Origin of the sequence: Burkholderia sp. 9120, from assembly GCF_000745015.1 — a bacterium.
Taxonomy (GTDB): domain Bacteria; phylum Pseudomonadota; class Gammaproteobacteria; order Burkholderiales; family Burkholderiaceae; genus Paraburkholderia.
In genome coordinates, this window is the sequence record NZ_JQNA01000002.1 from 5,973,131 (window position 1) to 6,030,801 (window position 57,671).

General features: G+C 62.5%; 52 protein-coding genes (2 of these 52 running past the window's edge). 14 read left to right on the forward strand and 38 right to left on the reverse strand.

The features are described from left to right. Positions 1-1,349, reverse strand: the 5' portion of a protein-coding gene (locus FA94_RS34565) for a TonB-dependent receptor (RefSeq protein WP_035560340.1). The gene continues 856 nt to the left of window position 1, outside the view; the window shows 1,349 of its 2,205 coding nt (coding positions 1-1,349); the start codon lies at positions 1,347-1,349; its stop codon lies off the left edge, out of view. 454 nt (positions 1,350-1,803) lie between these two features. Here FA94_RS34565 and FA94_RS34570 point away from each other — a divergent pair, with 454 nt between their 5' ends. Beyond that, positions 1,804-2,799 carry an aldo/keto reductase gene (locus FA94_RS34570; protein ID WP_035560344.1) on the forward strand — a complete coding sequence of 332 codons (996 nt, stop codon included), beginning with the start codon at positions 1,804-1,806 and terminating at the stop codon, positions 2,797-2,799. A 15-nt stretch (positions 2,800-2,814) separates the two neighbouring features. On the opposite strand, the gene FA94_RS34575 is transcribed toward FA94_RS34570, so the two are convergent. From FA94_RS34575 to FA94_RS38960, 6 genes are all read right to left on the reverse strand, one after another. Continuing rightward, a complete protein-coding gene (locus FA94_RS34575; protein WP_035560346.1) occupies positions 2,815-3,384 on the reverse strand; it encodes a YbhB/YbcL family Raf kinase inhibitor-like protein in 570 nt (189 codons plus the stop codon). A gap of 38 nt (positions 3,385-3,422) precedes the next feature. Beyond that, positions 3,423-4,223: an ROK family protein gene (locus FA94_RS34580; protein ID WP_035560349.1), complete on the reverse strand. Its 801-nt coding sequence runs from the start codon at positions 4,221-4,223 to the stop codon at positions 3,423-3,425. A 53-nt stretch (positions 4,224-4,276) separates the two neighbouring features. After that, positions 4,277-5,899: a glucose-6-phosphate dehydrogenase gene (gene zwf, locus FA94_RS34585; protein ID WP_035560352.1), complete on the reverse strand. Its 1,623-nt coding sequence runs from the start codon at positions 5,897-5,899 to the stop codon at positions 4,277-4,279. 196 nt (positions 5,900-6,095) lie between these two features. Continuing rightward, positions 6,096-8,921: an MGH1-like glycoside hydrolase domain-containing protein gene (locus tag FA94_RS34590; RefSeq protein WP_035560354.1), complete on the reverse strand. Its 2,826-nt coding sequence runs from the start codon at positions 8,919-8,921 to the stop codon at positions 6,096-6,098. A 51-nt stretch (positions 8,922-8,972) separates the two neighbouring features. After that, positions 8,973-10,994, reverse strand: coding sequence for an amylo-alpha-1,6-glucosidase (locus tag FA94_RS34595; RefSeq protein ID WP_035560358.1), 2,022 nt, complete (start codon positions 10,992-10,994; stop codon positions 8,973-8,975). A 155-nt stretch (positions 10,995-11,149) separates the two neighbouring features. After that, positions 11,150-11,479: a hypothetical protein gene (locus FA94_RS38960; RefSeq protein WP_156126771.1), complete on the reverse strand. Its 330-nt coding sequence runs from the start codon at positions 11,477-11,479 to the stop codon at positions 11,150-11,152. 141 nt (positions 11,480-11,620) lie between these two features. Between FA94_RS38960 and FA94_RS34605 the strand changes: the two genes are divergently transcribed. Then, positions 11,621-13,783 (forward strand): phosphocholine-specific phospholipase C, encoded by a 2,163-nt coding sequence (locus FA94_RS34605; protein WP_035560363.1) that lies wholly within the window; start codon positions 11,621-11,623, stop codon positions 13,781-13,783. Between the two features lie 93 nt (positions 13,784-13,876). Here FA94_RS34605 and FA94_RS34610 read toward each other — a convergent pair whose 3' ends face one another. From FA94_RS34610 to FA94_RS39685, 3 genes are read right to left on the reverse strand one after another with little or no spacing between them, the layout of a single operon-like run. Continuing rightward, positions 13,877-14,392 carry a hypothetical protein gene (locus tag FA94_RS34610; RefSeq protein WP_035560366.1) on the reverse strand — a complete coding sequence of 172 codons (516 nt, stop codon included), beginning with the start codon at positions 14,390-14,392 and terminating at the stop codon, positions 13,877-13,879. Beyond that, positions 14,392-15,285 carry a hypothetical protein gene (locus FA94_RS39680; protein WP_035560369.1) on the reverse strand — a complete coding sequence of 298 codons (894 nt, stop codon included), beginning with the start codon at positions 15,283-15,285 and terminating at the stop codon, positions 14,392-14,394. The genes FA94_RS34610 and FA94_RS39680 overlap by 1 nt, the downstream gene beginning before the upstream one ends. After that, positions 15,270-15,986: a DUF6531 domain-containing protein gene (locus FA94_RS39685; RefSeq protein ID WP_231585101.1), complete on the reverse strand. Its 717-nt coding sequence runs from the start codon at positions 15,984-15,986 to the stop codon at positions 15,270-15,272. Before FA94_RS39685 ends, FA94_RS39680 begins: the two co-directional genes overlap by 16 nt. A gap of 341 nt (positions 15,987-16,327) precedes the next feature. Here FA94_RS39685 and FA94_RS34625 point away from each other — a divergent pair, with 341 nt between their 5' ends. Then, positions 16,328-16,597 carry a cupin domain-containing protein gene (locus tag FA94_RS34625; RefSeq protein WP_035560374.1) on the forward strand — a complete coding sequence of 90 codons (270 nt, stop codon included), beginning with the start codon at positions 16,328-16,330 and terminating at the stop codon, positions 16,595-16,597. A 91-nt stretch (positions 16,598-16,688) separates the two neighbouring features. Here FA94_RS34625 and FA94_RS34630 read toward each other — a convergent pair whose 3' ends face one another. Beyond that, positions 16,689-17,804: a succinylglutamate desuccinylase/aspartoacylase family protein gene (locus tag FA94_RS34630; RefSeq protein ID WP_035560377.1), complete on the reverse strand. Its 1,116-nt coding sequence runs from the start codon at positions 17,802-17,804 to the stop codon at positions 16,689-16,691. Between the two features lie 39 nt (positions 17,805-17,843). Then, positions 17,844-18,611, reverse strand: a complete 768-nt coding sequence (locus tag FA94_RS34635; protein ID WP_035560380.1) for a transporter substrate-binding domain-containing protein — start codon at positions 18,609-18,611, stop codon at positions 17,844-17,846. 122 nt (positions 18,612-18,733) lie between these two features. Here FA94_RS34635 and FA94_RS34640 point away from each other — a divergent pair, with 122 nt between their 5' ends. Next, complete coding sequence (locus tag FA94_RS34640; protein WP_035560383.1) at positions 18,734-19,654, forward strand: LysR substrate-binding domain-containing protein; 921 nt, start codon at positions 18,734-18,736, stop codon at positions 19,652-19,654. A 47-nt stretch (positions 19,655-19,701) separates the two neighbouring features. On the opposite strand, the gene lysA is transcribed toward FA94_RS34640, so the two are convergent. Then, positions 19,702-20,946, reverse strand: coding sequence for a diaminopimelate decarboxylase (gene lysA / locus FA94_RS34645; protein WP_035560386.1), 1,245 nt, complete (start codon positions 20,944-20,946; stop codon positions 19,702-19,704). Positions 20,947-21,058: 112 nt separating this feature from the next. Here lysA and FA94_RS34650 point away from each other — a divergent pair, with 112 nt between their 5' ends. Beyond that, positions 21,059-21,988 carry a LysR family transcriptional regulator gene (locus FA94_RS34650; RefSeq protein ID WP_035560389.1) on the forward strand — a complete coding sequence of 310 codons (930 nt, stop codon included), beginning with the start codon at positions 21,059-21,061 and terminating at the stop codon, positions 21,986-21,988. Positions 21,989-22,252: 264 nt separating this feature from the next. After that, a complete protein-coding gene (locus tag FA94_RS34655; RefSeq protein WP_035560392.1) occupies positions 22,253-23,107 on the forward strand; it encodes an oxidoreductase in 855 nt (284 codons plus the stop codon). A 102-nt stretch (positions 23,108-23,209) separates the two neighbouring features. Here the strand turns inward: FA94_RS34655 and FA94_RS39690 are convergent, their stop codons facing one another. The 8 genes from FA94_RS39690 to FA94_RS34700 form a co-directional block, all read right to left on the reverse strand. After that, positions 23,210-23,620, reverse strand: coding sequence for a rubredoxin (locus tag FA94_RS39690; protein WP_081936298.1), 411 nt, complete (start codon positions 23,618-23,620; stop codon positions 23,210-23,212). Between the two features lie 420 nt (positions 23,621-24,040). Then, on the reverse strand, positions 24,041-25,030 hold the full coding sequence (locus FA94_RS34670) for an alpha/beta hydrolase (RefSeq protein WP_035560396.1): 990 nt from the start codon (positions 25,028-25,030) through the stop codon (positions 24,041-24,043). Positions 25,031-25,189: 159 nt separating this feature from the next. After that, positions 25,190-26,434 (reverse strand): Rieske 2Fe-2S domain-containing protein, encoded by a 1,245-nt coding sequence (locus FA94_RS34675; RefSeq protein ID WP_035560400.1) that lies wholly within the window; start codon positions 26,432-26,434, stop codon positions 25,190-25,192. Positions 26,435-26,608: 174 nt separating this feature from the next. After that, on the reverse strand, positions 26,609-28,060 hold the full coding sequence (locus FA94_RS34680; RefSeq protein ID WP_035560403.1) for a glycosyltransferase family 2 protein: 1,452 nt from the start codon (positions 28,058-28,060) through the stop codon (positions 26,609-26,611). Between the two features lie 57 nt (positions 28,061-28,117). Beyond that, the gene (locus FA94_RS34685; RefSeq protein ID WP_035560406.1) at positions 28,118-28,711 is read right to left on the reverse strand and encodes a cytochrome b; all 594 of its coding nucleotides are present in this window, start codon (positions 28,709-28,711) and stop codon (positions 28,118-28,120) included. Between the two features lie 401 nt (positions 28,712-29,112). After that, complete coding sequence (locus FA94_RS34690; RefSeq protein WP_035560409.1) at positions 29,113-30,222, reverse strand: SAM-dependent methyltransferase; 1,110 nt, start codon at positions 30,220-30,222, stop codon at positions 29,113-29,115. Between the two features lie 61 nt (positions 30,223-30,283). Then, entirely contained in the window at positions 30,284-31,060 is a 777-nt protein-coding gene (locus tag FA94_RS34695) for a DUF1295 domain-containing protein (RefSeq protein ID WP_035560412.1), read from the reverse strand. Between the two features lie 114 nt (positions 31,061-31,174). Beyond that, complete coding sequence (locus FA94_RS34700; protein ID WP_051981458.1) at positions 31,175-31,774, reverse strand: lipocalin family protein; 600 nt, start codon at positions 31,772-31,774, stop codon at positions 31,175-31,177. Between the two features lie 188 nt (positions 31,775-31,962). On the opposite strand from FA94_RS34700, the gene FA94_RS34705 reads away from it, so the two are divergent. The 4 genes from FA94_RS34705 to FA94_RS34720 all read left to right on the forward strand — a co-directional run bounded on the left by FA94_RS34705 (position 31,963) and on the right by FA94_RS34720 (position 35,620). Beyond that, entirely contained in the window at positions 31,963-32,856 is an 894-nt protein-coding gene (locus FA94_RS34705) for a LysR family transcriptional regulator (RefSeq protein ID WP_035560414.1), read from the forward strand. Between the two features lie 71 nt (positions 32,857-32,927). Next, complete coding sequence (locus FA94_RS34710) at positions 32,928-33,998, forward strand: DMT family transporter (RefSeq protein ID WP_035560417.1); 1,071 nt, start codon at positions 32,928-32,930, stop codon at positions 33,996-33,998. Positions 33,999-34,167: 169 nt separating this feature from the next. Next, positions 34,168-34,371 carry a DUF3562 domain-containing protein gene (locus tag FA94_RS34715; protein WP_035560421.1) on the forward strand — a complete coding sequence of 68 codons (204 nt, stop codon included), beginning with the start codon at positions 34,168-34,170 and terminating at the stop codon, positions 34,369-34,371. Between the two features lie 145 nt (positions 34,372-34,516). Further along, positions 34,517-35,620, forward strand: coding sequence for an NAD(P)/FAD-dependent oxidoreductase (locus tag FA94_RS34720; protein WP_035560424.1), 1,104 nt, complete (start codon positions 34,517-34,519; stop codon positions 35,618-35,620). Positions 35,621-35,675: 55 nt separating this feature from the next. On the opposite strand, the gene pdxR is transcribed toward FA94_RS34720, so the two are convergent. Beyond that, the gene (gene pdxR / locus FA94_RS34725) at positions 35,676-37,148 is read right to left on the reverse strand and encodes a MocR-like pyridoxine biosynthesis transcription factor PdxR (RefSeq protein ID WP_035560426.1); all 1,473 of its coding nucleotides are present in this window, start codon (positions 37,146-37,148) and stop codon (positions 35,676-35,678) included. A gap of 178 nt (positions 37,149-37,326) precedes the next feature. On the opposite strand from pdxR, the gene FA94_RS34730 reads away from it, so the two are divergent. The 3 genes from FA94_RS34730 (at position 37,327) to FA94_RS34740 (ending at position 41,323) form a co-directional block, all read left to right on the forward strand. Next, on the forward strand, positions 37,327-37,788 hold the full coding sequence (locus FA94_RS34730; protein WP_035560428.1) for a GNAT family N-acetyltransferase: 462 nt from the start codon (positions 37,327-37,329) through the stop codon (positions 37,786-37,788). A 172-nt stretch (positions 37,789-37,960) separates the two neighbouring features. Then, on the forward strand, positions 37,961-39,670 hold the full coding sequence (locus FA94_RS34735; RefSeq protein ID WP_035560430.1) for a molecular chaperone HscC: 1,710 nt from the start codon (positions 37,961-37,963) through the stop codon (positions 39,668-39,670). 6 nt (positions 39,671-39,676) lie between these two features. After that, the gene (locus FA94_RS34740; protein ID WP_035560432.1) at positions 39,677-41,323 is read left to right on the forward strand and encodes a J domain-containing protein; all 1,647 of its coding nucleotides are present in this window, start codon (positions 39,677-39,679) and stop codon (positions 41,321-41,323) included. A 333-nt stretch (positions 41,324-41,656) separates the two neighbouring features. Here the strand turns inward: FA94_RS34740 and FA94_RS38965 are convergent, their stop codons facing one another. The 15 genes from FA94_RS38965 to FA94_RS34810 all read right to left on the reverse strand — a co-directional run bounded on the left by FA94_RS38965 (position 41,657) and on the right by FA94_RS34810 (position 55,961). Continuing rightward, the gene (locus tag FA94_RS38965; protein WP_353611454.1) at positions 41,657-42,172 is read right to left on the reverse strand and encodes a PAAR domain-containing protein; all 516 of its coding nucleotides are present in this window, start codon (positions 42,170-42,172) and stop codon (positions 41,657-41,659) included. A gap of 309 nt (positions 42,173-42,481) precedes the next feature. Beyond that, positions 42,482-43,885: an MFS transporter gene (locus tag FA94_RS34745; RefSeq protein ID WP_035560434.1), complete on the reverse strand. Its 1,404-nt coding sequence runs from the start codon at positions 43,883-43,885 to the stop codon at positions 42,482-42,484. A 25-nt stretch (positions 43,886-43,910) separates the two neighbouring features. Further along, complete coding sequence (locus FA94_RS34750) at positions 43,911-45,176, reverse strand: NAD(P)/FAD-dependent oxidoreductase (RefSeq protein ID WP_035560436.1); 1,266 nt, start codon at positions 45,174-45,176, stop codon at positions 43,911-43,913. Next, complete coding sequence (locus FA94_RS34755; protein ID WP_035560438.1) at positions 45,169-46,134, reverse strand: VOC family protein; 966 nt, start codon at positions 46,132-46,134, stop codon at positions 45,169-45,171. The genes FA94_RS34750 and FA94_RS34755 overlap by 8 nt, the downstream gene beginning before the upstream one ends. A gap of 31 nt (positions 46,135-46,165) precedes the next feature. Further along, complete coding sequence (locus FA94_RS34760) at positions 46,166-47,656, reverse strand: aldehyde dehydrogenase (protein WP_035560440.1); 1,491 nt, start codon at positions 47,654-47,656, stop codon at positions 46,166-46,168. A gap of 57 nt (positions 47,657-47,713) precedes the next feature. Further along, positions 47,714-48,544 (reverse strand): aspartate dehydrogenase, encoded by an 831-nt coding sequence (locus tag FA94_RS34765; RefSeq protein WP_035560442.1) that lies wholly within the window; start codon positions 48,542-48,544, stop codon positions 47,714-47,716. Then, positions 48,537-50,195: a thiamine pyrophosphate-binding protein gene (locus FA94_RS34770; protein ID WP_035560445.1), complete on the reverse strand. Its 1,659-nt coding sequence runs from the start codon at positions 50,193-50,195 to the stop codon at positions 48,537-48,539. The genes FA94_RS34765 and FA94_RS34770 overlap by 8 nt, the downstream gene beginning before the upstream one ends. Further along, positions 50,188-50,997, reverse strand: coding sequence for an SDR family oxidoreductase (locus FA94_RS34775; protein ID WP_035560448.1), 810 nt, complete (start codon positions 50,995-50,997; stop codon positions 50,188-50,190). The genes FA94_RS34770 and FA94_RS34775 overlap by 8 nt, the downstream gene beginning before the upstream one ends. Beyond that, a complete protein-coding gene (locus FA94_RS34780; RefSeq protein ID WP_035560451.1) occupies positions 50,997-51,881 on the reverse strand; it encodes an IclR family transcriptional regulator in 885 nt (294 codons plus the stop codon). Before FA94_RS34780 ends, FA94_RS34775 begins: the two co-directional genes overlap by 1 nt. Then, on the reverse strand, positions 51,878-52,798 hold the full coding sequence (locus tag FA94_RS34785) for an alpha/beta fold hydrolase (protein WP_035560454.1): 921 nt from the start codon (positions 52,796-52,798) through the stop codon (positions 51,878-51,880). The genes FA94_RS34780 and FA94_RS34785 overlap by 4 nt, the downstream gene beginning before the upstream one ends. A 59-nt stretch (positions 52,799-52,857) precedes the next feature. Then, on the reverse strand, positions 52,858-53,385 hold the full coding sequence (locus tag FA94_RS34790) for a cupin domain-containing protein (RefSeq protein ID WP_035560458.1): 528 nt from the start codon (positions 53,383-53,385) through the stop codon (positions 52,858-52,860). 26 nt (positions 53,386-53,411) lie between these two features. Beyond that, positions 53,412-54,179: an SDR family oxidoreductase gene (locus FA94_RS34795; protein ID WP_035560461.1), complete on the reverse strand. Its 768-nt coding sequence runs from the start codon at positions 54,177-54,179 to the stop codon at positions 53,412-53,414. Beyond that, positions 54,172-55,284, reverse strand: coding sequence for an aromatic ring-hydroxylating dioxygenase subunit alpha (locus FA94_RS34800; protein WP_035560463.1), 1,113 nt, complete (start codon positions 55,282-55,284; stop codon positions 54,172-54,174). The genes FA94_RS34795 and FA94_RS34800 overlap by 8 nt, the downstream gene beginning before the upstream one ends. Positions 55,285-55,333: 49 nt before the next feature. After that, positions 55,334-55,645 (reverse strand): recombinase-like helix-turn-helix domain-containing protein, encoded by a 312-nt coding sequence (locus tag FA94_RS34805; protein WP_035560465.1) that lies wholly within the window; start codon positions 55,643-55,645, stop codon positions 55,334-55,336. 1 nt (position 55,646) lies between these two features. Then, positions 55,647-55,961, reverse strand: coding sequence for a non-heme iron oxygenase ferredoxin subunit (locus FA94_RS34810; RefSeq protein WP_035560467.1), 315 nt, complete (start codon positions 55,959-55,961; stop codon positions 55,647-55,649). 440 nt (positions 55,962-56,401) lie between these two features. On the opposite strand from FA94_RS34810, the gene FA94_RS34815 reads away from it, so the two are divergent. Then, a complete protein-coding gene (locus FA94_RS34815; RefSeq protein WP_035560469.1) occupies positions 56,402-57,475 on the forward strand; it encodes a porin in 1,074 nt (357 codons plus the stop codon). Positions 57,476-57,580: 105 nt separating this feature from the next. Here the strand turns inward: FA94_RS34815 and FA94_RS34820 are convergent, their stop codons facing one another. Further along, positions 57,581-57,671, reverse strand: partial view of an IclR family transcriptional regulator gene (locus FA94_RS34820; protein WP_035560473.1) — the final stretch only. Its footprint extends 884 nt past the window's final position; only the last 91 of its 975 coding nucleotides appear in the window; its start codon lies beyond the right edge, outside the window; the stop codon is at positions 57,581-57,583.

Genomic DNA, 57,671 nt, shown 5'->3' on the forward strand with positions numbered 1-57,671 from the left:
GAATTCGCGTAGTTGCCGACCGTCGTGGTGACACCCGCCGGCGAGGACAGATACGCCGGGTTCAGCATCGTCACGACCGGCAGGTTGTTACGCGTGTAGGCCTGATTCGAGTAGCTGTCGTGGCCGAGTTCGACGCCCGCGATCAGGTCGTGCTTGATCGGGCCGGTGTCGAATTTGTATTCGACCGTGGTGTCGTTGTACAGCGAGTGGTTCTCGATCACGCGGTCGTGGCTTTGCAACTTGATGAACAGTTGCGACGGCGACAAGCTCGTGAAATTGCCGTTGACCAGCGCGGTGCTGCTGGAAAGCGGACCCGTCAGCACCGATTGCGGCGCGGTTTCGCGCGCGTCGGTCAGGGAATGCGAGAACTGCGTCTGGTTGGTCAGCGTGAGCGCGTCGGAGAACTTGTGCTTGATCGCGGCGGTGAACGTCTGCACGTCCTGGATCGTGCGGTCGGTGGTCAGGCCGTAGAACGTGTTCTTCGGCACCGGCGACGGACGGCCGTTCAACGCTTGCACGCCGTAGTCGGGCATATCGTAGTTGTGCTGGATCAGCGCGGACAGCGTCACTTCGGTCGGCGTGCCGATCCCGAAACGCACCTCCGGCGCGATGCCGTAGTCCTTGTTCTTCATCTCGTCGCGCGTCGAGCCGAGGCTCTGGCCGAACGCGTTCAGGCGAATCGCCGCGGTGTCGGTCAGCTTATGGTTCACGTCGACGGTGCTGCGATAGCGGTCGTCGGTGCCGATCATTCCCGTGACTTCCGCCGAATCCTTCAGGTTCGCCTTCTTGCTGACCTGGTTGATCACGCCGCCCGTGGAGCCGCGGCCGAACAACATCGACGACGGACCGTACAGCACTTCGAGTTCTTCGAGGTCGAAGGTGTCGCGATAGTACTGGTTGCGATCGCGGAAGCCGTCGAGATAGATATCGTTCTGCGCGGTGAAGCCGCGCAGGTTGATGTTGTTGCCGATCTGGCCGCCTTCGGCGCCGCCGATCGTCACGCCCGGCGCATTGCGCAGCGCGTCCTGGAACGACGTGGCGCCTTGCGAAGCGAGCAAGTCTTTATTGATGACGGCAACCGTCTGCGGAATGTCGCGCAACGCGGTGGGCGTCTTCGCGCCGACATTCGATTTTTCCGCCTGGAAGTCCTGTTGTTCAGCCTGCGCCGCGACGCCGATGGTCGGCAGCGTGCCGCTGTCGGTGGCGGCAGTGGCGGCGCTCGCGTTTGCGGCTTTGCCGGTCGACGGCTGCGTCGTGGCTTGCGCGGCAGTCTGCGCGACGGCCGGGGTCGCGAAAGGAATGGCAAAGGCTAGCGCTAACGCGGTCGCAAGCGGCGTGTGGTTGAACATGGAAATCCCGTCGGAGGTGCACTTGCCGGATTCGCATGTCTTCGCATGCGATCAATGACAAAGCTGCATTTGGCTGGCTGCCGGTCTCCTGAGTGACGCAGAGACGACGGGATGGCTGGCTGATGGTTAAATGAGAATCGATATCATTCCATACGCATAAATTTGCATCAACGTCGGCGTCTCTTACTTCGTGTAATCAGTTTATTTCGGCACGTTACGAACGTAGGGATAACGTAATTTTCAATGTTGCAGAGAGTTTGTTTTATTACTGATTTGTAAACGTTAGACAAGGCGGGAGTAAAGCTGATCAATGCGAGTGAAAGGCATTCGGCATAAGCCAGCTTTCAAATAGACAACAATTCGCCAGCCCGACCGCCGACACGAAATCACGACACGGTTTATCCTTTTTGCAACACCGTCTGTCCTCACTGTTCCGTTCACTTCGGAGTTGACCATGCAATACCGCCAATTCGGCCGCACAGGGCTGAACGTGTCGCGACTTTGTCTCGGCACGATGACCTTCGGCCTGCAGACTGAAGAAGAGGCCTCGCAGCGCATTCTCGACACGGCCGCGGAGGCCGGCGTGAACTTCATCGATACGGCCAACGTGTATCCGCTCGGTGGCGGCGAGGGTCTGGCCGGACGCACGGAGGAAATCGTCGGGCGCTGGCTGAAGGGCAAGCGCGACCGCTTCATTCTTGCGACGAAAGCCGTCGGCAAGATGGGGCCCTCGGCGTGGGATCAAGGCGCATCGCGCAAACATCTGCTGGATGCGATCGACGCGTCGCTGCGCCGCCTCGGCACCGACTACGTGGACCTCTATCAGCTCCATTCCGACGACGCAAACACGCCGCTCGACGAAACGCTCGAAGCGCTAGACGTGATCGTGCGATCCGGCAAAGCGCGTTATGTCGGTGTGTCGAATTTCCTCGCGTACCGGCTGGCGCGCGCGTTGGGCCGCGCCGACGTGTTGCGCGTGGCGCGTTTCGTTTCGGTGCAGCCGCGGTACAACCTGCTATTCCGCCAGATCGAGCGGGAGTTGCTGCCGCTGGCCGCCGAAGAGCATCTCGCCGTGATGCCGTATAACCCGCTCGCGGGCGGCTTGCTGACCGGCAAGCACAAGCTGGAAGCCACGCCGACCACGGGGCGCTTCACCGAGACCGTCGGCAAGGCCGGCGCGATGTATCAGGCGCGTTACTGGCATCAGCGCGAGTTCGACACGATCGAGCGCTTGCAGGCGATCGTGGCGCCGACCGGCGAATCATTGACGCGTGTTTCGTTGGCGTGGGTGTTGGCGAATCCGCAGATCACGTCGGCGATTATCGGCGCGAGCCGTGCGGAGCAATTGAGCGACACGCTCGCGGCTTCGGAGCTGGTGCTCGACGCTCAGATCAAAACGCAGCTCGACGAGGCGAGCGTGGAATACCGTTGGGGCGATGCGGCCCGCTAGGCGCCGCGATTTGATTTATCGCCCGTAGCGCAGCACGGTGCTCGACGCGGCGAGCACATGATCCTTCATGGCCGCGAGCAACGCGTCGCGCGTCAGCCCGGCGGGCAACGCGTCAGGCGCCAGATCGAGCGCGTAGACCTGCGCGACGTAGTGATGCGGCACCTCGCCGACGGGCGGACACGGACCGTAATACCCCGGGCCGCCCGTGCGATTCGTTCCGGAGACGCTGCCGGGTGGCGAACTGCCGCCGACGCCGAGCGATGTGGTCGAAGCCGCGACGCCATACACGATCCAATGCACGATGCCCAGGCCCTTCGCGCCGTCCGGATCGAAGATCGTCACCGCGTAGCTCTTCGTGCCCGCAGGGGCATTGCGCCATTGCAGCGCCGGCGACACGTTGCCGCCGCCGCAATTGTTCGCGCTCGCGGCGTGGCTCGAATCCAGCGTGCCGCCGTCGGCCAGACCCGGCGACGAAACCGCGAACGCTTCGGCCGCGCGGCCATGCGTTGCTGCAAGCGCTAAGGCCGCGCACACGCCCACGGAAAGCAGACGTCGTGCGAGGTCAAAGTGGCCGTTGCGGATCATCGTGAATTCCCCTTTTTTATGCGGTCACGGCTTCAAGGTCATTTGAATCGGCCCGTCCGGGCCGTCGCTTCCGGCAATTGCCGCGTCTCGCGGAACGACTTCGGGTGCCACAGGCGTGCGCCGCCTTCGATACCCGCGTCGTTCGAAACGGTCGCCACGTTGGCCGGCAAATCGAACGTGAGGCGTGCCGCGTTGCCGCCGCCGATCCACAGCTTGTCGTAGTTCACGAGCGCGCTGAGAATCCCGATCACCTTCTTAACGCGCCGGTTCCACGTTTTATTCCCGATCTTGTCGCGCGCGGCGTCGCCGATGTATTCGTCGTACGCGACGCCTTTCTTGCTGACCGGGTGGTGGGCCAGTTCGAGATGCGGCATCAACTCGCCGTCGCGGAACATGGCCGTGCCCGCGCCCGTGCCGAGCGTCAGCACGAATTCGAGGCCGTGCCCTTCGATCGCGGCGAAGCCCTGCATCTCGGCGTCGTTGATCATGCGCACCGGCAAACCGCCCAAACGCTGCGCCAACGAATCCGCGAGCGGAATGTCGTGCCAACCCTCCACGCCGAAATGCGGCGCGGTCAGGATGCGGTTGTTGCGCACCACGCCGGGAAAGCCGATCGACATCAACGTAGGCGGTTCCTGTTCGATCAGCGGACCGGCGAGCTTCGCCAATGCATCCACCAGTTGATCCGGCGTACACGGATGCGGCGTCGCGACCCGCACGCGTTCGGTTTTCATCTGACCGTCGGCGTCGATGATCGCGGCCTTCAGACCGGTGCCGCCGACATCGATCGCCAGAATCCGCTCAGTGCTGCTCGTCACCTTCGTCTTACGCGTTGCCACGGTTTTGCGTGTTGCCACGGTGTCCCCCGATTATGTTGATGCGCGTGATGGAATCACTTCTTTTCGACTGGAGCCTGTTTCAATGGCCGCCATGCGTGGCCGTCGCGCGCGAGCAGCGCGTCCGCTTCCGCCGGTCCTTCGCTGCCGGACGCATAGCCATGCACCGGCATCGCGCCGCCGTCTTTCGGATGCAGCACGTCCTCTACCGCGGCCCAGCTGGTTTCGATGCTGTCGGCGCGCTGGAACAGCGTCTCGTCGCCGAGCATGCAGTCATAGAGCAAGGTCTCGTAGCCGACGTTCGCGCGCTCGGTGAAGAAGTCCGCATAGTCGAACGACGACTGCACCGCGCCCACCTGCATGATCGGTCCCGGCGTCTTGACGTTGAAGTCGAAGCTCGTGCCGTGCGCCGGATCGATACGCAAGGTCAGCACGTTCGGTGTGAGCGCGTCGACGGGCGTGTCGCGGAACAACCGGAACGGCACCGGCTTCAGTTGCACCGAGATTTCCGTGCGCCGCGCGGCCAGCCGCTTGCCGGTGCGCAGATAGAACGGCACGCCGGCCCAGCGCCAGTTCTCGACGAACACACGCGCGGCCGCGTAGGTTTCCGTCGTGCTGTCGGGCGCCACGTCCGGTTCCTCGCGATAGCCGACACCCGGGGGACCTTTTTCGTATTGACCGAACACGACGTCGTCGGCGGTCAGCGGCTGGATCGCATGCATGATGTCGGCCTTCTTGTCGCGCACGGCTTCGGCGTCGAACGAATTGGGCGGTTCCATCGAGACCATGCCGAGCAACTGGAACAGGTGGTTCGGCAGCATGTCGCGGAACGCGCCGGTCTGCTCGTAGAACTTGCCGCGCCCTTCCACGCCGATCGTTTCCGCCGCCGTGATCTGCACGCTGTCGATGTATTCGCGCCGCCAGATCGGTTCGAACAGCGCATTCGCGAAGCGCACCGCGAGAATGCTCTGCACGGTGTCTTTACCGAGAAAGTGATCGATGCGGTACACCTGCGATTCGTCCGCGTACGAAAGGATGTGCGCGTTCAGATCGCGCGCCGACGCGAGATCGGTGCCGAACGGTTTTTCCACGACGATGCGGCGGAAAAATCCGCCTTCGCCCTCGCCTTCTTTCAGCAGACTCGCTTTGCCGAGGCGTTCGACAATCGGTTTGAAGAAACGCGAGGTGACGGCGAGATAGAAAATCACGTTGCCGCCCTGCGCCTGATCGAGCTTCTGCTTCAGCTTCGTGAACACGTCGTCGGTTTCGAATTCGCCGGCCATATATTCGAGGCGTTGCCCGACCCAGTCCCACGCTTTGTCGTCGAGCTTGCCGGCGTGGAAGGTGCTGGCTTTGTCGGCGGCGAACTGTTCGAGCGACTTGTGCAGATCGTCGCGCCAGGCGCTCGTCTCGCGCTCGCCGTGATTCACGCCGACGATTTTCATGCCGTCGTCGAGCAGGCCATCCACGGCGAGGTTGTAGAGCGCCGGCATCAGCAGCCGCTTGGTCAGGTCGCCGCCGGCGCCGAAGATCACCAGCGTGCAAGGCGGTGCGGGCCGCTTGCCGGCCGGCGACGCGGGTACGGACGGCGCGTCGTGCGGACTCACGCTGACTTTGCAGCTCGGTTCGGCAGCGGTGGCGGGGGGATTGGAAGCGGGAGTATTCGGTGTAGTCGACATGGGATTCACTCAGGAAGCCAATGGAACGGACGTGGCGGTACATGAAAGACCACGCTTGAAGCCACACAGTTCAAAAACGACTCCACAATCGGGCTCGCACGCTGGCGTGTAGGGTTTATGTAACCTGCACGCCGGGCGTCGCGGCCCACGGCTTGCTACGTTGCGACTCTTGCTAGTGCGCGGTTTGCTCGGCTCGTTATTTGGTCACTGCGGTAACGAGTGCGGGTGCCGGCTCGGGTGTTGCAGCAGACGCAGCCTCCGTCGGGCACGCCGGCGTCGCGGCCTGCGCATTGGGCCCGGTCGGAATCGGCGCCTGGTCGCCCTCGCCGGTCAACGGCACATTGCCCGATGCAGCCATGGCACGCGGCTGCAGCAGCAGCGCAACCAGTCCGGTCCAGCCGGTCTGATGCGAAGCGCCCACGCCACGCCCGTTGTCGCCATGAAAGTACTCATGGAACAACACCAGATCGCGCGAATGCGGGTCGGCCTGCAGCAACGGATACGCGCCCATCACCGGACGCTCGCCATCTTTGTTCTTGAGGAACAGTGTCGTGCAGCGACGCGCGAGTTCATCGGCGATTTCGCTGAGCGAGAACTTCTGCCCCGACCCAGTCGGATACTCCACACGAAAATCGTCGCCGTAATAGCGATGGAATTCGTACAGCGATTCGATCAGCAGATAGTTCATCGGCATCCACACCGGACCCCGCCAGTTCGAATTGCCGCCGAACACGCGCGAGTCCGATTCGGCCGGCAGGTATTTGACGGTGAAGCTGTCGCCGTTGTGATTGAACACGAACGGCTGGTCGCGATGAACCCGCGACAGCGCCCGCACCCCGTGATCGGACAAAAATTCGCTTTCGTCGAGCGCGCGGCGCAGCAGCGCTTTCATGCGATGCCCGCGCAACAGCGAGAGCAGCAGCGCATTGCTCTTGCCGGGTTCGTTCCAGCGAGAGACGAGCCGCGCCAGATCGGGCCGATGTTCGAGGAACCAGGTCAGACGTTCGCGCAGCCCCGGCAAGCCGCCATGCAGACGATGTTCGAGCACATGCACGGCGAACAGCGGAATCAGCCCAACGATGGACCGCAGCCGCAAGGGCACGTTGCTGCCGTCGGGCAGGCGCAGCTTGTCGTAGAAGAACTCGTCTTCCGAATCCCAGAGGCCGGTGTCGCAGCCGTCGTCGCAACTCACGGCTTCGGCGATATACAGGAAGTGCTCGAAGAACTTCACGCCGATGTCGACGAACACATGGTTCGCATAGGCGAGTTCCAGCGCGATACGCATCAGGTCGAGCGCGTACGCGGCCATCCACGCAGTGCCGTCGGCCTGATCGATATGACCGCCGGTGGGCAGCGGCGAAGAGCGATCGAAAATGCCGACGTTGTCGAGGCCGAGAAAGCCGCCCTGGAAAATATTGTGACCGTCGGCGTCCTTGCGGTTGACCCACCACGAGAAGTTCAGCAGCAGCTTGTGGAACACGAGTTCCAGAAAATCGCGATCCGCCTTGCCGGTGAGCGCACGGTCGATTTCATACACGCGCCACGCGGCCCACGCATGGACCGGCGGATTGGCGTCGCCCAACGCCCATTCGTAAGCGGGTATCTGACCGTTCGGATGCTGATAGCGGTCCTTCACCAGCAGCAGCAATTGACGTTTGGCAAACGCGGGATCGATCAGTGCGAACGCGGTGGCATGAAACGCCAGGTCCCACGATGCGTACCACGGGTACTCCCACTTGTCGGGCATCGACACGATGTCCGCGTTGCACAGATGCCGCCAGTCCGTGTTGCGGCCTTTTTTGCGGCTCGCGGGCGGGGTGGGTTGCAGCGGATCGCCGTCGAGCCAGCGCTGCACGTCGTACTGGTAGTACTGCTTCGACCACAGCATGCCGGCGAGCGCCTGACGCTGCACGAGACGCGCGTCGGGGTCGGCGATTTCGTGTTGCAGCGCGCCATAGAATTCGTCGGCTTCGGCAATGCGGTGCGCGAATACTGCGTCGGCATCGAGCAGCACGTCGTCGGGACTCGATTGCGGACGCCAGCGCATGTACACCACCGCGCGCCCGTGCGGGCCGAGTTCGATCGATGCATGCGCAGCGGCCTTCGTGCCTTTGTCGCGACGCACCGCCTGTTCGTCGCCATGGACCAGGTAGTCGTTGAAGCCGTCTTTGAACGGACCTGTGCCGTCCATATTGAACAGGCGCTTGACGTTGGTGTCGTTCTCGCAGAACAGCCAGTCGACCTGCGGCGCGTCTTTCGACCAGGCCGTCACCACGATCGGCTCGTGGCCATGCTGATGGCCAACCAGTTGCGCGTTGCCGTTGTGATCCGTGCCGGCCGTCAACGACGGTTTGTCTTTGTTCTCTTTCCACGACCACGAATTGCGCGCCCAGATCTGCGGCAGCACATCGAGCGAAGCGGCCTGGTCCGCGCGATTATTGATCGTCACGCGCATCAGGATGTCGTCGGGCGCGTGCTTCGCGTATTCGACCTGCACGTCGAAATAGCAGCAATCGTCGAACACGCCGGTGTCGAGAATTTCATACTCCGGCATGTCGGCGCCACGGCGGCCGTTTTCCTGCACCAGGTCGTCGTAGGGAAAAGCCGCGATCGGGTACTTGTAGAGCATCCGCATATACGAATGCGTGGGCGTGCCGTCGACGTAGAAGTACAACTCTTTCACGTCCTCGCCATGGTTGCCCTGCGCGTTGGTGAGGCCGAACAGGCGCTCTTTCAGGATCGGATCCTTGCGGTTCCACAGCGCGAGCGACACACACCAGCTCAGTTTGTCGTCGCCGAAACCGGCAATGCCGTCTTCGCCCCAACGGTATGCGCGGCTGCGCGCATGGTCGTGCGGAAAGGAGTCCCACGCGGTGCCGTCCGGGCTGTAATCCTCCCGCACCGTGCCCCACTGACGCTCGCTGAGATACGGCCCCCAGCGCTGCCAGTGGGCGCAATCGGCCGAATGCAGGCGTGAACCTTCAAGAGTGGCGAGCAGATTCGCAGCGCGCAGCGGTGGCATGACTCCGTCCTTGCATCAGGCTTGGCAGCGGGACACACATCGTAGCGCGGTTTACACGCCAACGGGCTCCAGGCGGGCAAGTAGATTGTCAATGCGCAGCAACTCGCCGAGCGACCAGGCCTGAAACGGGGTGCCGGCCGGCGCATGCGGTGCATCGCCGTCGGCGATTTCCGATAGATGGTCGAGCCCCGCGTGATCGAGATGCGCGACCAGCGGGTCGAGAAAGCGCGTTCTGGCTTCGCTGCGGGCTTCTGTTGCAGTGCCGTGAACCCGCAACCACGCTTCGACGAATGGACCAAGCAGCCATGGCCAGACCGTGCCTTGATGGTAGCCGCCATCGCGTGCGAGCGGCGGGCCGCCGTAGTGCCCGCAATAGGCGGGATCGGACGGTGCAAGCGTTCGCAAGCCAAGCGGCGTGAGCAACTGCGCTTCGACCTGAGCGAGCACGGCGCGGGCCGCGGCGCCTTCGAGTAACGGGAACGGCAGTCCGCCTACCGCAAAAATCTGGTTTGGCCGGATCGCGTGGTCGACCGTGCTTTTGACGTGGTCGACGTCGATGTTGTCGAACAGCGCTTGCGTCGACGGATCGATAAAGCGTTCATGAAACGCTTGCAACGCTCGGGCGGCGGATGCCTGCCACTGCGGATTCCAGATTGCTGCAATGCGCAACGCGTTGATCCAGAGCGCCTGTACTTCGACTGGTTTGCCGATGCGTGGCGTCACCACCCAGTCGCCGACTTTTGCATCCATCCACGTGAGCTGCACGCCAGGGACACCGGCGCTCAGCAGGCCATCTTCTGCCGAAGCCTGAATGCCGAAGCGCGTGCCTTTTGTGTAGCCTGCGAGGATGGCCTCGACGGCCTGTTGCAGGCGCTGCGCGGTGGCAGCGCTGGCGTGCTGCGTGGTCAGATAGTCGTGGACGGCGACGATGAACCACAGCGAGGCATCGACCGAGTTGTATTCCGGCGTGTCGCCGTAATCGGGGAAGCGATTGGGCAACATGCCTTCGGACAAGGTGCCGGACCATTCGAGCAGGATCGCTTCGGCCTCGTCGAGACGGCCCGACGCGATCAGCAAGCCGCGCATTGCGATGAACGTATCGCGGCCCCAGTCGGTGAACCATGGAAAGCCCGCAAGGATCGTGCGACCTTCGTTGCGGGCGACGACGTAGGCGTCGGCGGAACGCTGCAGGCGCGTGCCGAGCGCGGCGCGGCGTTGTTGTTCGATGCTGGCGAGTTCGCTTGCGAGTTCGGTCGCGTGGGTGGCTGTGAATTGTGCGTTCGATGTGGGCTGCTGATGTGATGGTGTGCTTGCGTTAGCGGCGCTTTCGACGCTCGCGGTGAGAATCATCACCGCTTCACCCTTCGCGAGATCGAAGCTGAACACGCCCGGCGTCGCGAGATCTTCGCTGAAGTCCAAACCGCGCTCCTGCTCGCGAACGTAGCAGAAGTTGCGATACCAATCGGGCGCGTGCGTGTACGCGCCGTTCGTCGCCGCATGGATCACCGGCACGTCGCCGTAGGGTTGCCAACTGACGCATGCGCGATCGTCGCTGGTCTGCGCGTTGAAGTTGAATGCCGGATTCTCGTGATGCAACGCGTGATAGTCGCGGCCCGAAAGCAGCGGCCTGACTTTGAGCGTCGGTGCATTCATTTCTTCAGAAGCCGCTCCTATGTCCTCAAGCCGCCAACGCAACACCGTTTCGCGCGTCGTTTTGCTAACGAACACTTCTGCGATCAGCACCCTCTGCGCATCGAGCTCGAAGCGCCACGTCGGCCACGGCGATGTATCGAACGCGATAAGACGCGTTGTGAGATCCGGATAGATCACATCGGGCACATAGCGCTGCATGCTCAGCGGAAACCGCTGTCCATTCGCCTCGACCCACGCCTCCACACCATTGACGAGCACCATTCGCCCGCCCGGTGCGCGCGTTGCCGTCAGCAGCAGCGCGTGATAACGGCGCGTGCGCAGCGTGCCCACAGTGCCCGAGGCAAAGCCGCCGAAGCCATCCGCTTCCAGCCATTCGTCTTCGAAACGCGTGATGTCGAAAGGTCGTTCGATGCGTGTCATGAAGTTATCGGTTACGCACAGCCGTCAATCGTTAGGGATGCCTCGACTGCCGGCATGTGGCGCTTCGGTGACCATTGTCCTTCTTATCACTTTCCATTTCCTTTCTAAAATCCAACGTAACTACGCAAGATTTACCACTCGCAAACGTTTCACAATTATTTCTTGAAAGGATTAGAGACTGCATCCGCTTTCACGAAACTGGATGCCGACATGAGAAAAGACAAAAGCTTCGCGAGCATCGTTGTAATTTCAATTGCAGTACGGGTATTGACCGGTTGCGGTGCCGACGATTCCGCGTCGAACACCGCGCCTTCAGCATCTTCCAAAGGCATGACCGCCGCCAATGGCGACGCGCCCCAACGCGCCGCCTTGCCCGCGGCACCAATCCTCAACACATCCTCAACGCTCGGCGCGAATGCAAATGCAAATGCAAACGCGAGCACGAGCGCCGCCGCTGCCGCGTCCGATCCGATCGCGCAAAACATGCAGGCCAGTCTCGCCGCCGACAGCCAGCAGGTCGCGCCGGTAATGCATTACGCACCCGGCGACAGCGCCACCAGCAACTAACCCGATTCAACCGGCGCGCCAGACGCGCTATTCTTCCTCCCCGCAGAAGGTGATATTCGATGACATCAACTAGCCGTCGCCGTTTCCTGCAGACCGTCGCTTCCTCCGCCGGCGCTGCTGCCGCGCTGACCGCGCTGCCCGAGTCGATTCGCAATGCGCTGGCCGTGCCCGCGTTTTCGCGCACCGGCACGATCCGCGATATCGAGCACATCGTCGTGTTCATGCAGGAGAACCGTTCGTTCGACCACTATTTCGGCCATTTGCGCGGCGTGCGTGGCTACAACGACCGTTTCCCGATTCCGCTGCCGGGCGGCAAGCCGGTGTGGTATCAACCGTCGAAGGAAGACCCCACGCAACCGGTGCTGCCGTTCCATCTGAACACGGCGACCACCAGCGCGCAATGCGTCGGCGATCTCGATCACACCTGGTACAAGACTCACGCCGCGATCGACGGCGGCCGCTACGACCAGTGGCCCGCCAACAAGACCGATATGACGATGGGTTATCACCTGCGCAGCGACATTCCGTTTCACTACGCGCTGGCCGATGCCTTCACCATTTGCGACGCGTACTTCTGCTCGCTGCCGGGACCGACGCACCCGAACCGCGCGTATCTGATGAGCGGCATGGTCGACCCGAGCGGCACACTGGGCGGTCCGCTGCTCGACAACAACGATTTCGTCGATGGCGACGGTCCGCCGAATTACCAATTGCTGTCGTGGACCACGTATCCGGAACGCCTGCAAGCCGCGGGGATTTCGTGGCAGGTGTATCAGCAAGGGTTGACCGGTGCCGATCCGTTGAACGGCAATTACGGCACCAACATCCTGCAGAATTTCACGAACTTCATCAACGCACAGCCGGGTTCGCCGTTGTATGAGCGCGCGCAAACCGTGCGTACCATCGACGATCTGAAGGCCGACGTGATGGCGAATCAGTTGCCGCAAGTGTCGTGGTTGTGCCCGCCGGCCGCGTACTCGGAGCACCCGAGCTATACGCCGGCCTATGGCGCCGAATACACGTCGCAGATTCTGGATGCGCTGACATCGAATCCTGAGGTGTGGAGCAAGACCGTGCTGTTCATCATGTACGACGAGAACGACGGCTTCTTCGATCACCTCGTGCCGCCGCAACCGGCAACGACGCCTGCGCAAGGGCAGTCGACGGTCAGCACCGACGGCGAGATTCACAATGTGGTCAATCCGCAGCGCGGCGGCAGCTATACGGCGGATGGCCTGCCGTACGGCCTCGGCCCGCGTGTGCCGATGACGATCGTGTCGCCGTGGAGCAAGGGCGGTTTTGTGTGCTCGCAGGTGTTCGATCACACGTCGGTGATTCGCTTTATTGAAGCGCGTTTTGGGGTGTATGAGCCGAATATTACGGCGTGGCGTCGTGCGGTGTGCGGCGATCTGACCACCGCGTTCGACTTCCGCACGCCGGATTCGAAAGTGCCGCCGTTGCCGGATACGAGCAACTACAAGAGCGTTGCGGACAACCAGTGCGCGACGCAGCCGAAGCCGACGGTGCCGGCAACGCCAGGTGCAATCGATCCGCAGGAAAGCGGCATTCGTTTCGCGCGGGCGTTGCCGTATGAGTTGCATGTGAATGGCCATGCGGACGTGAAGCAGAACACGTTCGAGATTTCGATCGGCAATACCGGCGACCAGGGCGCGCATTTCTACGTCTACGGGACGAATCGCACCGATGGTCCGTGGCGTTATACGGTTGAAGCGGGTAAGTCTCTGAAGGAGACCTTCGATCTGACGACGACGAGCGGTGTGTACGCGTTCGAAGTGTTCGGGCCGAATGGTTTTGTGCGCAAGTTTGCGGGGAACACGCAGTTGGCAGTTGCGCAAACGTCGACAGCTTCGCAGGTGGCGGGCTGGGGTGGGCATGAGAAGCCGGCGCATCCCGAGGTGAAGGTGCAGTACGACGTGGCCAATGGGAACGTGTTCTTGAAGTTCAGCAACAGCGGGGGTGGGGTTGCGCGGTTGACGGTGACGGACAACGCGTATGGTGCGCGGACGCGTCCGGTGTTCGTGCCGGCTGGGGCGCATATCGAAGAAGCGTGGGTGCTGGCTTCGAGTCATCACTGGTACGACCTGACGGTGACGAGTAATGACGACGCCAGCTTCTCGCGTCGTCTGGCAGGGCACGTTGAAAATGGGCGCCCGAGTATTAGCGATCCGGCGGCGGTGGCGCCGGTTTTGGTGGGGATTTGAGGGGTGGGCTCCTGGTGGGTGGACGGAGCCCTTTAGTCGATGAGAGAGGCGCGGATTTTTCGCGCCTTTTTTCTTGCGGCTATTTGCTATCGACTACGGCTCAACCTGGAATTGCTCTAGAGGAGCAATAAAGAAGGGATAAAAATCCTTTGCACATTCCATGATGTCAGGCGGCCCGTAGAAAACGCCTGTGTCCCATGACCTGTCGCCGAAGGCTATCCAGTTACCCACAAGCGGCATGATCACGTAGTGTTCGTGGTTCACGCCCAGCGCGTCTGCGATGTTGTCACCCGGATTTTTCATCAAAAAACTGAAGTACTCGTCATCGGTGTTCTCGCTTCCATGAATGAAGCCTGGGTACTTACCGAAATGATGGTGGAAGTAGTTGAAAGGATCAGGCTTCAGAATCACCGTTGCGAATTCAGTCTTTCCTTCGAAAGTCAATAGCGTCCGGATAAGTTCGAAGAACTTTTGCGTCGCGATGTCGATGGGATCGAAGTACAGCAGTTCGTCACGAGATTTGCCCACGAGAGACTGAACACCAGCCGTCGCTCGGCTCCACAGCGTCGTGAACTTTTCCCGATCGTATATGTAGTCCAAGTTACTCATCAATTACCCAAACGAATTTTTAGGGTTGGTTTTTGTGCACCGACAGGGAAGTACTCCGCCGTAGGTCCACCGGACTTCGAATTCTCACGCACGGTGTACTTGAGATCGCCTTTGGTGAAGATATCGGTCTTACCATCTTTACTCAACGTCTGTACATAGCCGCTCTCGACAAGGTTTGCCTCAAACTCAGCTTTGCCAACATCCGTCTTAATGTTGCGCCTGCTGAAGCCCACCGTAATATCAACGTATTCCGACGTAATCCTGCCCGGCGGAATCCCATCGACCTCCGTCTCCGCAGCGGGCTTGCACAACGCCTTGATGCGCTCCCAGTTCTCCGCCGCCTTCCTCGCACCCTGCCCGATCCCGTATCGAACCGCCGGGTTCTGCGCGAGCCGCCAGACAAACGCAATCCCACGCGCCGCCCCATCGATCAGTCCCGCGGAGAAATGGCAATCGCCGCAAACCGTCCCCGTCCCCGCAAAACTTCCAGCCCGCAGCATCTGCCGCACGCCCTGCAGATTCGCAGGCGGCCCAACCGGCGAATCGCCATAGTTGTAGTTATCGATCCACTGGTCAGTCTCATCGCTACTGATCGGAATGTCCGTACCGTCATTCAGATCGAGAACGCTGCCATTCCTTGCAACCGTCCCAACTCGCGAAACAACCTGACCATCCGGCGAGTAACCCCACCGGGCCTTGAATACCCGTCGAACACCGCCATTCGCCGCACTCGCGTACTCACTGAACTTGAAGAGATCAATGCGTCCGCGTCGGTCGTAATGCAGATAGAAATCACCCGTCGGGTTGTAGCCATTCAGAACGCGGTGTGCGGCGTCCCGCATGATCATCTCGGTCGCGTCCGGAATCCTCTGCTGGATCACGATCGCAAACACGTTCCCGGTCGCATCGCGCGTGACTCTCCACTGACCCGCGACCTTGCCGTCCGCCAGTTGCTGAACGAATACGATTCGACGGTCTCGGAGCGAAGGTCGGTTAGCGTCCAGCCCGATCCATTCTGTGCAAGCGCGAGCCCCGTGAAGCCGGCCGAACGCCAACTGCCACTCGCCCATTTGAACGTGACCGGTTCGCCGTTCTCACGATAAGCAAGCACCGTCGACGAACTGCCGCTATTCGCGTTGGTCAATCCCAGACCGCGTTGCCAGCTGTGAAACCACACCGGCCCCATCGCCGCAGACGAAGCGCTCAACGACTTCGACCGATAAGTCCGCGTGAACTGCATGGGCAGATCGTCACCGCTGACGAAATCGGCCTCTGTTAGCGTGACGGCGCCATTACCCGGATACACCGGATCAGCGATCGGACAACTGGCCTCCGGCTCGTTTGCCTTCGGCGCCGCGCACCATTGGTCAATCAGTGCAAGGTCGTTGATACACGCATAGTTGCCCATCCCGCCGGGCGTATTACCCACCACATCGAGACGGCACGTCTTCGATCCCGGCGTCGCACCGGACTGCGCGTAGAGCGTGAGACAGTCTGTCGCATTCGCGCCGAATGCGACCAACAGCAACGCGAACATGGCGAAAACGCGCGCCAGGTTTCCCGTCATTCCGCAAAACGGGTTCTCATTTTTCATACGTCCCCCTTCTTTGTCATGCGTCGTTAGAAATCCGTAACGACCAGACGCTGAATCAGGGAGATAAAACTCAGAATAAGAGAATTCGGAAAAACGAAAATTTGAAGCGCATCTTTACGAATGTGCGGAATTAACAGGCAGCACTCGGAAAGAGCTGCGCGCGATGCCATCTATTCCTACACGGCACGCCCAGACCTCGACATAAAGCCGAAGAAAAATCCAAACGATCAAAGTTAGCGATCGAGACGCACCGCGAATGCGGCGTCGATGACGACACGCCCTGCAGAAAAACCCGCCGAGCGTTAAAGTGAATCTCCCCACCCCACAGCGAGAAAATCACCATGGATCGCGAAGCATTCACTGAAAGCCTGACGAAAGACGGTTTCCCAGAAGCCGTGGTGACCAGGAAGGAACCCAACATCACGATGGCCGTCCACACGCATCCCTTCGAGGCCAAAGCGTTGATCCTGGAAGGCGAGCTGCACATCGTCTGCGGCGACGAAGAACGGTTGTACCAGGTCGGCGACGTCTTCCACCTGGCGGCGAACAAACCGCATTCAGAGCGCTACGGTCCGAATGGCGTGACGTATCTGGTGGGAAGGAAAGAGTAGAGAACTGCAGACAGGCAACTACGGGCGAGGCGATTCCGGTTTCAATCTCAAACATCGAGACACGCCACGCCCGCAGAGAGAAAACGTAGATTCAAGCGCCCAACAACACCCCAGTCCTGAACGGGCGCGTCCCCGTCACGCGGCCCAACGGCGCACCCGTCGTCACGAAGCGAATCGCGCGACGCATATAAAACACGCCTTCGGTATTGCTCGAAATCGTGGTGGTCTCATCCGTCAATGGATCGACGATATCGAACAGCGCCTGCCCAACGCGAATCGTCTCACCGATCTTCGCGCGATGAATGAGAATCCCGCTGACCGGCGCATAAAACTGCTCACTGCCCGCGAGCGGTGTCGCCGGCGAGCGCAACGCCGGCATCGGTTTCACTTCACGCCGAATCGCCTTGCGCCACACCAGATAATCGACAATCGCATCCGCGTCCTCTTGTGCCACTTCGTAGGACACATCGCGCTGACCGCGGCATTCCACCGTCACCGCAATCGCACCGTTCGGCACCGGTTTATCCGCCGGCATGTCCTGCTGCAATTTCCACCACAACAGGCTATGCGTCTCGTCGAACGATTCGCCGCCTGAGTTCGTCGCCAGCAACGACGCCTGCGCGCCAAGATACCGCGACAAAGGCTCGAACTCCGGCCACGCTGCCTCGCTCGTGTAGAGATGCATCGCCGCTTCCAGCGAGCAATGCAGATCGATCACCACGTCCGCATCGTACGAAAGCTTCAGCGAAGCCCATTGCAGCGACTCGAACTCGGTCAACGGTTTCTGCTCGGCCAGTTCCTCGGCAATCAGCTTCCGCACGAGCCGCACGTTTTCCGCGGCGTCGGAACCCAACACCTCTTTGGCCCGCGCGTTCAACTTCGTGAACTGCAGGAAATGGCGATTGAAGTTCTTCCCGCTGCCCAGATCGAAACGTCCAAGAAACTGTCCGAGCACGTATTGCCCGAGCCCCACCGGATTCGCCACCGGCACGAGCACGATTTCCGCATCCAGCGCGCCTTGCTGTTCCAGTTCGAGCAAGCGGCGCTTCAGTAACACCGTCGCCAACATCGCGGGCGTTTCGTCGGCATGCAGCGACGACTGGATATAAATTTTCTGCCCACGATCCGTCGGGCCAAAATGAAACGACACCAGTTCACGGTGCGTGCCGATAGCCGGCGAGAGAAGCGGAATCGATTGCCTGTTCATGAACGGAAAGCCTGGTGCGAAAGAGTAGGAGTAAAAGAATCAATTGCCGTACGGATCGAAGTCGAAGTACTTCTTCGCGATCTGCGCGTAAGTGCCGTCCTTGAGCATGGAGACAATCGCTCCGTTGATCGATGCCTGCAACGCCGTCTCGTCCTTGCGGAGGCCGATGCCCACACCGTGATCGCCCATGGAAAGCGGCTCGCCGACAAACGCAAAGCCCTTGCCCGCCGGCGTGCGCAGAAAGCCGTAATCCGCTTCCACGGTGCCGAGCAATGCGCCGTCAAGCCGCCCGTTCTCCAGGTCGGCGAATACTTCGTCCTGGCTCTTGTAGGCCACCACGTGCACGCCGTTCGGCGCCCAGTTCTTCAGCGCATACGACTCGAACTGCGTGCCCGACTGCACGCCGATCTGCTTGCCGGACAACGCGTTCATGCCGCCCGCGAGCGGCGAACCTTGCCGCGCGATCAGCCGCGATTTGAATTGAAACAGCTTCGACGAAAACAGAATCTGCTGCTCGCGCTTCTCCGTAATCGCCATCGACGACATGACGGCGTCGATCTTGCGCGCCTGCAGTGCCGGAATCATCCCCGAGAATTCGAGCTCCACCCACTGGCAGCGCGCGTGAATGCGCTTGCAGATTTCGTTGCCCAGATCGACGTCGAAGCCTTTGACGCTGCCGTCGGGCGCCTTGGAGTCCATCGGCGGGTAGGTCGGGTCGATGCCGAGGCGCACGGTCTGGGGCTCGGCGGCGAACGCGCCACTGCTAAAAGTCAGCGCGGCGCTCAGGATCATCAGCAGAATTTTCATGGGAGACGGAGTGTGAGGTGAGCGGAGAACGACAGCCCTATCCTATGCCGCTCTTGTGCCTCAAAGAAGTCCCGTTCAGACTATCATGATCACTTTTACCGATCACTGGACCCCCAACCGCCATGGCGTTGACGATCTCCCAGCTGCGCGCGTTCACCGCCGTGGCCGAGCATGGCAGCATCCGCGCGGCGTCGCGGGCGCTCGGCATTGCGCAGAGCGGCATCACGCAGCAGTTGCAGAACCTCGAATCGGTCCTCGGCGCGACGCTATTCACCCGCACGAATCGCGGCATTGCGCTGACCGCGCTCGGTCAGCGTTTGCTACAGCGGGCCGGCACGATCATCGGCGAATGCGAGCGCGCCGAGCAGGAAGTGCAGCAATTGCGCGGCGATTACGTCGGCGAAGTGACGTTCGGCATGACCACGGAACCGCTCGTCGACGCGCTCGCGCCGGTGTTGACGCAATTTCGCACGCGCTTCGAGCGGGTCGCGGTGCATCTGCGCACCGGCACGTCGCGAATGATGATCTCGATGATTCGCGAAGGCACGCTGGACTTCGCGGTCGCGCTGGTGTCGAAGCAGACCGATACCGCCGACCTGTCGGTCACGCCGCTTTACCCGTCCGATCCGGTGGTGGTGTGCCGCCGGGGGCATCCGAAAGCAGGCGCGACGTCCTTGGCCGAACTGGTCGATTGCACCTGGGTGGCCACGCGTTCGCCGAATCTCACGGACGATCCGCGGGTCAGCCGTCTGCACCATCTGCTCGACAGTCACGGCTTGCCACCGCCGAACATCATCGCGACGATCGAGGGCCTGTACGAGACGCTGCATCTGGTCGGCGCGACGGATTGCCTGTCGCTGGAAGCATCGGCGGTGGCCACGCGCGGGCCGTTTGCCAGTGTGCTCACCGTCATTCCGTTGCGCGAGCGGGCGGTGGATCAGAACGTCTGCCTGCTGCAGCGCGCGGCGATTCCGCTCACGCCCGCCGCGCAGGAACTCTCGACGATGATCTCGTCGTACACGCGCACGGTGCGGGCGCGTTGATCGTGCGTTCGGTGTAGCGCGGCGCGTCGACAGCAGTCGAGCCAGAATCAACCGATCGTTTCGAGCGCGATCAACTCGTCGACGGTTTGGCGCCGCCGGATCATGCGCGGTTGGCCGTTTTCCAGCAGCACTTCGGGCGCAAGCGGCCGGCTGTTGTAGTTCGATGACATCGCCGCGCCGTACGCACCCGCATCGTGAAACACGACGAAATCGCCTATCTCAGGTGTCGGCATCGTCCGGTTCAGCACGACGCCACCCTCCGCTTGCGTGAAGACATCGCCGGCTTCGCAGAGCGGGCCGGCTACGGCGAACGCGTTCAGCGCTGCACCGCTCGGCGTGCCGTCGCGTTTCAGCACCGTCATCTCATGATGACTGCCGTACAGCGACGGCCGGATCAGATCGTTGAATCCAGCGTCGACCAAAGCGAACTGCCGCGACGGACGACGATTCAACGCATGCACCTCGGCAACCAGCACGCCCGCTTCGGCGACAAGGAAACGTCCCGGTTCGATTTCAAGCCTCACGCGATGCCCGACATGCGCCTCGATCTGCCAACGCGCCGCGTCCCACAACCGGAAATAATGCTCGACGTCAATACGCGCGTCGCCGGTCTTGTACGGCACCGACAAACCTCCGCCGGCCGAGATCGCTTCGATGTCGTGGCCTTGAAGGCCTTTGACCGCGTCGACCATCGCATCGCAGACCCGCGACAGATGCCCATAGTCGACGCCCGAGCCGATATGCATGTGCAGCCCAACCAGCTTCAATCGATAACGACGCACGATCTCCAGCGCCTTCGGCACGTCATCGAGCCAGATACCGTGCTTGCTGTGTTCGCCGCCCGTGTTGGTCTTGTTGCTGTGTCCGTGGCCGAAACCTGGGTTGATCCGCAGCCACACACGATGGCCTTCGGGCGCATGTCGGCCGACGCGTTCGAGCATGTCGAGCGACCCGGCGTTGACGGTAATGCGATGCTCAACCACGGTGGCGAGCGTCGTGTGATCGATCAGATCCGCCGTAAAAACCACGCCTTCAGGATCGCTGTCCGGCGTGAATCCCGCGGCAAGACTGCGTGCGATTTCACCGTGCGACACGGCGTCGACCCTCACGCCAGCGTTGCGCATCAGTTTCAGAATGTGCAGATTCGAACACGCTTTCTGCGCGTAGCGAATCACGTCGAAACTGCGCAGCTCGGCGATCCGTTGACGGATCACATCAGCGTCATAGACCCATAGCGGCGTGCCGTGCTGCTGGGCAAGTTCGACAAGTTGTAGCGGATTGAATGGCGTCACGGTTCCCGGCTCTCGATGTTCAAGCGTTGGCATGCATGACATGATGCGGAGAAATCGGCATTCAGTAAAATACCTATTTTTCAACGATCCATTCATTTCTGATATACCCATCATGGCGCCCACCCACCGGCATATCGAAGTCTTTCGCGCGCTGATGACAGCAGGCAGCGTCACCCGCGCCGCCGAAATGCTCTTCACCTCGCAGCCCACGGTAAGCCGCGAACTCGCGCGCATGGAGCAAAGCATCGGCTTCGCGTTGTTCGAACGCGTGCATGGGCGGCTGCGTCCCACGTTGTCCGCGTTGACGCTCTTCGACGAAATCAAGCGCGCGTATGTCGGCCTCGAAAGGGTGGCCTCCACGGCGGCGAGCTTGCGTGAATTCCAGGGCGGGCAGCTTTCCCTCATCGCGTTGCCCGCGTTTTCACATTCCATCCTGCCGGGCGCGTCGAAACGCTTTCACGACGCGCAGCCCGACGCGAGTCTGTCGATCGCCACGCAGGAATCGCCCTTTCTCGAAGAATGGCTCACGGCGCAGCGGTATGACCTCGGCCTCACCGAGCACGGCGCGCCGCCGGCCGGCACCCGCCTGACGCCCCTGCTCGAAGTGGACGAGGTCTGCGTGCTGCCCGACGGGCATCCGCTGCTGGCCAGGCGGGTGATCGCGTTGAAGGACTTCGCGAACCAGCCGTTCATCAGCCTGTCGTCGAACGATACTTACCGGATTCAGATCGACGAAGCCTTCGCTCGCGCCGGTATCGCGCGTCGGCAGACCGTCGAGACACCCACCGCCGTTTCCGTGTGCGGTTTCGTGCGGCAAGGCCTCGGCGTGGCGATCGTCAATCCGCTGACTGCGCTCGATTTCGTGGGGCGGCAGTTGCATATCCGCCCGCTTGCTGTGTCGCTACCGTTTCGCGTGAGTGTGATTCATCCGGAGCATCGACCAGCTCATCCGCTCGCCGGCGCGTTCGTTCAAGCGCTGCAAAGCGAGGCTGCCGCGCTGCGGCTACAATTGAAAAGTCACACCGGACGCAAGCAGCCATAACGCCGTTGTCCGATCAGCGACACCTACGAGACGAACCGCCTTGACCGTCCTTCGCGGCGAGCGAGGCGCGTTAGGTCCCTTCTCAGCACACGGCCGTTCGCATCGCGCGAACCCACGCCGATCCACCCGGCAATCAGACCGGGCACGCTTCACGCTAAGCACCGTAGCAAACCGATTGCGGACGTGACCTGCGCATTGATCGCGCATTCGTGCCGTATGAAGTGTTCCCACGTAAGTCGTAGACCATCAACCGGAGTTTCCCAAATGATGAATCGAGACAATCCCGTCTGGCTGATCACAGGCTGTTCCACCGGCTTCGGCCGTGAACTCGCGAAGCTGGTGCTGGAGCGCGGCTGGCGCGCGGTGGTGACCGCGCGCGACGCGTCGAAAGTGAAAGATATCGCCGAAGCGCACGGCGACCGCGCGCTAGTGTTGCCGCTCGACGTGACGAACCTCGCGCAGGTCGAGGACGTGGTCAAGCAGGCGAAGCAGCGTTTCGGCCGCATCGACGCGCTCGTCAACAACGCGGGTTACGGCTATCTGGCCGCGGTGGAAGAAGGCGAAGACGCCGAAGTCCGCGCGATGTTCGAGACCAACGTGTTCGGTCTGGTCGACATGACGAAAGCGGTGCTGCCGATCATGCGCGAGCAGCGCGGCGGGCTGATCGTCAATGTGTCGTCGATTGGCGGCATTACAAGTTTCGCGGCGACCGGCTATTACCATGCCACCAAGTACGCGGTCGAAGGGTTGTCGGAGTCGCTGGCGGCGGAGGTGAAGCCGCTCGGCATCGACGTGCTGATCGTCGAGCCGGGACCGTTCCGCACGAACTGGGCGGGACCGTCGATCAAACAGTCCGCCACGCTGATCGACGACTATGCGAGCACGGCCGGCGAGCGCCGCAAGCAGACCGAAGCGCGCAGCGGCAAACAGGCGGGCGATCCGGTGCGCGCAGCGCAGGCGATCATCGACGCCGCGCTGTCGGATACGCCGCCGTTGCGTCTGCTGCTTGGCAAGATGGCGCTCGAATTGGCGCGCAAGAAGCTTGACTTCATGCGCGGCGATTTTGATGCGTGGGAAGCGGCAACCGTCGGCGCGGATTATCCGGAAGGGGCGGGTTAAGGGCGCCGGATGGCCCGGCGTGTTTTGCCGGGCCGTGATTTTGTCGTGCTGTTGCTGGGGTCGATCAGCCGATCAGCCGATCAATCAACCGGTCGGCCAAACTCAAAACTCAACCAACGCAAAATCTTCCTTGCCCACGTCGCACAGTGGGCAACGCCAATCCGCCGGCACATCCGCCCAGCGCGTGCCCGGCGCGATATTCTCTTCCGGCAGACCGGCGGCTTCGTCGTAGATCCAGCCGCAGATCACGCAGACCCATTGCTTGAAGTCATCCACCAGGACTGGCGCGTCGGTCACCGGCACGTCCGCCACTTGCGCATCCGCCGACGCGTCGAGGCTCACCACCAACGGCGCGGCAGTTCCGCCGCTCGTCCCGGCGAGACGCGCCTGCAGGCTTTCCAGCAGCCGCTGCGCCTCGGCCAGCGTCAAATCGATCCAGTACGGATCGCCGGCACCGTCATTGAGCCGCTCGGCGGAAAACTGGATTTCTACGGCTACGCCCTTCTTGTACATGGCAAATCGGAATATCGAGGAAGCCGGCAGCGCGTCCCGCAAGAAGACTTCTCGGGGAGCACACCGGCATAGGTCGGAAGCGTCAAACTGAAACTTCGCAGCGGGGTCAGACGAACTGGTTCAGCACGATGGCGGCAATCAGGCCGGCACCGCCGATGAGGCCCAGCAATTGCAGCAGAGTGAGGGATTTACGCGATGCGGTAGGGGTTTGTTGCGAAGTCACGGGCTGGGTCTTCAAAGTCGGAAAAAGCGAAATGGTACACGGGTCCGCGACCGGCACATGCCGTTTAGCGCAAACCCGCGTGCATCAGATGCAATATCGGATGCCATTATCGCCGCTCGACGGCCGCTCATTACCTACCGAACGGAGATGGACTCATTCCCCGCGCGGCGCAAAGGCAATGGCAGCGGCAACACCCGCTACGAAACCACCGCCTCGCTGGCGCGTTCCGACACCACGGCCACGATCTCGGCCACCGCAGCGGGTTCGAGTGTGAGACCGATATGCCCAACGCCCGGCACGATCGTGACCGGCACCACCCGCCCCGCGTCGGCGAAGTCACCGGCAAAGGCTTCGGCATGGAACGCTTCGTCGTTAGCGCCGACCAGCACTTCGAGCGGTCGCCGCGTCGCGCGAATATTGGCGCGGTAGTGATCGTGCGGGCGGAAATTCTGCATCAGGTTGTACGAGTACTGCGGCGTGAGTTTCGCCGCCGCCTCCGGCGTCAACGCGAAGGCCACGGTGTGCAGATGATTGAACACCGTGATACGCAGCTTGTTGAGCAGAACCAGCACGATAGTCCGCGGCAGCCCCACATTCAGCCAGCCGCCGCCGCCGGGCACCGTGCTCGGCGCATTATGGTGAAGCAACGGCGCAAGCAGCACATAGCGCTCGAAGGCCAGTTGCCGTGCATCGCCCGCATAACGCAGTACGAACCCGCCGCCCGCCGAGAAACCGGCCAGCGTACGCGGCCCACGCGGCTGCACTTCGTCGAGAAAATCGCTGAGGTCGTCTTCGAGCTGGCCGATATACGCAATCGTGCCTTTCCTGCCCGATTCGCCATGGCCGCGTACATCGGGCACATAAACGTCGTAAGCGGCCGCGGCGAGCGCCTTGGCCAGCGTATGCAGGCTCACGCCACTCGCCGACGAGCCGTGAATCAGCACCACGCTGCCGCGCACCTGCGCGACGCGGCTGGCATAAAGCCGATAGGCGAGCGCGGTGTTATCACGTGCGGTGAAACGGTCTAGAGGGGGTAAATCAGAGGTATCGATCGACTTGAAAGGCGCGTTGATCGAATCGAGCGGCGGCGGCGGTTTGGGACCGCCCTTCACAAGCGCCCACGCCACAAAGGCGAGGCCCACCAGGAATACGACAACCGGCATAACCGTATGCAGTTCGGTACTCATCGAATGAGCCTCTCAGGCGATTATTTATGTTTATAGCTTTCCCGATCGATGAACCCGCGCCCCGCGCATGTGTGTTGTGCCCCGCCGCCGCCCGGCTCGCCGCTCATCGTCGCGGATGATTGTACGGTTCCAGGCGGCGCGAAAAAACTCAAATATCTGTTATTCGGTCGCAGCCCGGTCCGGCCGGTCGTGACGCGAATCCCAGAAGCGAATCACCGATGTGTCGCCCGTGCCGGCGCCCACCACCTGATCCGGCGCACCGCTTTCGCGCAGCAACGCGCGCAGTTCGTTGATCACCGGAAACACCTCGTGATTCCAGTCCGAGCCCTGCGAATCGTGTGCGCGCTGTTCGGCTTCGACGATCTCGCGGTCTTCCTTGAAGATGCGTTCGGTGAACCACACGAGCAGCGGCCACGCCAGATTCAGCACGCCGGGAATACCCGGTTTGCGAATCGACAGCAGGCCGAACGTGCGGTTGGTGCGCTGCTCGCGATCGAGCGGCACATAGATGATCCACAGGTCCATGACCAGCGTGTTCTCCGACGTGCGGATCTGCAGCGTCTGATACGGATACTGCGTGCGGATCGTCATCACGTCTTTGTCGTTGTCGCCGCCGGTCTTGCGGCTCTGGCCGAACACGATCGCTTCGCCGATCGGCTGCTGGCCGGCCATACGCGCGAACGTGTAATCGACCTCGACCCAGCCGTCGCCGCGCCGACGGCCCAGCGAGCGTGCCCGCATCTGACCCATCTGCCGGCGGTGCAGGAACTGATGGTTCATGTCCATCAGGTTCTCGTGCATGAACGAGTAATGGCAATTCACCGGACGGCCGAAACGGCGCGTCTTGTACTTCGGGTCCGAGACCGAGCCGAGCGGCGGCAACGCGCGTTCGTCGGCCAGCGCGGGATCGCCCGGAAACACGAAGATCAGGCCTTCCACTTCGCGGCACGGATAAGCGCGCACGCCATTGGGCAGACGATCCTTGCCGAGATACGGCACGTCGATGCACTTGCCCGAGCAGTCGTAGGTCCAACCGTGGTAACCGCAGCGAATCGATTCGCCCTCCACCACGCCCTGATGCAACGGCACCTGCCGATGCGCACAGCGGTCTTCGAGCGCGAACGCCTTGCCGCTCTCCGTGCGAGCCAGCACGATCGGCTCGCCCGCGAACGTCACGCCATGCGTCTTGCCGCGCTTCACTTCATGCGACCACGCGAGCGGATACCAATAGTCAGGGTGAATACCGACGCGGCGCAGATCGCGCACCGGCGCGTTAGTCGCGGCCTGGTCCGGCGTATGCGCGTCAGCGGACGCATGAGCGCTTTTCGACGATGCGTCATGAGCCGGCGGCGCATCGATAGTTGCTTCGACGGTGTCTTGTTCGAACGGGGGAACAGCATGCATAGGTGGGGCCTCCGTGCACGAGCGGATAGAAGGTAGCCGCCTGATTACCAGCGCGGCATCGCCCGTCAGTCTACTCGAAGCGGGCCCCGCCTGGGGTCCCCGGACGCACCCTGGGCCGGCCCGGCGGGCCGTCCAGCGATGCGAGCGCGGCTTGGCACGCCAAAAAAACCGCCGCTAGCTTTCGTCGTGCGCGACCAGCCCGGAGCGCCGTTGCACGCCCCACGAGCGTCCGCCGCGCAGAAAATGCAGCCAGCCGAGCGCTGCGCCCACGTGCCGCACCAACTGGAACGTGAAGGGCTCGGCCACGGCCGCCAGCATCGCCATGCCCAGACTGGAGCCGCTGCGCTCGCCCGTCCAGCGGCGGTAGAGATGAATGCTCCACAGATAGAACGCGAGGTCGATCGCCGTCTTGATGCCGATCACGCTAAAGATCGAGATGACGATCGCGCCATGCCCGCCGAATAGAAACGCGAGCAGCAAGCCGAACGCGGTCAGCCCGTAGATCGGCTGCATCGTGTCGATCGCCTTGACCGGCAGCATCAGCATGCCCAGCGTGCCGTAGCGCGGATTGCCGGTCATGTCGCGGTTCCAGTACTGGGTTTGCAGGAAGCCCGCGAACCAGCGGCGGCGTTGCCGCAGAAAACTGCCGAGGTTGTCCGGCGCGTCGGTGCGCGCATGCGCTTCGCCGACCACCCGCACGTCCCAGCCGAGGCCGTGATCGACCGAATAGCGGCGCAGCCGGTGAATCAGTTCGTAGTCTTCGACCAGACATGCCGGGTCGAAGCCGCCCACATCGACCAGCGCGTCGCGTCTGAACGAGGCGAACGCCCCCGAGATCAGCAGCAGACTATCGGCGCGCATCCACGCAAAACGGGCGATGAAGTTGCGCATGTACTCGTAGGTCTGGAACCACTGGAAGATGCGGCCCGACACCGTCTTGCCGCAGACCGGCACCAGAATGCCGGCGGCGGCGACCAGCTTCGGCTCGTTCGCGAACGCGGCGCGCATGGCGTAAGTGGCGTCGTCGTCGAGCAGCGTGTCGGCGTCGACGGTCATTACCGTTTCCGTGGTCATCAGCGTGATCGCGGCGTTTAGCGCGCGCGCCTTGCCGCCGTGCGGCACACGCAGCCAGAAGAGATTCGGATACAGCGCGCTCGGTGCGCTCAGCACACCGTCGTCGGCGGCGGTCAGGCCGAAGCGTTCGATCAGCAGCTCGCGCGTGTGATCGGTGGAGCCGTCGTCGGCAATCACGATCTGCGCCGGACCGTGCGTCTGCCGCAGCAACGCGGCCAGCGTCACCGGCAGCACGCTCGCCTCGTTATGCGACGCGACGATCACGCCCATGACCGGCAGGTTGCGCTGGTCGTAGTCGGGTTCGAGCGGCGCCGTGCGGCGCATCAGCGGCAACGACTTCCACGTGACGAACGCCAGCAGCAACGTGTCGTACAGCACGTAGGCGATGCCGGTCGACCACGCCAATGCGCCTTTCAGAAAGAAGGCGCGCGCGAACAGCAGCACCCACAGGGCGAGCACGCTGAAATGAATCAGCGAGCTCAGCGGCGTCGTGCGACGCGGCAGGATGCGTGGCGACGCAAGGGCAAGCGCCTGTTCCAGGGTTTTCTTCAAAATGACGACGAATTCTTCGAGGCTGCGGTTAAAGGACTCAACGAAGCGCGATAGGGCTCACGGCACCATGCGCTTCAGCACCGACTTGCGATCGATCCACTGATGCTTCAGCGCACCGCCAATGTGCATGGCCAGCAGCGCATAGAGCGCGTAGCCGAGCCACGTATGCAACGCGCCGAACCGATCGTGCAAGCTCTCCTTGAGCGTCGGATCGAGGTTCATCACATAGCCGATACGCGGCCACGGAAACAGGTTGAACAGCCGCATGGGATGCGTGGCCGCGTCTTTCCACGCGGAATCGTGCAACCAGCCAGACAGCGGCAACGCGATCATCAGTAGATACAACAGGAAATGCGCGACATGGGCGGCAATTTTTTCCCACGACGGAAACTCGCGCGGCAACGGCGGCGGCTTGTGCGACACGCGCCACAAGATACGCATGAGCGCGAGACCCAGCACCGTGATACCGATCGACTTGTGCGTATCGACGACCGGACGCACCCAGTCGTCGGGCAGCGAATCGGCGCTCAGACCGAGCACCACGTTGCCGATCATCAGCAGCGCGATCAGCCAGTGCAGCGTCATCGCGGTGCGCGTGTAGCGGGCCGTTGCATCGTTCGAGTCAGACAGAGAATTGGCTTGGGTGTTCATCGTTGTGTTCCATTCGCGAGCGCAGTGCCGCGAAAGCTGTTTGAAATGCCGGCGATGCCGAAGCGATCAGGCGCCCGACTCAATTAACAAAACGCCTAAGTGTGGCCTTTTATTCCGCCACGCGCGTAAAGGTGTGTTTCAGATTATTTCGATGCGGCGTGACGGGGGCGAGACCGATGCGGTCAGCGCCGTGTGATCAGCGCGGTCGATTCGGTCCGCTTGTCGAAAAGGGGGCGATGTCGCACGCACGGAGTCGTCGGCCGCCATGATCCGCGGCGGCAAATGTCAGATTGTGCCTTTACTGCGTCGCGCGTGCCTGGCGCGGCGAGACCCGTAGGCGGCGCGCCGGGCGACGCGCATTCAGCGGGGCGACCTGCCGTGGGCAGATCGCCGGTCGTTGCTCAAGGCTTCACGAACCGATAATGCCCGACGCCCCACTCATTGCCGTTCGCGTAACCGAACAACTCCGCGACGGCCATATAGAACATGCGCCAGCGCTGCAACCACACGGCCGCGTCGCGCGCGCCGTAAGTGTCGACGAGCATCGGCATGACGCGCTCACGTGCGGCGTCGAGCGCGGCCAGCCAATGATTCGCCGTGCGCTCGTAGTGCGTGCCGCTGACCCACCATTGCCGCTCCATCCGCAGATGGTCCTGGAAGTTCAGCAGCAGCGCTTCGGACGGCATCGTGCCGCCGGTGAAGAAGTACTTCGACATCCAGTCGCTGCCGTCCTGCACCTGGAAGTGATACGCAAGCGTGCGATGCACGAAGATATGCACGAACAGTTTCGCTTCGGCATCGTCGCGCAGCCAGCGCGCGATTTTCGCGAGCAGCAGGCCGTAGTTCTTCATATGCTCGAACATCTCGATCGACACCACGCGGTCGAAGCCCTCGCCCAGTTGCGCCTGATCGAATTCGAAATCGACGACATTGCCCGTGACCACGGTGAGGTTCTGCAAACCCCTTTCCGCGGCGCGCGCTTCGATGAAAGCGCGTTGTCCGTGCGAGTTCGACAGCGCGACGATTTGCGCGTGCGGATAGCGCGCCGCCAGCCACAACGACAACGAACCCCACCCGCAGCCGAGGTCGAGAATCCGCTGACCGTCGGCGAGTTCCGCGCGTTCGGCATAGCGTTCGAGCATGGCGGCTTCGGCTTGCGCGAGCGTCTCGGTGCCGGTCGGATACAGGCAGCACGAATACTTCAGATGCGGTCCGAGATGCGCGTGGAAGAACGACGCGGGCACCTCGTAATGCTGCGTATTGGCGGCTTGCGTTTCGATAGCGATCGGACTCGCGCGCAATTCGTCGAGCAGACGGTTGAGCCGCTGCGCACGCACCTCGCCGTTGTCGAGCGCTTCATCGCGCAGACGCTGCCGCATCAATTGGCGCATGCCGAAGCGGATCAGGCCGTCAGGCAGCCAGCCGCGCTCGCAACTGCGGATCAGCCAATCGTCGCCGGGTTCGGCAGGGGCGGACGGCGGGATGGTGTGGTCGGTGGTGGAAAGGCTCATGAGGCTAACTCCCATCATTCATGTATTTGTCGGGACGCGCACTTGCGCTTCGGTCGATATTTCAATGCCGCGGCGGCCACGGAATCAGCGCGCTGGTGGTACGCATGTACTCGGCATAACCCGGACGCCGTTTCGCCATGCTTTCTTCGAGCAACGGAATGCCGGACAGCTTGAGCAACAAAAACGCCATCAGCACCGGCGGCAGCAACGTGAACCAGGCCCACGGCGTCCCCACCGACAGCGCGATATACGCCAGCCAATGCACGCATTCGAAGAAGTAATTCGGATGCCGCGAATAGCGCCATAACCCGGCACGGCACACGGCGTCGCGATTGGCCGGATCGGCCTTGAAGCGTTTCAGTTGGCGGTCGGCCAGGGCCTCACCGATCACCGAGGCGATCCACAGCGCCACAGCCAGCAACATCCAGCCGGTGGCCGGCGCTTGGGTCCGGTACGACGGCACCAGAAACGCGATCGACAGCAACATCGACACCACCACCTGCAACTGGAAGAACCAGAACATCTTGCTCGCGGCCTCATCGCCCCATTCCTCGCGAAAGCGGTGATAGCGCGCGTCTTCGGGCTGACCAAAATTGCGCCGCCACAGATGCGTGCCGAGCCGCACGCCCCACACCAGCCCTCCCAGCGCGGTGAGCGCACGCGTGAGCGGATCGCCATTGCCGAGCACGGCGTAAAGCACCGCGACGAGACCGAGCGAATACGCCCAGATCGGATCGATCATGCCAGCGTTGTCGGTCTTCAACTGCCACGCCCAGGCGGCGCTGAAGATCGCGACGAGGCCGATCAAGGCAATCACGGCGGCGGCAAGTGGCGGCATAAGGCGCTCATTCAGTAACGATGCGGGTTATACGCGGTGAAAACAGGATCGGATGCGGCAAGCGCGACGCAGGCGACCCACGTGAAGCGCTGACGCACGAACGCGCCCGACGCCCTAGTTTTTATCGCCCGGCGAAGCAAAGCCCGCCTTGCCCAACTGATCCGGATGCTGCGGCACGCGCCTGAAACGCGACGTGTCGTAGCCCATCGCATCGAGACGGGCGAGCATCGACCGGTAGGTGTCGTCGCTCATATCGGGCTCGCGCGAAAAAATCCAGCCGAGGTTTTTGCCCGGATAACCGAGGATCGTGTAGCGATAGTCGGGATCCACGTACAGCGTGAGTTGCGCGACGTGAACCGGCCAGAAGATCTGCACGCTCCACTCGCCGCCCTCCTTGCCCGGCACCGGCGTGTCCAGAAACTGATAGTGCTTTTCCGGCGAGTCGAAGCTTTTCTTGCGCGCGTAGTACGAGTCGTCGATCTTGCCGTCCGGACGCAATTGCCATTCCGCACGGCTCGCCACCATGTCGCGTTCGGCAAAGTACGGAATATTCGCGATGATGTACCAGCGGCCCATATAGCGCGGCAAATCGACCGGCACGGTGGCGAGCGGTTCACTCGCGCGCGGGTTCGGATTGGGCGGATCGTTGGAACAGCCGGCGAGAGACAACAGCAGCACGGTCGCAACGGCGGCAGCGGAGAACAGGCGGCGCATGGCAAGGGCCTCGAACGTAGCGTCAATAAACGTATTACGTTCGACGGGGCCGGATGGATGCGCGCGCATTGGTACGTGAATCGGTTCGGCTGAATCGGCGTGGTGAGATGAACGCCCATAGCGGACTGAAAGCCACTAAATAATGCTACATTTCGCCCATTCCAGACTTCAATGCTCGAATCGACCGAATGGACAACTTCAGCGGCATCGTCGCCTTCGTGCAAACGGCGGAGGCCTCCAGTTTCGTCGCCGCGTCGCAGCGGCTGGGCGTGTCGCCGTCCGCCGTCGGCAAAAGCGTCGCGCGGCTCGAACAGCATCTCGGCGTGCGCTTGCTGCAACGAAGCACGCGTCGCGTCAGCCTGACCGACGACGGCGAACGCTTCTACGAGCGTTGCCGGCAAATCCTCGACGCGCTGAGCGAAGCCGAATCGATGATGCTGGAAGCCAACGCCGTGCCGCGCGGCCGGTTGCGCGTGAGCCTGCCGACCATCGGCTATCGCTTTCTGCTGCCGATCCTGCCGGCGTTCGCGGAGCGCTATCCGGAGATCGATCTCGAACTGGATTTCAACGACCGCATTGTCGACGTGATCGAAGGCGGTTTCGACGCGGCGATCCGCAGCGGCAACCTGGCCGATTCGCAATTGATGGCGAAGCGCCTCGGCCCGTTCCGCTTCGTGCTGTGCGCGTCACCCGGTTATCTGCAACGGCGCGGCGTGCCGCTCGCGCCTGCGGACCTCGCCGATCATGCATGCCTGCGGTTCCGCTTTCCGACTTCAGGCAAATTGCAGCCCTGGGCGTTTCGCGGGCAGCCGGAAGAAACGGCCGCGCGCTTTCCCACCGCGTTGACCTGCAACAACATGGAAGCGCTGCGGGCAGCCGCCGAAGTCGGTCTGGGCATTGGCTATATGCCCGATTTTCTGGCCCGCGACGCACTCCGCGCGGGAACACTGCAAAGCGTGCTCGACGATCACCTGTCGGACCCCGGGCAATTTTCGGTGCTCTGGCCGTCGAGCCGCCAACTCTCGCCGAAGCTGCGAGCGTTCGTGGACTTCCTGTCCGAACACGTATTCAGCGACGCATAACGCCGTCGATCAGTTCGCGCTATCGTGTCTCGTGTCTGGCACGCCCGCTGTTCCCATCCGATTGGGCCATCATGTCCCTCCGCTTTAACGCCGCTCTCACCGCCTTGCTCGCCGCCGCGCTGTTCGGCGCGACCACGCCGCTTGCCAAGGCGCTGCTCGGCGCGTTGTCGCCATTTCTGCTGGCCGGGCTGTTCTACCTCGGCAGCGGCCTCGGTTTGGCCACCGTGATTCTGGCGCGTCGCATCAAAGGCAAAGGCAGCGCCGCTGGACAATCCGCCGTTCTTCCCCCATTCCCCTTACGCGAAGCACCGTGGCTGGCCAGCGCGATTGTCGCCGGTGGCGTCGCGGGTCCCGCGCTGTTGATGCTCGGTCTGCAAACCACCCCAGCCGCCACCGGCTCGCTGCTGCTGAATCTCGAAGGCGTGTTCACCGCGCTGATCGCGTGGATCGTGTTCCGCGAAAACGTCGACGTGCAGGTGTTTCTCGGCATGGCCGCGATCGTCGCGGGCGGCGTGGCGTTGTCCTGGCAACCCGGCACGGTGGGTTTGCCGCCCGGCACGCTGCTGCTGGTCGGCGCGTGCGCATGCTGGGCAATCGACAATAACCTCACGCGCAAAGTGTCCACGCACGACGCCATGTTCATCGCCTGCCTGAAAGGACTCGTGGCCGGTTCGGTCAACGTGGCGCTCGCCCTCGCGCTCGGCGCATCATGGCCGACGGGTGCGACCGTCGGGTTGGCGATGCTGACGGGTTTTGCCGGCTACGGCGTCAGTCTCGTGCTGTTCGTCGTCGCGCTGCGCCATCTCGGCAGCGCGCGAACCGGCGCTTATTTCTCGGTCGCACCGCTGTTCGGCGTGACGCTGTCATGGTTGCTGTGGCCCGAGTTGCCGCCACCGCTGTTCTGGGTCGCCGCCGCGTTGATGGCGCTCGGCGTGTGGCTGCACATCCGCGAACGGCATGAGCATCCGCATACGCATGCACCGCTCGATCACACGCATCGCCACCGGCACGACGCGCATCATCAGCACGAGCACGACTTCGCATGGGACGGCGAAGAGCCCCACACCCATCCGCATGAACATGCGCCGCTCACGCATGTTCATGCACACTTTCCTGACATACATCATCGTCATTCGCATTGATTTTCGGCGTCGCCGCGCTGCGCGGCGACTTGCTGCACCGCAAGACAAAAATCTCTGTGAAACAGTGTGTGCGATAGACCGATTCAATTGGCATCGGCGCGGATCGCATCCTCTAATGAAACTCCTGTTGTCCGTGCCCGCTGTCCAACCCGCCTCCCCGGAGAGATTCATGTCCCAACCCGAGCCAAATATCGATGAAGTCGTGAGAAGCATCGCAGAGGAGACCGACACTCCCACGGAAACAGTGTCGAAGATGTACGAAGACACCTTGGCCACTTACCGTCACGAAGCGCGCGTATTCGATTACGTGCCGCTGTTCGCAGCGAAAAAAGTGCGCAACCAGCTTCGCCATAACCCGCATCGCAAACACTGACACGGCGCGCGCGGAGACCACCGCCTGCCGGGTTTTGCGTCGTGTCGATCAGTCCGCTCGCGCGCCGATCCGCACGAACCCTTACCGATTATTTTCTTTCCGCTGCTAGACTCTGTGCCGGAACTATCGACTCGGGGGAGTGGGCATGCGGGTGACAATCGTAGGAGCGGGCATTGCCGGGTTAAGCACGGCGTGGTCGCTCGCGAAACTGGGACACGACATCACATTGATCGAGCAAGGCTCGATTCCAAATCCACTGGCCGCTTCGGGCGACCGGACCCGAATGATTCGCCGCGCCTATGGCGACGCCGACGGCTATGCGCGCACCATGGCCGAAGCATTCGATAGTTGGGATCTGCTGTGGAATGATCTCGGCGTGTCCCACTATGCGAATTGCGGCGTGCTCGGCATTTCGCAATTCGCCGGCGACGACGCCGAGCAATTTCGCGGCGGCCTCGACCGTATGCAATTCGAGTACGAACAACTCGCGCCGCAAGAAGCGGCAGAGCGCTATCCCTTTCTCGACCCCGCCACGTTTCGCTACGCGTATCTCGATCAGGACGGCGGTGCGCTCTTCAGCGAGCGCATTGCGCGCGACATGAAAGCGTGGCTCAAGATGCGCGGCGCCGATATCCGTACTCATACGAAAGTCCTCTCGGTCGACCCGCACACCGCTTGCGTGCGTATCGACGACGACAACATCGTGCGCGCCGACCGCCTCGTGATTACCGCGGGCGCATGGACGTTGCAACTGTTCCCCGCGCTGGCCGAAACCTTGATGACGTTCCGCAACGTGGTCGCCTACATGGAGCCGCCCGCGGATCTCGAAGAGGCGTGGGCGAATGCACCGGCAATCGTCGACATCGGCGGATCGAGCGGCGGTTATGCCCTGCCGCCGCTCGACGGCATTGGTCTGAAGTTTGGTGCGGGCATTCACAAGGTCCACGCACTCGACCCCGACGCCGACCGCATCGCGACACACGGTGAAGGCAACAGTGTGCGCCGGCTGTTTGCGCCGCCGTTCAGCCGCATTGGCGATTACACGGTTTCCGAAGTCAAAACCTGCATGTACACCTTCACTGCCGACAGCCGTTTCTTCTCGAAGCGTATCGGCAACACGCTGGTGGTGTCCGCGTGCTCGGGGCACGGTTATAAATTCGGCGCGGCGATAGGCCGGCGCGTCGCCCAGGCGCTCGATACGGACGACGACGCAATGCTCGCGCGCTGGCTCAGAGCCGAGGCCGCCTGAACGGCTTTCGGCGTGACGGAACCCGCTGTGACGACGCGAAATGCCTAACGTGTCGTCACAACAACCCACGCACCACCGCAGCGAGCCGCGCCACCAGCGCATCCGCCTCCTGCGGTTTCACGCCCGCGTAGCCGAGCATGAAGCCGTTGTAATGCTCAGCGTCCCGCTCCGGATGCTGACAGAACGCGCTCAACGCGGCGATATGCAAACCGTGCTCGCGCGTCGCGGCACTCACGTCCTGATCGTGCAACGGCGCGTCGAGCCGCACCGTCAGATGCATGCCGCCGCCGTCGGACGACACCGTCACCAGATCGCCCATATGCCGCTCGATCGCTGCTACCAACGCACTGCGGCGTTGCTGATAAAGACGCCGCATGCGCCGCAAATGCCGCGCATATTTCCCGCTATCGATAAAGTCGGCCAACGCAATCTGTTCGGCCACGCGCCCCTGCCGCGCGATCTCGCTGAGCGTGTCGTCGACCTGCGTCACGAGATGCGCGGGCACAACCATGAAGCCCATGCGCAGCGCCGGAAACATCGTCTTGCTGAAGGTGCCGAGGTAGATCACCGGCGCGTGCTCGACGAGCCCTTGAATCGACGGTAGCGGCGGACCGCTGTGACGCAGTTCGCTGTCGTAGTCGTCTTCGATGATCCACGCGCCGCGCGCCACGGCGTTATCGATGATCGACCAGCGCCGCTCCAGGCTCAGCACGCTGCCGAGCGGATACTGATGCGACGGCGTGAGATACAGCAAGCGCGGCGGCGTCTGTTGCCAATCATCGGCGGTCGGCGCCATGCCGGCGGCGTCGACGGGAATCGGCACCAGTTGCAAACCCGCAGCCTGAAACGCGGCTTTCGCGCCGTGATAGCCGGGGTCCTCGACCCACACGCTATCGCCGGCATCGGCGAACATGCAGGCGCAGAGATCGAGACTCGCCTGCGTGCCCGCGGTGATGAACACCTGCTCCGCGGAACAGCGCACACCGCGCGACACGCGTACATATTCGGCAATCGAACGGCGCAGCGCGGGATGGCCCGAGTTGTGGCCATATCCCAGTTCGCCGGACGGGACCGCACGCCATGCGCGCTCCATCGACGCTCGCCATTGCGCGAGCGGGAATTCGTCGAGCGCGGGCACGCCTGGGCGGAACGGTGTGGGGTCGTCGGGACTGGTGCGTTCGCGCGGCAGATCCGTGACGCGCCGCGATAGCCCACTGCCGGACGACTGCAGCCGTCCTACTGCCTTGGAAGCGGCACTATCCGCGCCACTCACCATGCTGACGATCGAACCGTGCCGGCTCGCGGCAATAAAGCCTTCTTCGGTCAGCCGTTCGTACGCGTACAACACCGAGTTACGCGCAATGCCCAATTGCTCGGCCAGCGCACGGCTCGCGAGCAGACGGCTACCGTGGCGAATCGCGCCGTCGAGAATCGCGCGGCGCAGGCTTTCGTAAAGCAGGTCCTGTTGCGTGAGCTTGCGCCCGCCCAACGTTCGCTCGACGTTCGACATCAACAGACCGTAGTCCAAATCGTGGCTCCAAATTTTGCTCTTCTTGTGGAGCTAACAATGGTGCCACAAATTTCTTATGCTGATGGTTCGGGCGCTGCCGCCACGCTGTAAGCCTCTACGCCTGTTCGACTCAACCTTAGCGTCGTCTCCGCGGCCTGCCCGCAAGACGTCATCCACTCACGAGGAAGTCAAACCCATGTCCGACCCGATCCAGATTCGCCCCGCCGCGCCCGCCGACTTCGACACCTGGCTGCCGCTATGGGACGCCTACAACGCGTTCTACGGCCGCTCGGGCGAAACGGCGCTGCCGCGCGAGATCACGCGCATCACCTGGGCGCGTTTCTTCGATGCCTACGAGCCGATGCATGCCATGGTCGCCGAACGCAACGGCCAACTGCTCGGCATCGTGCATTTCCTGTATCACCGTCATACGACGATGGCCGCGCCCACCTGTTATCTGCAAGACCTCTATACGCTCGACACCGAGCGCGGCAAGGGCGTGGGCCGCGCGCTGATCGAAGGGGTGTACGCGCGAGCCAGGGCGGATGGTCTGGAGCGCGTCTACTGGCAAACCCACGAAACCAATCAGACCGCGATGAAACTCTACGATCAGGTCGCGGATCACTCAGGCTTCGTGGTGTATCGCAAGGCGTTATAACGCCGCAGGTTTTCGATTCCCGCCCCGCCGGCGGACCGTGCCGCTCAAGTTTTACGTGCGGCTTGCCGTTATCGCCATTGGACGGAGCTACTCGCGGCTCCCGCGCGGTTGATCCGCGGCAACTTGGGCGATCTCCTCATGGAGGGGCGCGAAACGGAATCGGAAACTGACCATGCCTTCGATCATCGGCATCGATCTTGGAACCACGCATAGTCTCGCGGCGGTCTGGCGCGACAATCAGGCTGTCCTCATCCCGAATGCCTTGGGTGAGACGCTCACGCCTTCGTGCGTTTCGATCGACGACGACGGCTCGATCCTTATCGGCCGCCCCGCTCATGACCGTTTGCATACGCATCCCGAGCGAACCGCCGCGAACTTCAAGCGCTACATGGGCACGAACCGCAGCGTGCCGCTCGACACGCAAACGCTGCGTCCCGAGGAACTGTCCTCGCTGGTGCTCAAAGCGCTGAAGGCGGATGCCGAGGCCTTTCTCGGCGAAACGGTCCACGACGCGGTGATCGCCGTGCCTGCCTATTTCAGCGACGCGCAACGCAAAGCCACGCGCATTGCCGGCGAACTGGCCGGGCTCAAGGTGCGACGGCTCGTCAACGAACCGACCGCGGCGTCGCTCGCGTATGGCGTGCATCAGCGCGATAGCGAACGCAAGTTCCTGATCTTCGATCTGGGCGGCGGCACGTTCGACGTGTCGGTGCTCGACTTCTTCGAAGGCGTGATGGAAGTGCGCGCCAGCACCGGAGACAATTTTCTGGGCGGCGAGGACTTCACCGAGGCGTTGGTCGAGCTGTTCTGCCAGCGCAATAGCCTGAAACTCAACGCGCTCTCGCCGATCGCCGCGCAACGTCTGCATCAGCAGGCCGAGCGCGCGAAACGGCAGCTCACGCAGCACGGCGCCGATAGCGTCACGCTCAAGCTCGCAGTCAACGACCGCGACGCCACGCTCGAACTCGACACAGCCGCCGCCGAACGTGCCTGCGAGCATTTGTTGCAACGGCTGCGCAAGCCGGTGGAACGGGCGTTGCGCGATTCGAAGATCGCCGTCGACGCGCTCGACGAAATCATCCTCGTCGGCGGCGCGTCGCGCATGCCGATGGTCCGCAAGCTGGTCTCGAAGATGTTCGGCCGCCTGCCCGCCGGGCACCTGAATCCCGATGAAGTCGTGGCGCTCGGCGCCGCCGTGCAGGCGGGTCTCGTCACGCGCGATGCAGGGCTCGAGGAAATGGTGCTGACCGATGTCGCGCCGTATAGCCTCGGCATCGATACCGCCATCCAGCTCGCGCAGGACCAGATCGTGCCGGGGCATTTCCTGCCGATCATCGAGCGCAATACGATCGTGCCGGTGAGCCGCATGCAGCGGATTTTCACGGTGCGCGACCGTCAGCAGAGGCTCAGCATCAAGGTGTTTCAAGGCGAAGCGCGTCTGACCCGGGACAACGTGCCGCTCGGCGAATTCGCGCTCGACGTGCCGCTTCAGCCGGCAGGCGAAGCGGGCGCGGATGTGCGCTTCACGTACGACGTCAACGGTGTGCTGGAAGTGGAAGCCACCGCGTTTCCCGGTGGCGAAAAGCGCACGATGGTGATTGAAGAAAACCCCGGCGTGATGACGCCGGAAGAAATCCGCGAGCGGCTCGTTGCGCTGAGCGCGTTGAAGATTCATCCGCGCGATCAACTCGAAAATCGCACACTGTTGACGCGTGCCGATCGTGTCTATGAAGAAACGCTCGGGGACCATCGGCAGTATCTGGCCGCGCATATCGCGCGTTTTCAGGCGTTGATCGAACGGCAGCACGCCGATGAAATCGCCCTTGCGCGCAGCGACCTGAGCGCGCTGCTGGATCGCTTCGACGTGCATGTGACTTACTGATCGGCCATGACTACGAGTTCTGACAACACCTGGCCGTGGGACGCGCTCGGCATCGAATCGAATGCGGACGAGCGCGCGGTGCGCCGTGCTTACGCGAAGCTGCTGAAACAACAGCGGCCGGATGAGGATGCCGACGCGTTTCAGCGTCTGCGGTATGCGTATGAGTCGGCATTGCAGATAGTGAACGGCAAGGCGTTTTCGGCAATGCCGGCGACGGTGTCGACGATGTCGATGCCCACGCCCGCGGTGCAAACCGTCCGCGAACCCGATGCGTTCGACAGCGCGGTGCAGCTCTGGCAAGACTTCGTCGCGCAACCCGATCAACTCGCGTCGCGCCGTTCATTGGAGACGCTGTTCGGCTCCATCGTCAACATTCCGACGCGCGAAGAACTCGAATGGCAAGCGCTGTGTCACTGTCTGAACGAGGACACACCGGCCGAACTGCGTATGAATCTGAACGCCGTGCTCGGGTGGCGGGACAACACCGCGCATCTGCGCCGGCGCAACGCGCCCATTGCGAATCTCGCGCTGGACCGCGTATTCGCCGACGAGGACTACAACGCGCTGCGTTTGCGCTTCATGAACGCGATGGCGCTGCTCGAAGCGCCGGCGCCATCCATCGCAACCGGCGCGAGAGCGTTGCTGCGTGCCGGCGTGCGCACGGAGATGGAGCAGTTGTTGACCGCACTGGGCCACTACCATCCGAGCGTGGTGCGTCTGCGATTGGATCGCGAGAAGGTCGAGTTCTGGGGCAGTTGCCTGAAATTCCGCATCGGCGTGGGCCGCCTGCTGGGTCCGGCGCTCGCGTTGAATGCGTGGTGCGGCGTGCTGTTCGCCACCGCCTCGCTGAATCCCGCGAGCGATCGATTGTTCGATCAATGGGCGCCGCCGCAACTCGCCATTCTTCTGTCGACGCTGATGCTCGCGCTGGTCACCCTCGCCGCGACAAGCGTGCTGCTTTCGGAACCGCAGCAACAGCGGTTGCGCGCATTGCGTTCCGTCGGTTGGCTGCGTTATGGCTGGATTCCTGCGTGGCTAGGCGCCACCGCCGCGGCGTTGTGCGAAGACGGCAATGGCCGTTCCACCTCGATTGCGATGATCACGCTTGGCGTCTGCACAATCTGGGCGGCGCTGATCCACGGCTGGCCGTCTATCAAGCGGTTGGCGATTCTGGCTGTCGCCAACGCCAGCGCGTTCGGCTTCGTGGGCCACTGGATCGCTACCGACCCGCGTGCATGGCCGATGCCGTTTGCCCATGGCGTGCTGTTCGCGTTCTTCCTCTCGTTCGCGCAAGCCGAGTGGCGCGATTGGCTCGCGCGCCGGCCGCGTTTGTCGTGGGCTTGTCTGCCGATCTGGTTTGCGGGCTTCGTCGCGTTGATCGTGCTGCTGTTGCAGCGTGAAGAGCGCTCGCAACAGTTCGCGTGGGCGCTCTTTGCGGTGATGTCGGCGGCGGGAGGGGTGCTGGAGGCGACGCGCTGGAAGGAAATGCGTACGGCGGTGCCGGCGTTTTTTCGCGGTTATGTGAATATGTCCTGGATGGTGCTGGCTGTCGTGAAACCGGACATCGTTGCTTGTGTGGGCGCGGGGTTGATGAGTATCTGGATCATCGAGGGTGTCAGGCGGCGGCGTGGGTTAGCCGGCAACCAAGAATAGTCGGTTATTGCGACATGGTTGCCGCGCGGCGGTCTTATCCAGCAGTCGCTTTCCACCATAGATACGCGCCGGCCGAACCCACCAATAGGGCAGTAGCCGTATAGAAGACGGCTGGCTTTCTCAGCACGTCCAACCTGTCGGCAGGCGCCATTTCTTCGTTGTCCAGGTCGGAGAAATTGATGCCTCGATCTCTCGGAAAGAGGCTAATCAACATCACACCACCCGAGCCGACAAAAAGTACAAGCAGAAGTATCAGTAAAGGTGTTGTCACCTCAAAACCCTCATCGTTTCATCCACCGAACCGTTAAAGGTGGTTTGAGCGTCGGCCATACCTCACTCCAACATCGCAGACAACAGAGAGTGGACGAGCGAGCGAGAGGGCTTTTCATAGTCGATCGCAAGCTCGACTTTCTGGCAGGGAGTAGCGTTCGGCCGCTCAAAATGAACAATGTTGTTAGCATCGAACGTCCCATGCGCGACCGAGCCATCTGCAAAATGGGCACGACACCCTAAACCCTCACAGCTTCCTCTTCCATTGAGAGCAAACCGTATCCAATGGTCACTTGCCGGCGTTTCGTTTATCGATGCGCCGTCTGAACCGAACCCCATGCGAGCCAACTCATGCGCTTCAAAACTCATTGTCATGTCTGACTGGGAAGCGAGCATCACAGGAAGCGGGTAACACTGACATGCACAAACATCACCTTCCAACGCCGCTTGTTTGCCCATTAGGTTCCCTGCCCACCGAGGACCTCGCGGGACGATTTTCCCCATGGAACAGCATGCGGGGCACTCGACAGTTGCGCCAACGAAAGTCAGTTGCGTTCCGTGGTGAGACATGAGAGCAATACCTTCGGTGGCAGCCCCCCGGCTGAAGACTTGTCGCCGACTTTCAGATAACTACGTTTCATCGCCATTTCCATAATTCAGTCATCCGAATAAATATCGCATTCTCGAAGGTATGAGCAATTGAGAATTTGTCAATAGTTGATGTCGAATCGACTTATGCGGATAACACCCATCGGCATCTGAGAAAAATCCGAAAGCCTCTCGGAATTGCCCCAACAACAAAGGGCGCACCACCCGGTGCGCCCTTCGCCTTCCTGCCATCGCGGTACTACCCATCACCGCCCACCAAACCCCTTACACGAGCAACGCTCAAGCCTCCAACTGCTCCAGCACCTTGCCCTTGGTCTCGATCCCAAGAAAATGCACCGCGATCGCCGCAACAAACGGCACAGCCGCGAGAATATAAAACGCGACCTGCAAGTTACCGCCGATCATCGTCTTCGACACGATAGCCGGTGCGAAAATCGCCGCCACCTTCAACCACGCGCCGCCAACGCCGCAGCCCATCGCACGGATACTGGTCGGGTACAACTCCGGCGTGTACACATACGCCGTGATAAACCCGCAAGCCAGGAACCCGAGCGAGAACGCGCAGCACGTCGCCACCACATACACCGACGAATCGTGGAACACGCCGGCCAGCAGCAATGAAATCGCGCATGCCACAAACGACAGATTGATAATCGGCTTGCGTCCCACCTTATCCACCAGCAGCGCGCAGGTCAGCGACCCCACCACGCCCAGCACCGAAGCCGCCACCGCCAGGTTCAGCGCCAGTTGCAGCGGCGCGTGATAGACCGTGCGATAGATCGTCGGCAGCCAGGTCGAGAGACCGTACTGAATGAAGCCGCAGGTCACCCACAGCATCGCCACGGCGAGCGTGCGCTTCAGATACGCCGGACCGAACAGGTCGCTCATACGGCGCTTCGGATGACGATTGACCATCGCTTCGAATTCGGCCGACTGCGTCACCGGCGGCAACGGCCCCTTCGTGGCGCGTTCAAACGCATGCACGGCGGCGTCGGCGTCGGCCATCCGTTCACGTTCGGCGAGCCAGCGCGGCGATTCCGGCACGAGCTTGCGCAACACGAAGAACAGAATCAACGGCATGCCGCCGATAAAGTACATGACCTGCCAGCCGAAACGCGGCACGATCCAGGCGCCCAACGCATTCGACGCGAGCAGCCCGACTGGAAAAACGATTTCATACAACAGCACGAAACGGCCGCGACCATGCGCACGGCTGATCTCGTTGATGTACGTCGCGGCCACCGGCAGTTCGCCGCCGAGCCCCAAACCCTGAATCACGCGCAGCACCAAGAAAGCGGCAAACGTCGGCGCAAAACCGCACGCAATACTGGTAACGCCGATAATCCCCGAGCTCAGCGCAATCGCCCGCACGCGGCCCTTGCGTTCCGCGTACCACGGAAACACGAACGCGCCGATCAGTTGCCCGACCGAACCGGAGCCGATCAGAAAGCCGATCTCCCACGGTGTCAGATGCCACTTCGCGATCAGAATCGGCAGCGTGGCCGCGATGGCGATCACGTCGAAGCCGTCGAAGAACGTCGCGAGTCCGATCAAAATACGCGCGCGCACCTGCATCGCGTTGCCTGGCAAACGCTCCAGACGCGCGATGATCGAGCCCCGGGTGACAGGGCCTGAGACACCGGCGCTGCTGCGGTCCCCCATAGTGTTATCGATAGTTCTCATGCCGTGGTGCCGTCCGTAGATGTGGTTAGGCAAGCGCCGTCGAGGCGTCGGTCAGGGTGGCAAGGTCGATCGTCCGGCCTTGGTTCATCCATTTGCGCGACAGTTTCAGTTCGCGCGGCGTGTTGATGGCGATTACGCCGCGAATCGCGCCGTCTTCCAGATGGAACAGCGTGGCGCGTTTGCCCGGCAAATCGCCGCGTACGGCGAGTTGCGCGTCGGCCGGAATGTCGCCGAGAATTTGCAGATTGACGTCGTACTGATCGGACCAGAACCACGGAATATCCGCGTACGGTTCGAAGTGGCCGAGCAACGCTTTCGCCGTGGAGATCGCCTGGTTCTGCGCATTGGCCCACGATTCGAGCCGCACGCGGCGCTTCAACCACGCGCTCGGATGATTGGCCACGTCGCCGCACGCGAAAATGCGCGGATCGTCGGTCGCGCCGAAATGATCGACCACGATGCCGTCTTCCACCTTCACGCCCGCCGCTTCGGCCAGCGCCGTATGCGGCGTCAGACCGATGCCGCATACGGCGAAATCGGCGTCCAGCGTCGAGCCGTCCGCGAACGTCGCGCGAATCCGGTTGGCGTCGTTCGGATGATCTTCGAGCTTCACGAGCGACGCATTCAGACGCACGTCCACGCCATTCGCGCGATGCAGGTCGAGCAGGAAACTGGAGACCATCGGCGGCAACGAACGCGCACACAGACGTGGCGCGCCTTCGACCACCGACGCTTCCACACCGAGCTTGCGCGCGGTGGCCGCGACTTCGAGGCCGATCCAGCCGCCGCCCACCACCAGCACACGTCGACTCGCACGCAGCCGCTCACCGAGCGCGACGGCTTCGTCGAGCGTGCGCAGATAGGCAATGTGCGAGGTCTTGACGAGCGCGTCCGGCAAACGGCGCGCCGCGCCGCCCGTGGCAATCACCAGACGGTCGTACTGCACTTCGCGGCCCGACTGCGTGCGCACGATACGTTGTTCACGGTCGATCAAGTTCGCGCAATCCGGCTGCCACGCTTCCACGTTCAACGCGTCGAAGTCGTCGGGCTTCACGAGACGCACGGTGTCGATATCCGCTTCGCCGGCCAGCACCGCTTTCGACAACGGCGGGCGTTCGTACGGCAGATGCACTTCGTCGGCGATCATCACGAGACGGCCGTCGAAGCCTTCCTTGCGCAGCGTCTTGACGACCCAGCCGGCCGCCTGTCCGCCGCCGATCACGACGATCGTGCGCGGCGCTTCGAGTCCTTCGTGTGCGGCTTGCGCCTTGGCAACAGCAGCGTCAGTCATTTTTCCGCTCCGTCATGAACTTGCCTTCCGGCGCCTTCGCGTTCTTCTGCCGCCGCGTATTACCGTCGATGCCGCCGTCGATCGCCCATTCGGCGAACACGGTCGGACCCGGTTCGAAGTCACGCGGCTGCCAGTCGGGCGTGAGTTGATCTTCGTCGGCGTAGTACTCGATCAGGCCGCCGGCCGGATTCTGGAAGTACCAGAAGTACGCCGACGACACCGGATGCCGTCCCGGTCCAAGCTGCGTATCCCAACCGCAGCGGCTGATATGCATGCCGCCGCCGAACACTTCGTGGATATCGCGCACGGTGAACGCGACGTGATTCAGACCGCGCTTGCCGCCCGGCAACGCCAGCAGAAAAATGTCGTGGTGGCCGCCGTGCGGCGCGCAACGCATGAACGCGCCGCGGCCCGGATAGCGGTCCGACATCTCGAAGCCGAGCAGTTCCTGATAGAACTTTTCCTGTTCGGCGAGCTGGTTGGTGAAGAACACCACGTGACCGACTTCGACCGGTTCGGCGCGCTCGTAAATCGTCGACGGCTGATCGACGCGCAAGGTTTGCCCCCACACGTTCGACGGCGAGCCGTGAATGTCGAGCGCGCGCTTGCGGGTCACTTCCACGCGAATCGCCATACCGTTCGGATCGATACAGCCGACCGCGTCGTCGGTTTCGAAATGACCCGGTTGACCGGCAAAGCGGCCGCGCAGTGCGTCGAGTTCCGCTTTCGTGGCGACGCCCCAGGTCACTTCGCGCAACGTCGGGCCTTCTTCGAACGCGGGCGGCAGCGACGCGTCATTCGCGTCCACCGCGAGCACCGTGCAACCGTTCAGCGTTTCGAAGCGCGCATGCGTTTCGTCGTGCGCGACTTCCTTCAAGCCCCAGTCCGCGAAAAAGCGGCGGCAGGCGGCCAGATCCGTCACGCCGTAAATAATCTGTTCAATGCCGAGAATCGTCATAACGTGCCTCTTGCGGTTCCTGCGTGTCGGTTTAGTTGGCCCACGCCAGCGGCGCGTCGTTCAAGCCCCAGTAGAGGCTCTTCTGTTGCATGTATTCGCGGATGCCGAGCCGGCCCTTCTCGCGGCCCATGCCGCTCTCCTTCCAGCCGCTGAACGGCGTCGAGATCGAGAACAGCTTGTAGGTGTTGATCCAGATGGTGCCGGCTTCGAGCGCGCGGGCAATCCGGTAAGCGCGCTTGTAGTCGCGCGTCCAGATGCCGGCGGCGAGGCCGAACACGCTGTGGTTCGCATCTTTCAGCAACGCGGCTTCGTCGTCGAACGGCATGGCCACCAAAACCGGGCCGAAAATTTCTTCCTGGCAGATGCGCGCGTCATTCGTGAGGCCTTCGAGAATCGTCGGCTGAAAGTAGGTGCCTTGTTCGCGGCCATCGCCGACCGGACGCTCCCCGCCGCACAGCAGGCGGCCGCCTTCTTCGAGACCCAGCGCGACGTAACGCTCAACCGTTTCGCGATGCGCCGCCGTGATCAGCGGACCCATTTGCGTTTCGGCGCGCGACGGATCGCCGACGCGCAGCTTGCGCGCGCCTTCCGCGAGACGCTTCATGAACGCGTCGTAGATCGAGCGCTGCACGAACAACCGCGACCCGGCAATGCACGCTTCGCCCGACGAACTGAAAATGCCGTACAGCACGCCGTTGACCGCGTGATCGAGATCGGCGTCGTCGAACACGATGGTCGGCGATTTGCCGCCGAGTTCCAAAGAAACCGGCATCAGCTTGTCGGCCGCGATACGCGCGATGCCGCGACCTACTTCGGTGCCGCCCGTGAACGACACTTTCTTCACCAGCGGATGACGCACCAGCACGTCGCCGATTACCGAGCCCTTGCCCGGCACCACGCTGATCACGCCCTTCGGCACACCGGCTTCTTCGCAGATGCGCGCCAACGCCAGCGAGATCAAAGGCGTCACTTCAGCGGGTTTCAGCACGACGGCATTCCCACCCGCCAGGGCCGGCGCCAGCTTCTGCGCGTCGGACGCGATCGGCGAATTCCACGGCACGATGGCCGCGATCACGCCGATCGGTTCATAGATGCTCATGGTCAGATAATCGCCGCGCGAGGGCGTGACTTCTTCGTCGAGCGTTTCGAGGCAAGCCGCGAAATAGCGGAACGTGTTGGCGGCGCTCGCCACCAGCACGCGCGTTTCGCTTATCGGCTTGCCGTTGTCGCGACGCTGCAATTGCGCGAGCGCTTCATGACGCGCCATGATCAGATCGGCGATGCGATACAGAACCAGCGCACGTTGATGCGGCTTCAATCCCGACCAGTCCGCTTTGCGCCATGCGATGTCGGCGGCTTCGATGGCGTCGCAGGCGTCGTCGGCATTGGCCGTCGAAATTTCCATGTTGACCGACTGATCCGCCGGATACAGGCTTTTGTACGGGTTGCCACGCCCTTGCCGCCATTCGCCGCCGATAAAAATATCGCCGTTGGGCACGAGGCTGGTATCGAAGTGAGTCATGTCGGTCATTCCGGTTTGCTTGCTTCTGCTAATGGCTTAGGGCTTGAGGCTTAAGGCTTAAATCACGCAACGTGCCGCGCGATTGCGCAGCGCGCGAATCGCGCTGTAAGCGGTCAACGCGGACGTCTTCGGGTTATCCGGCAGCGGCTTGCCGCACATTTCTAGCGACATCTCGCCGAACGCGCCGCGCGCGAGAATGCGGTGCACGTTGCGCGTCACGTTCGGGTCCGCGATCAGGCGCACCGTGGTGTGGTCCAGACCGAGACCAGCCAGCGCAATCGTCGCGGCCACGTTGGCGTTCTTCGGATACAGCCGCGCCGCTTCGCGCGCGCTGCCTTCGAAGATCACCGTCTCTTCCGTCAGCGCATTCAGATCGCAGACCTGTTCCGCCGGCGTGCCGAGCCAGCCGGTGGGCGGCTTGCGGCCGGTGTACAGCACTTCGTCGAGGCCGCCCAGTTTCGCGGCGGCCAGCGCATCCACGCCGCCAATTGCGCCGGAGAGCAGCGTCAGCGTCGCGTCGCCTTCGTCGGCGGCGGCGGACAACGCGTCGAGCAACAGCATGTCGGACAGCGCACCGATCGAAGCCACCGCGCAATCGGTGCCGGCCTTCAGCAACGGCACCACGTGATCGACCAGCGCGCTATGTCCCGCGCACTCCAGCGCGAAATGCGGCTGGCTGCTCAACGCGGCCACGGAGGCCACCACGTCCACGGACGACCCCACTACTTCACGCACCGACGCCATATGACGTTCCGGCACGATCACGTGCGACACGCGCACGGTCGGATCGGCGGCGACCGAGCGATACACCGCCTGGCCGATCGCGCCGAAGCCGATCATCGCGACGTCGACGGGTGCGTGATGCCCCGCGTAGCCGGCGTCATGCATGTTCCGGCTCCTCTTTCTTGACCGGCGGGCCCGCGAACGCGGTGGCGAACGAGCCGACCGACAGCATGTCGACTTCGACCAGCACGGGGCCGGCCTTCGCCATACCTTCGCGAATGATCGCGTCGACCTGATCGAGCGATTTGACGCGGTAGTGCGTGAGCTTCAGGCTCTCGCAGAACTGCGCGAAATCCGGTTGATGCAGATCGACGTAGCAGCGCCGGCCACCGTATTGCGCGTCCTGAATGTTGCGGATCACGCCGTAGCACTGGTCGTTCATCAGCACGATCATCACGTTGGCGTTTTCCTGCACGGCCGTGGCGAGTTCGCCGACGTTGACCATCAAGCCGCCATCGCCGACGAGACACACGGTCTTCGCCGCGCTACCAGCAAGCGCAGCGCCGATGCCCATCTGCATGCCTTGGCCGATGCCGCCGCCAAGCGCATGCACGCCCGCGCGCGGCGAGAAGATCTGCAGCATCCGGTTGCCCCAGGTGCTGTTCGAGATCGTGACGTCGCGCACCCAGTTGTAGTCGCGACCCACCGCGCCTTGCAGCGCGTCGACGAGTTGCTTGTATGGACCGAGGCCCTTGCCCACGTCGGCGACTGCGCTGACGCGCGCGGCGGAAAGATCGGCGGCGAAGGTGGGATCGACCTTGAGGCGGCCTTCGAGCAGCGTCGCCAGTTCTTCGAGTACGGCGGAGGCGTCACCGTGAATGAACATCTCGTTGCGATAACCGCGGTTGTCGGCGAGCGCGTCGGCGTCGATGCGATACAGCGGCTGCGGCAGCGCGAGCTTGTACTTCAGCGTTTCATTGCCACGCAGACGCGAACCGACGACCAGCAGCGCATCGCAAGTCTTGTAGAAACTTTCGACCGCCGCGTGCACATTGAACGCGCCGAGCGTCGCCGGATGATCTTCCGGCAGCACGCCACGGCCTTGCACGCTGGTCACCACGCCGAAGCCGAGGGCCACCAGACGTTCGACCGCCTTGGCCGCGTGACGCGTGCCGCCGCCAAGCCACAGCAACGGGCGCTTCGCGTTGACCAGTTGCTCGGCCAGTTGCGCGACGCGCTGCTTGCAATGCGTGAGCGTCGTGATGTGCGGTGCAGCCAGGTCGGCGGGCCATTCGACTTCCGCCGCCTGAATGTCGATCGGAATCTCGACGCTCACCGGGCCGCTCGGCGCGGTTTGCGCAACGCGCACGGCTTCGCGGATGGTCGGCAGCGCGGTGTCGACCGAGCGCACGCGAAACGCGGCTTTCGAAATCGACGACAGCATCGCGAGTTGATCCGGCGCTTCGTGGATATACGCGAGGTCCTGATCGAGGTATTCGGTTTCGATCTGACCGGTGACGTGCAGCAATGCGGTGCCGGCGGTCAGCGCTTCGACCATCGCGCCCGCTGCGTTGCCCGCCGCCGTGCCGGTGCTGGTGAACGCGACGCCGAGGCCGCCCGACACACGCGCCAGACCGTCGGCCATATTCACCGCGCCGGCTTCGCCGCGCGCGCCGACGTAGCGGATCTTGCCGCGGTTATGGATCGCGTCGAGGATCGGCATGTTGTGGATCGAGATCACGCCGAATGCGGTTTGAACGCCGCATTGCTCGAGAAAGGCGGCGATCAGTTCGCCAACGGTGGTTTTTTTAGACATGTCGTGCAACGCCTCCAGAAACATCGATATGACTGCCCGTCGTGTAGGACGACAGCGTCGTAGCCAGATAAAAGAGCGCTTGAGCGGCTTCTTCGGGGCGACCGAAGCGGCCTAGCGGAATGTTTTTCTTGCGCGCCAGTTCGGCGGTCCAGTCTTCCCAGCTCTGGCCCGGCTGCGCTTCTTTCGCGTGACGGCGGCGCCACTGACCCGATTCGACAATGCCGATCAGGATCGAATTGACGCGGATACGCTGCGGCGCGAGTTCCACCGCGAGCGACTTGATCAGGTTCTGCACGCCGGCGCGTGCCGATGATGTCGCCACCATGTGCGGCTCCGGCTGCTGTGCAAGCAACGAGTTCACGCAGACGATCGCGGCGTTGTTACCAGCGCTGGCCGCGTCGCGCAGCATCGGCAGGAACGCGCGGGTCGGGCGGATCACGCTGAAGTACTTGAGGTCGAGTTCTTCACGCCATGCGTCGTCGGTGGTGTCGGCGAAGGTCGACACGCGACCCTGGCCCGCGTTGTTCACCAGCATGTCGGTGCGGCCGAAGCGCGCTTGCACCGCTTGCGCGAATGCGCTGACGTCGTCGGTATCGAGCACGTCGCAACGGCGCGCGAGAAGCGGTGCGTTGGGAAACTGCGCGTTCAGCGCGGCTTCCGCTTGCGCGAGACGCTCGGTGTCGCGGCCGCAGATTGCGACCGCGACACCGGCTCGCAGAAACAGTTCGGCAGTCGCGAGGCCGATGCCGGACGAACCGCCCGTCACCACCGCCACCTGCCCGGTCAAGTCGATTTGAATCATCAGAGCCCCAGTGCCTTCATGTATTTGCTGCCTGCATTCGGCCCATTCTTCGGCCGGTAGTTGAGCCGCTGCGAGAGTTCTTCGGCTGCGCGGCGCACCTTGTCGATCAGTCCGCTGTCCAGCAACGAGGCGTCGATCTCGTGGCGCGGAATCGTCGTCGTGATCACGGCGACGATCCGACCCGTGTCATTCCGCACTGGTGCACTGACCACCGAAATACCGCGCTCGAACGACGACTCGCTGATCGCAAAGCCGCGCTTGGCGTCGTCGCGAATCCGTTCGTACAGGTCTTCCAGCGTGATCGGCGTCTGTTTCGTGAAGCGTTCGAGTTCCGGTTCGGGATACAGCTTCTTCAGGTCGTCGAGCGTCATGTCGCCCATCAGCACCTGACCGTGCGTCGTCGCGTACGCCGGGAGACGCGTGCCGACGTTGACCTTCACCGAGCTGAAAATCGGTGCGTGGCTTTGTGCCTTGGCGACGAACACCACATCGCGTCCGTCGCGAATCACGATATGGCTCGTCAAGCCGGTGTCGTCGCGCAATGCCTCGATGATCGGCAGACCGAGGTCGGTCAATTCGAGCGAGCTCAGATATTCGAAACCGAGCCGCAACACCGCGACGCCGAGGCGATAGTTGCGGTCCTTGTCGGCGCGTTCGAGAAAGCCGAGCGATTCGAGCGTTTGCAGCAGACGGAACACCGTCGTGCGGGGAATCTTCAGGCGCTTCGATAATTCCGGTGCGCCGAGAACCGGCTCGCGTGGCGAGAATTCCGTGAGGATCCTCAGACCGCGTTCGAGACCCGGCACGCGGTAGCTGGCTTCGCTACCGGTGTCGTTGCGGTCGTCGTCCGCGTCGCGCTCGGCGTTGATGAGGTCGGGCGTCATTCAGGGCTCCGTTGTCCGTCGCTCGCGCGGCAGAACGTGTCGATGATCGCGGTAGTCGCGGCGGGCGCTTCGATATAGCCGGCGTGCCCCGCGTGCGGCACGACCTGCAGTGGGGTGCGCGCCGCCAGCGCGAGTCGCTCGCAGGCGGCCGGGGGCGTAATGGTGTCGTCCGCGCCGACGGCGACATTGATGCGGCCGGTGTAGCGCGCGAGGTCGGCGGCAAGATCGGCGTTGGCGAGCAGATGCGTGGCCTGCGCGTAGCCGTGCGGGATCACGCGCGACATGTTCCAGCGCACCCAGGCGCGGGCTTCGTCGTTGGCTAGCGCGGACACCATGTTGGCGCTGCGTTTTTCGGCGAGACCTTGCGGGCCGAGTTCGGTCAGCATCGCGAGGCGCTGGTCGCGCTTCGTGTCGCGTACGTCGGCGGAAGCCGCGCCGTAGCCGCCAGCCGGCGACAACAGCAGCAAGCCGGCCACGCGCTGCGGGTACGCAACAGCACACGCACCGGCGACGATCGCTCCTAGCGAATGGCCCACCAGCACGCAACGTTCAATACCGAGCGCGTCGAGCCATTCGTTCAAGACCGTTGCGTAATCCATGGCGTTCGGCGATTCGACCGCGACCGGCGTGGACGCGCCATAACCCGGCGCGTCCCACGCCAGCACGCGGCGCGTCGCGCCGAGCACTTCAAACTGCTGCACCCACGAGGCCGCGCCCGAACCGATACCGTGCAACAACACCAGCGGCAACGCGGTGCCGTTGCAATTGCTGTCGCTGTCCGCGTACGCCGCTTCGCGATAACTCACCGCGCGCTGCGAAGCCAGCCCGATTTGCAGTGCCGGGAAACGCGCAAGGCGAGCTTCGAGCCCGGCGTGCGTGGCGTGCTGATCGGCGGTAACGGTTGGAACAGCGGACATGATTTCCTTCGTGGGTGTTTTCAGGGCGCTTAGGTGCAACTCGATGCAACGAAGCGCGCTTAGCGCTTGAGCTTCGCCAGCGGCGAATCCGGCGGATACGTCGGCGTGATCGGCTTCGGCGAACCGAGCATCACGCACATCAGCGCGTCTTCTTCGCCGACGTTCACTTCCGTGCGGTACACGCCCGGCGGCACCGAAATCAGATCGCGCTCGCCGAGCACGGCTTCCCACGTCTCGCCGTCTTTCTCGCAGACCACTTTCATCTTGCCGCGCAGCACGAAGAAGATTTCCTCGACGTCCATATGAATATGGCTCGGGCCGATGTTGCCGGCCGGAATCACCATCGTCGAAAACGTGAAACCGCCCGCGGGCACCGTGTTCATGTCTTTCGCGACGCCCGTGCCGCCCGTGCCGACGTAGCGCATTTGCGCGCGGCGGTACTTCGGGTCGTAGTCGGCCTGGAACTTCAATGCGTCCCAGTCGTAGCGACGCGTTTCCAGGCGCGCGACGCGGCTGTCCAGCCATTGGTCAAAGCTTGCGTCCGCGGGTTGTTCCCACGATTTGCGTTCGAGTTCGGCGTCCGCCATCTCTTTCTCCTTTCGATTCGACAAGATCAATTCATCACGAAGCCGCCGTTCACCGGCAGCAACTGGCCGGTCACGAAGCGCGCGGCATCGGACAACAGGAACAGCACGGGCCCGGTCACGTCGTCGGGCACTTGTGCGCGCGTCAGCGCGCGGCCTTGCAGGTAATACTGATGACGCTCGGCGGGTACGTAGGCAGTCGCCTCGACTTCAGTCAGGCCCGGTGCGATCGCGTTGACGGTCACGTTGTGCGCGCCGAATTCACGCGCCAGAGAACGGGTCATCGAGATCACCGCACCCTTGCTCGCCACGTAGGCGAGCAGCTTCGGCGCGCCCCACATCGCCGTGTCCGACGCGATGTTGACGATGCTGCCGTGGCCCGAGTCGCGCAGATACGGCAGCGCGGCGGTGCTCATCAACCAGGTGCCGCGCACGTTGACGTTCATCACGGCGTCCCACGTGTCGACCGACAACTCGTCGGCGAACTTGCCGCCGGAGTTGGTGATCGCCGCGTTGTTGATCAGCGCGTCGAGGCCGCCGAGTTGCGCCGCGGCCTGCTGCGCGAATTGCGTGATGCTGGCAGGATCGGCGAGATCGAGCGGCAGATAGCTCACCGCGTGCCCTTGTTCAACGAGCGACGCAGCCAGCGCGTTGCCTTCTTCATGCAGCACATCGCCGAACACCACGTTCGCGCCGGCTTGCACCAGCGCGCGGACGAACGCCGCGCCGAGACCGCGCGCGCCGCCCGTCACGAGGACGCGCCGGCCGGTGAGCGCTGCGAGCGCGTCGTTATGCATGGCTGTGGCCTGTTTCGGCTTGTGCCGCTGCCGCCGTCGAGCCGGATTCAGCATTCGCCGCTTGCGCGCGATGCGCTTCCAGCGCCGCAAAATCCTGCTGCGCGCGCTGACGCAGCATGCGTCGCACACGCGTCATACCGACGTCGTGCTGATAGAGGAATTCCTGATCGCGTGCATTCGGCGCCATGCTTTCCAGCACGTAGCGGTCTTGCTCCAGCACCGCCCAATGCAAACCTTCCAGACGATTGCGATACATGAAGCGCCACGCGTCGCGCTGCCAGCCGGACACTTTGCGCGTGCGCCAGAAGTACACCTGGCAGTGGTTTTCGTCGACGGGAACGGCGAAGCCGATGATCCCGAAGTTGCCGCCCGGGCCGAACTTCTTCTTGTACGGAATCGCAAGGCGCATCCACAGGCAGCCGGTTTCGCCGAGTTCCACCCAGTCGAAGTTCACGTCGCGCTGGCCGACCTTTTCGAACATCAGGCCGGTTTCGGTTTTGCGCACGCGCATGTCGGCCTGCTTGTCGCCTTCGGCCATGGAGTGCGACGTCGCGTGCAGATACGCGCCGTGCATCGGGTCCATCACGTTGTCAATCGCGTACTGGTAATTGCACTTCCAGTTCGACATGCACAGGAAGTTCGCGTATTCCTCGCCGACCAGTTCTTCCGGCAGCACGAGCGGCGTCGGCTCCTTATGCGCGTCGTCGCCGAACCACAGAAAGATCGCGCCGGCATGTTCTTCGACCGGATACGACTTCACGCACTTCTGGCCTTCCAGCGGACAGTTCGACACGGCCGGCACTTTGGTGACCTCGCCGCTGCCGTCGATCTCGATGCCGTGATACCAGCACGCAACGCTACCGCCGAGATTCCAGCCGAGCGACAGACGCGCGCCGCGATGCGGGCAGCGGTCTTCAAGCGCGCGAACCTGGCCTTCCTTGTCGCGCCACAGCACGATCTGATCGCCGAGGCGCGTAATGCCGACCGGCGCGTCGCCGACTTGCCAGCTCGGTGCGACGGGATACCAGTAATTACGCAGACCTTTGTCCAGATAGGACTGGATCGGATCGGCCGCGCTTTGGGTCGTTGTATTGGGGGACGTCATCAAAAGACTCCGGAAACGAAAGCGATGAAACGTGTTCGGGAAAGCGCGCTTATTCGGCGAGCAGGCGGAATTCGGCGGCGAGGCGGTCGGCGTCCCACGTGTTGCCTTCCGGGGTGCGGAAGCCCACGCGATTCAAACCGTCGGCCACTTCCTGCAACTCCACCGCGCCGGCGTCGAACACTTTTTCGAGTGCGTCGCCGAAGTCGTTTTCGTACTGGGTCGGCTCGGCCTTACGCGTTTGCCAGATGAAGTTGCCGGTTTCGCCCGGCTTCTCGATCACGCCTTTGCCGGCGACGTTATTCGGCTGCGGCGCGAGCCACGGCTTCAGGAAGGGATTGAAGTTCACGATTTGCTCTCGCATGTCATTCCACCTTGATCTGGATTTCTTCGCCGGCGAGTCGCACTGAGTACATCTTCAGGTCGCGGCCGCCGGGCTCTTTCAGGCATTTGCCGGTCGGAATATGGAACACGGCTTCGTGCAGCGGGCATTCGACGGTGTCGCCGTCGATAAAGCCCTGCGTCAGCAACGCGAACGCATGGGGGCAGACGTTTTCCAGCGCGTACAGCGCATCGCCCACCTTGTAGATGCCGATCTCGGTGCCGTCGAGCTTGAACTCGATCGGCGCGTCATCGGACAGATCGCCGGCATGGCCGGCGCAGCGCCATTGTTCAGTCATTTCTCGCCTTCTCCTGAAGCCTTATGTTCCACCTAAGGAACATCAGTTCGTGTATGGATAATTATAGGAGTGGCTTCAGCGAGAAAAAATAAAAATCTGAACCGCCTGGGGAAAACACCGACTGTGGCTTTCGCAACACAGCATTGCGTGATCCGGCCGAAATCCTTGAATCGCGCGCAGCGCCTTCTGGCGCTAGGTTGAGACGTTATTGGCAGACAAATAGAAAAGCACCGATGCGGGTTTGTACGGGGTCCGAAAATTTATTTTGACCACTTCTAGAGTCACTATACTTTCCATAGGCGATACAGACGCCCATAGGTGGAACATAAAGCGGTGCAGTTTTGGCGCATAAACCCAAAGCTGCAATCAACCCCAAAGCAAGGATCAGGGACGACGACATCGGCGCAGGCCAATCCGTCGTGTGATCAGGAGAACCAACGGTGAAGCACATCATTGCGGCCGGCTTGACGGCAATCTGCGCAACAACTGGCGCATGGGCGCAGAGCAGTGTGACGCTATACGGCAGCCTGGATGCCGGTATCGCGTACATCAGTAATGCGGGCGGCAGTTCGAAGTGGATCGAGGAACAAGGCAACATGCAGCCGGACCGCTGGGGCCTGAAGGGCGTCGAAGATCTGGGCGGCGGGCTGAAGACGGTTTTCCAGTTGGAAAACGGCTTCTATACGAACACGGGCGCCTTCGCTAAAGCGGGCGTGCTATTCAATCGGCAGGCGTTCGTGGGATTGAGCTCGGACAAGATCGGCACGGTGACGCTCGGCCATCAGACACCGTTCAGCTTCGACGTGCTGGGTCCGCTGAGCACCGCTTATCTGGCCGCCAGCTGGTACGCGTTCCATCCGGGCAATATCGACGAACTCGCCGACACGGGCGTCGTGCCGTTCGACAACTCGGTGAAATTCCGTTCCGCGAGTTTCAACGGCTTTTCAGTCGGCGCGATGATGGGTCTCGGCAACACGACCAACTTCTCGACCGGCAAGACGCTGAGCTTTGCGCTTAGCTATGCGAACGGCCCGTTCAAGGCCGGCGCGACGTATGCGAACGAGCACGACCGGACGCCGTCGATCATTACGACGGGCATTACCAACTTCCAGGGTGTGGCTGCGGCGACCTACACGGCGGACAAGGTCGAGAACATGGGCGCGGGCGCGTCCTACCAGTTCGGCAAGCTGCTGGTGCATGGTCTGTACACGCGCGTGAAGCTGGAATACGCCGGTCATTCGAACACGTACCAAAGCTACGATGCGGGCGCGAATTATCAGTTCACGCCGTTCAATAGCATCGCCGGCGGCGCCGCGACCACGACGCTGGCGGGACATCGCTGGACGCAGTTCGAGATCGGCGATATCTACGCGCTGTCCAAGTCGACGCAGTTGTATGTGAATGCACTGTATGAGCGCGCGGGTTCGAATACGGACGCCGCGTTCTTTACCGCGGGTGTGTCGAGCGGCCGGAATCAGACGATTTTCCTGACGGGGATTCATCACTCGTTCTGATGCGTTGATCGTCTGATGCGGGACGGTAGCGAAAATGCAAAAGCGCGCGAGTCGGCTGTGAACACAGCCTGACTCGCGCGCTTTATTATTGAGTGCGCGGCAGAATCAGCTCGCCGCAACCGGCCTGCGGCGTGCCTGCGCTGCGGTCGGATCGTCCGGACGCGGACGATAGCTCAGACGCTCGGACAATTCGAGC

Bases quoted from the DNA above. Each gene is read 5' to 3' on its own strand.
- FA94_RS34570 (WP_035560344.1), top strand. From the start codon at position 1,804: ATGCAATACCGCCAATTCGGCCGCACAGGGCTGAACGTGTCGCGACTT.
- FA94_RS34575 (WP_035560346.1), bottom strand. From the start codon at position 3,384: ATGATCCGCAACGGCCACTTTGACCTCGCACGACGTCTGCTTTCCGTG.
- zwf (WP_035560352.1), bottom strand. From the start codon at position 5,899: ATGTCGACTACACCGAATACTCCCGCTTCCAATCCCCCCGCCACCGCT.
- FA94_RS34590 (WP_035560354.1), bottom strand. From the start codon at position 8,921: ATGCCACCGCTGCGCGCTGCGAATCTGCTCGCCACTCTTGAAGGTTCA.
- FA94_RS34595 (WP_035560358.1), bottom strand. From the start codon at position 10,994: ATGACACGCATCGAACGACCTTTCGACATCACGCGTTTCGAAGACGAA.
- FA94_RS38960 (WP_156126771.1), bottom strand. From the start codon at position 11,479: ATGTTTTGCGCGATCGGATCGGACGCGGCAGCGGCGGCGCTCGTGCTC.
- FA94_RS34605 (WP_035560363.1), top strand. From the start codon at position 11,621: ATGACATCAACTAGCCGTCGCCGTTTCCTGCAGACCGTCGCTTCCTCC.
- FA94_RS34610 (WP_035560366.1), bottom strand. From the start codon at position 14,392: ATGAGTAACTTGGACTACATATACGATCGGGAAAAGTTCACGACGCTG.
- FA94_RS39685 (WP_231585101.1), bottom strand. From the start codon at position 15,986: ATGAAAAATGAGAACCCGTTTTGCGGAATGACGGGAAACCTGGCGCGC.
- FA94_RS34625 (WP_035560374.1), top strand. From the start codon at position 16,328: ATGGATCGCGAAGCATTCACTGAAAGCCTGACGAAAGACGGTTTCCCA.
- FA94_RS34630 (WP_035560377.1), bottom strand. From the start codon at position 17,804: ATGAACAGGCAATCGATTCCGCTTCTCTCGCCGGCTATCGGCACGCAC.
- FA94_RS34635 (WP_035560380.1), bottom strand. From the start codon at position 18,611: ATGAAAATTCTGCTGATGATCCTGAGCGCCGCGCTGACTTTTAGCAGT.
- FA94_RS34640 (WP_035560383.1), top strand. From the start codon at position 18,734: ATGGCGTTGACGATCTCCCAGCTGCGCGCGTTCACCGCCGTGGCCGAG.
- FA94_RS34650 (WP_035560389.1), top strand. From the start codon at position 21,059: ATGGCGCCCACCCACCGGCATATCGAAGTCTTTCGCGCGCTGATGACA.
- FA94_RS34655 (WP_035560392.1), top strand. From the start codon at position 22,253: ATGATGAATCGAGACAATCCCGTCTGGCTGATCACAGGCTGTTCCACC.
- FA94_RS39690 (WP_081936298.1), bottom strand. From the start codon at position 23,620: ATGTACAAGAAGGGCGTAGCCGTAGAAATCCAGTTTTCCGCCGAGCGG.
- FA94_RS34670 (WP_035560396.1), bottom strand. From the start codon at position 25,030: ATGAGTACCGAACTGCATACGGTTATGCCGGTTGTCGTATTCCTGGTG.
- FA94_RS34675 (WP_035560400.1), bottom strand. From the start codon at position 26,434: ATGCATGCTGTTCCCCCGTTCGAACAAGACACCGTCGAAGCAACTATC.
- FA94_RS34685 (WP_035560406.1), bottom strand. From the start codon at position 28,711: ATGAACACCCAAGCCAATTCTCTGTCTGACTCGAACGATGCAACGGCC.
- FA94_RS34690 (WP_035560409.1), bottom strand. From the start codon at position 30,222: ATGAGCCTTTCCACCACCGACCACACCATCCCGCCGTCCGCCCCTGCC.
- FA94_RS34695 (WP_035560412.1), bottom strand. From the start codon at position 31,060: ATGCCGCCACTTGCCGCCGCCGTGATTGCCTTGATCGGCCTCGTCGCG.
- FA94_RS34700 (WP_051981458.1), bottom strand. From the start codon at position 31,774: ATGCGCCGCCTGTTCTCCGCTGCCGCCGTTGCGACCGTGCTGCTGTTG.
- FA94_RS34705 (WP_035560414.1), top strand. From the start codon at position 31,963: ATGGACAACTTCAGCGGCATCGTCGCCTTCGTGCAAACGGCGGAGGCC.
- FA94_RS34710 (WP_035560417.1), top strand. From the start codon at position 32,928: ATGTCCCTCCGCTTTAACGCCGCTCTCACCGCCTTGCTCGCCGCCGCG.
- FA94_RS34715 (WP_035560421.1), top strand. From the start codon at position 34,168: ATGTCCCAACCCGAGCCAAATATCGATGAAGTCGTGAGAAGCATCGCA.
- FA94_RS34720 (WP_035560424.1), top strand. From the start codon at position 34,517: ATGCGGGTGACAATCGTAGGAGCGGGCATTGCCGGGTTAAGCACGGCG.
- FA94_RS34730 (WP_035560428.1), top strand. From the start codon at position 37,327: ATGTCCGACCCGATCCAGATTCGCCCCGCCGCGCCCGCCGACTTCGAC.
- FA94_RS34735 (WP_035560430.1), top strand. From the start codon at position 37,961: ATGCCTTCGATCATCGGCATCGATCTTGGAACCACGCATAGTCTCGCG.
- FA94_RS34740 (WP_035560432.1), top strand. From the start codon at position 39,677: ATGACTACGAGTTCTGACAACACCTGGCCGTGGGACGCGCTCGGCATC.
- FA94_RS34745 (WP_035560434.1), bottom strand. From the start codon at position 43,885: ATGAGAACTATCGATAACACTATGGGGGACCGCAGCAGCGCCGGTGTC.
- FA94_RS34750 (WP_035560436.1), bottom strand. From the start codon at position 45,176: ATGACTGACGCTGCTGTTGCCAAGGCGCAAGCCGCACACGAAGGACTC.
- FA94_RS34755 (WP_035560438.1), bottom strand. From the start codon at position 46,134: ATGACGATTCTCGGCATTGAACAGATTATTTACGGCGTGACGGATCTG.
- FA94_RS34760 (WP_035560440.1), bottom strand. From the start codon at position 47,656: ATGACTCACTTCGATACCAGCCTCGTGCCCAACGGCGATATTTTTATC.
- FA94_RS34765 (WP_035560442.1), bottom strand. From the start codon at position 48,544: ATGCATGACGCCGGCTACGCGGGGCATCACGCACCCGTCGACGTCGCG.
- FA94_RS34770 (WP_035560445.1), bottom strand. From the start codon at position 50,195: ATGTCTAAAAAAACCACCGTTGGCGAACTGATCGCCGCCTTTCTCGAG.
- FA94_RS34775 (WP_035560448.1), bottom strand. From the start codon at position 50,997: ATGATTCAAATCGACTTGACCGGGCAGGTGGCGGTGGTGACGGGCGGT.
- FA94_RS34780 (WP_035560451.1), bottom strand. From the start codon at position 51,881: ATGACGCCCGACCTCATCAACGCCGAGCGCGACGCGGACGACGACCGC.
- FA94_RS34785 (WP_035560454.1), bottom strand. From the start codon at position 52,798: ATGTCCGCTGTTCCAACCGTTACCGCCGATCAGCACGCCACGCACGCC.
- FA94_RS34790 (WP_035560458.1), bottom strand. From the start codon at position 53,385: ATGGCGGACGCCGAACTCGAACGCAAATCGTGGGAACAACCCGCGGAC.
- FA94_RS34795 (WP_035560461.1), bottom strand. From the start codon at position 54,179: ATGCATAACGACGCGCTCGCAGCGCTCACCGGCCGGCGCGTCCTCGTG.
- FA94_RS34800 (WP_035560463.1), bottom strand. From the start codon at position 55,284: ATGACGTCCCCCAATACAACGACCCAAAGCGCGGCCGATCCGATCCAG.
- FA94_RS34805 (WP_035560465.1), bottom strand. From the start codon at position 55,645: ATGCGAGAGCAAATCGTGAACTTCAATCCCTTCCTGAAGCCGTGGCTC.
- FA94_RS34810 (WP_035560467.1), bottom strand. From the start codon at position 55,961: ATGACTGAACAATGGCGCTGCGCCGGCCATGCCGGCGATCTGTCCGAT.